Source organism: Moorella thermoacetica, assembly GCF_001267405.1.
Classification (GTDB): domain Bacteria; phylum Bacillota; class DSM-521; order Neomoorellales; family Neomoorellaceae; genus Neomoorella; species Neomoorella thermoacetica.
Genome location: NZ_CP012369.1, coordinates 2,213,080 through 2,270,750, shown reverse-complemented (window position 1 = coordinate 2,270,750; position 57,671 = coordinate 2,213,080). Strand labels below are relative to the sequence as shown.

Below are 57,671 nucleotides of genomic sequence, written 5' to 3'. Positions count from 1 at the left end.
GGGGGAGTCCCTCATGAGGGTTAACGTCCCCGCTAGCGAACAATGAACACTGAAAATGTGGCTGAGAGGCAAGGGGCTGGAGGGTACAGGCGGAGGGCGACTTGGTTCGAGGCGTTAGCAAACTCAGCGAAGCCGTAGCGAGGCAGCGGTGAACGGGATGGGGATCGTAACGTGGCTTCAGGAACGAGATGCACCATGCTCCGTTATGATTGATCAAAGAGATAAAGCCAAGCCACCCCCGCCGCCGAGCAAGGCTGAGCGTAAAGTTTGCTAGCCGAGAACCTTGGAGACCGGAGCCTGTACCCTTTGCCCTAAAGAAGCTGGAGCACAGCTCAATCAGTAATCACCATTTTTGGTAAAACTTTATTTCCGGAGGAGCCACCTGAGGGTGGCTCTTATATTTTTTAGGTAACTCATTCCGGCCGGGTTCATAAAAATGTATTGAAAAACCTTCTTGCATCCACTTGCAGTTTGTGGTGTAATAAAATCTGTTGCAAAACCCTACAGGGGGCGATGGTTATGCTGGACCAGACCAGGACACCGGTCTTTACGGCGATAAAACAATATATAGATGATGAGGTTATTCCCTTCCACGTGCCCGGACACAAGCAGGGCCGGGCCCTGCCGGAGTTTAAGGAGTATGTGGGCGAACGGGTCCTGGCCATGGATTTGACCTGTGTTCCGGGCCTGGATAATATCTGCAACCCCCGGGATGTCATCCGGGAGGCGGAGGAACTGACGGCGGCGGCCTACGGAGCGGAACACGCTTTTTTTCTCGTCAACGGCACCACCTCCGGCATCCAGGCCATGATCCTGGCCGTCTGCCAGCCAGGGGACAAGATTATCATTCCCCGCAACGCCCATCGCTCGGCCCTGGGGGGCCTTATCCTGAGCGGGGCCCGGCCGGTATATATTGAACCGGAGATCAACGCTGACTTTGGTATCTCCATGGGTATAACCCCGGAACAAGTGGAAGCGGCCTTAAGGGAACACCCGGACGCGAAAGCAGTCTTCGTTATCAGCCCCAATTACTACGGCACCGTCCCTCCGTTAAAGGAAATCGTTGCTATAGCCCATAGCTATGACGTGCCGGTATTGGTCGATGAGGCCCACGGTGCCCACCTGAAGTTCCATCCGGCGCTACCTCCTTCAGCCATGGAGGCGGGGGCGGACCTGGCGGCAACCAGTGCCCATAAGTTAGCCGGTTCCCTGACCCAGAGTTCCTATCTCCTGCTCCAGGGGGGAAGGCTGGATCCTAAGCATATCAAAGCGGTCCTTAACCTTTCCCAGACCACCAGTCCTTCTTATATCCTCCTGGCTTCCCTGGACGTAGCCAGAAAGCAGATGATCCTCAAGGGCCGGAAACTCTTGGAACGGACCCTGGAGATAGCCCATTGGATCCGCGGAGAGCTATCCCGCATCGAAGGCCTGGCCATTATGGGTGAAGAGGTTACCTCCCTGCCTGGTTGCAGTTACCTGGACCCCACCAAGATTACTGTCAACGTCCAGGGGCTGGGGTTGTCCGGTTATGAAATGGAAACCCTTTTACGCCGGGAGTATAAAATCCAGGTCGAGCTCTCCGACCTCTATAACGTCCTGCTCCTGGTTTCCATAGGTGATAATGAGGAGACCGCCGGTAAGCTGGTAGCTGCCTTTAAAGATATAGCCAGGAAGCGCTCCTTAAAGAACGTAGTCCGCTTTTGCCCGCCCTTGCCGGCCATTCCCCGCATGGCGGTCTTGCCCCGGGAAGCCTTTTACAGCCAGACTTATTGCCTGGAATTGGATTATGCGGAAGGAGAAATCAGCGCCGAAGCCATTACCGCCTACCCGCCGGGTATCCCCCTGGTCTGCCCGGGAGAGGTTATTACCAGGGAGATTATAGATTACGTTAACCTGCTGAAAAGAGAGCATGCCGACTTGCAGGGGCCGGAAGACCCGGAACTCAAGGTTATCCGCGTCTTGAAGGATACGGTGAGTATGCTCGAACACGGGGCGGCCAGCCGGGCCGGGCTGGCCTGAATCATGGCCCTGTAGCCGGTAGCAGGCCGAATAGGTTTACGCCTTGACATCCCCCGGCGCCGTTTCCTATACTAAAGGAAAAGTAACAGCTTTTCTCCTGGGGGTGCAGGAAATGATTTATGGTATCGTTATCCTGGGCGGGGCAGTCCTGGCCCTGGGGTATTACCTTTACCGCCAGCAAAAGGATCCCGGTTATAGTATTTTCCCCCACAACCAGCAGTTAAAATAAAAATAACCACCCTGAAGCGGGGTGGTTTTTTTTCGGCTCGTACAGGTATAGGAGTTAATCTGGTGGTGAAAGTCGCCTGCAACCCGCAACTTAGACCTACACTACCTCCATTAACTGGACGTGGCGGAAGAAGCTGCAGGCCTCGTGTTTGCCGGCGCAGGGGTTCAAGGGGCAGCCGTGGTCGGTTTCCCAGCAGTTTTTTCCCTGTTTCAGCAGGCAGCCATCCTGGCCGCTGTAGGGGCAGCCGCGGACGGTGGCGCAGGTCAGGGTGTCTTCGGAGCTCAGGACATTCTTAATGGTATAGCTATCCCGGGATAAATCCTGGACAACGATATAAACTTCTTCCGGGTCCAGGCCGCCATAATTGATCATGGCCTGGCGAACAGCTTCGATGAGTTTCTGTTTTCTGGCCCGGTCGGGACCCTCCCAAATCTGGATGGTGGCCAGGGGCATGGACATCATCTCCTGCAAACCTGTTTATATAGGAGTTCGCTGCCGGGATTGTTTTTCCTGCCTGAAGAGGTCCAGTGCCGGTATCTCCGGCCAGGTATGAGAGGATTTCGTTCCCTTGTGTCGAAATAAAGGCGTGGCGGGAAAAAGGAGTGGCCGGTAGTGCGTAAGATGCCAGTTGAGGCCCTGAAACCGGGTATGGTGGTAGCCCGGGCTATTTACAGCGCCGAGGGGCGGGTCTTACTCAATAAAGGGGTAACCCTGAAACCCAGTTACCTGGTTCGCTTGCGGGAACTGGGCATACCGGCAGTTTATATCGTCGACGAAGTCCTGGGAGATCTGGAAGTAGAAGACGTTATTAGCGAACAAACCCGGTTGCAGGCCATAAAGGCTATGAAGGATCTCTTTGGTACCTGCCCTCAGGGGAAACCTACCCATACTGCTTTGCTGGTCGATTCTGCACGCATCCAGCGGGTGGTCAATAGCCTTTTAGAAGATCTTTTAAGCCGTAAAGATCTCATGCTTAATTTAACAGATATCAGAGCCCTGGATGATTACACCTTTGCCCACTCGGTGAATGTATGCGTGCTGGCCCTGATTACCGGTTTAACCTTACACTACAGTCGCTCCGCTTTAATGCAGCTGGGGGTGGGGGCGCTGCTTCATGACATCGGCAAGACCTGTCTGCCCCTGAGTATCCTCAACAAACCCGGCAAACTGACGGTGGAGGAGTATGAACTGGTCTGCCGCCATCCCCAGTGCGGTTTTGATATTCTCCGGCTGCAGGAAAAAGTGAGCTTGCTTTCGGCCCGGGTGGCCCTGGAACACCACGAACGTTACAATGGTAGCGGTTACCCCCGGGGATTGAAGGGTGAAGAGATTCACGAGTTTGCCCGCATCACTGGAGTCGTCGACGTTTACGATGCCCTTACCGCTGACCGGGTTTACCGGCGGGCTTACCCGCCCCATGAAGCCTATGAGATGCTGGCCGGGGCGGGAAACTTCATCTACGACTACCGGATAGTCAAGGCCTTCCTGTTTAATGTTGCTGCCTATCCTGTGGGGACGCTGGTAGAGTTGAATAATGGCGAGATGGGGGTGGTTACCGGGACAGCCCGCGGCCATTCCCACCAGCCCCGGGTACGTCTCCTCTACCACTCTGATGGAACACCCTATAAAGAGCCAGTTACGATAGACTTGACTGTCGATTTACATCGTTTCGTCAGCCGCGTTTTGCCGGCTGCGGCTTTACCGGTAGGAGGCGCCGGGAACCCTGGTACCGGAGATGACAGGTGGGGCGGCGGGTGTTATAATCTCTATGGAAGGAGATGAGGTTATGCCGACTTATGATTTTAAATGTAATGAATGCGGGCACCTCTTCAGCCAGTTTGCCGCCATCAAAGAGAGGGACAAGGTCCGCTGCCCGGAGTGCGGCGGTAAAGTAAGCCAGCGGTTTACAGGTTTCCTTTACACGCGTAAAGGAAAACCTGGCGCCGCTTATAGCAGCAGCAGTTGCAGCGGTGGCAGTTGCAGCACCTGCAGTGGCTGCCATTAGAAAGAGACCCCCGCATCGGGGGGTGATAAGTCCGGGAAAGCTTTTCCCGGCTTTATTTTTTCCTAAGAAGACGATGGCGATTGCTGCCGGTCGTCTTCAAAGATTTCGCGAATGGCCTTGAACGGCATGGTGGCAAGACCGGCACTCAGCCCTGCGGCCCGGTTGATAACCTGATCGGTGGTGGAGGTACTATCCTCCGGCCATATTTTCTGGGCCACCAGGAAGGGCATGGCTACCAGCTCTTCTACCATTTCCAGGCTTTGGCGAATGAGGCCGTTAAGGGACATTTATCAATCACCTTCTTTAGCGTATCCTGCTGCCGGTTCCAGGGCCGGGCTATGACTTTTTCTTTAAAGCCAGCAGGTAAATATCCTGGTTACCAGCGGCGTTGATGAGTTTTTCGGTTTCCTGCAGGCGTTTGGTTTGTTCGTCGCTTAAGCGGGCAACTTCTAATTCATTTAATTTCGCCATAAAAATCTACTCCTTTACTCCGGGTTTATCATTATCATGCACCAGAAATAGTCCTTTATACCTTTAAAAATCTACGTTCAAATTGTCATGAGTTTAAAGGATGCCCGAAAGGAGTTATCCCTTTCGTGGTAACCTTTATTTTTTTGCTTAGATAATACTTAAACTTTACCATCAGCCAAAAATCCTTGACACTTTATTTACGGTTATTTATACTGAAACATAAACATATTTTGCGGCTTTTATCGCGCCGGCCCTGGCGCCCACCAACCGGTAAAGAGTGAGGAGGAGAAATCGTGGGGCTGATTATCTATCTTGACGGAGAGTATGTAGATGAAGAAGAGGCAAAGTTATCAGTATTTGATCATGGCGTACTATATGGCGACGGCGTCTTTGAAGGGATCCGCGCCTACGATGGCCGGGTTTTTCGTTTAAAGGAACATATTGACCGCCTGTATGATTCCGCCCGGCATATCAATCTGGATCCCGGACTGAGCAAAGAGGAAATGACCCGGGTGGTACTGGAGACCTGCCGGCGTAATAATTTACGGGATGCCTATATACGCCTGGTAGTTACCCGGGGTAAGGGCGACCTGGGCCTGGATCCCCGCAAATGCCCCCGGCCGTCCATCTTTTGTATCGCGGCGGCCATTGAACTCTACCCGGCGGAATTATATGAAAAAGGTCTGGAACTGGTCACCCTGGGTACGCGCCGTAATTCCCCTGATGCCCTGGACCCGCGGATTAAGTCTCTGAACTACTTGAATAACATCATCGCCAAAATGGAGGCTACCCGGGCCGGAGCTCCGGAAGGGCTTTTCCTGAATAAAGAAGGTTATGTGGCCGAAGCCACCGGCGATAACATCTTCATCGTAAAGAACGGGCAGTTAATCACCCCACCGCCCTTTGTGGGCCTTCTGGAAGGCATTACCCGTAACGCTGTTATGGAGCTGGCGGCCAAAGCCGGCATACCGGTTTACGAGAAGGTCTTTACCCGCCATGATGTCTATGTGGCTGACGAGTGTTTCCTCACGGGCACGGCCGCGGAAGCTATTCCGGTAGTCAAGGTGGACGGTCGGCCCATCGGTAACGGCCAGCCGGGCCCCATAACCAGGGATCTCATTGCCCGGTACCGTGAGTTAACTAAAACCGACGGTCCGAAAATCTTTGCCTGATCAAGGGAGAGGAAAACCGTGCGCAGCGATGCTATGAAAACGGGCCTGGCCCGGGCTCCCCACAGATCGTTACTTAAAGCCATGGGCCTGACCGAGACGGAAATCGAGCGGCCGATTATAGGTGTTGTCAATGCCCATAATGAACTCATTCCCGGCCATATACATTTAAATAACCTGGTGGAAGCCGTAAAAGCAGGGGTGCGCCTGGCCGGCGGTACGCCCCTGGAGTTTCCCACTATCGGTGTCTGTGATGGCCTGGCCATGAACCATGTGGGGATGAAGTATTCCCTGGCCAGCCGGGAGCTCATCGCCGATATGATTGAAGTAATGGCTATGGCCCATCCCTTTGACGCCCTGGTATTTATCCCTAACTGCGATAAGATCGTCCCCGGGATGCTTATGGCAGCAGCCCGCCTGAACCTCCCTGCCATTTTTATCAGCGGCGGTCCCATGCTGGCCGGCCGTTACCAGGGCCGGGATGTTTCCCTGAGTACTATGTTCGAGGCTGTAGGGGCTGTCCAGGCCGGGAAGATGACAGAACAGGAACTGGCCGCCCTGGAGGACTGCGCCTGCCCGGGCTGTGGTTCCTGTGCGGGTATGTTTACCGCCAACACCATGAACTGCATGGTTGAGGCCTTAGGGATGGGCCTGCCGGGTAACGGTACTACCCCTGCAGTGAGCGGCTCCCGGGTACGTTTGGCTAAAGAAGCCGGTATGCAGGTGATGAAATTACTCCAGGAAAATATCCGGCCCCTGGATATTATGACGGCTACAGCCTTCCGCAATGCCGTGGCCGTGGATATGGCCCTGGGTGGTTCGACCAATACCTGCCTGCACCTGCCGGCCATAGCCCATGAAGCCGGCGTAAAACTTGACCTGAATACTTTCAACGAAATCAATCGGCGGACGCCCCAGATCTGTAAGCTCAGCCCGGCCGGCAGCCAGCACATCCAGGACCTGGATGAGGCCGGCGGTATCCCGGCGGTGATGAATGAGCTCTACCGTCATGGCCTGATTGACGGCAGCGCCCTTACTGTGACCGGACGGACAGTGGCTGATAACGTCAGCGGTCGGGTGGTAAGCCGGCGCGAGGTTATCCGGCCTGTGGAAGACCCCTACAGCAGGGAAGGTGGCCTGGCCGTATTGTATGGCAACCTGGCTCCTGAGGGTGCCGTTGTAAAGAAGGGCGCCGTGCTGCCGGAGATGATGCGGCATGAAGGGCCGGCGCGGGTATTTAACAGCGAGGAAGAGGCTTTTGCCGCCATTATGGGGAAGCAGATTAAACCCGGGGATGTGGTGGTAATCCGCTACGAAGGCCCTCGTGGCGGTCCGGGTATGCAGGAAATGCTCAGTCCCACGGCAGCCCTGGCCGGTATGGGCTTGGACAGCTCCGTGGCTCTGATCACTGACGGCCGTTTCTCCGGTGCCAGCCGTGGCGCCTCTATCGGTCACGTCTCGCCGGAAGCAGCGGCCGGGGGGCTCATCGCCCTGGTGGAAGAAGGAGATATCATCGCCATCGATATTGAAGCCGGCAAGCTGGAACTTAAGGTGCCGGAAGAAGAAATTGCCCGCCGCCGCCAGAATTGGCAGGCGCCGCCGCCGAAGATCACCGGCGGTTACCTGGGCCGCTACGCGCGCATGGTTACTTCCGGAGCCAGGGGCGCGGTGTTGGAGTAAAATATTTTAAGCGCAAAGGGGTGCTTTTTACCATTGGGGATCGAGCTGAAGGCAAAAAACTAACCGGAGCGGAGATTATTGTTCAGGCCCTCCAGGCAGAGGGAGTGGATACCGTATTTGGTATCCCGGGGGGCTCCGTCCTGCCCCTTTATCATGAGCTGGCGGTAGCCAGCATACGCCATATTTTAACGCGGCATGAGCAGGCAGCCGCCCATGCCGCCGACGGTTATGCCCGCGCCAGCGGCAAACCCGGTGTGTGTATTGCTACTTCCGGCCCTGGAGCAACCAACCTGGTGACGGGGATCGCCAATGCCTATATGGATTCCATCCCCCTGGTTGCCATTACCGGCCAGGTCAGTGTTCCTATGATTGGCCATGATTCCTTCCAGGAAGCCGACATTACCGGCATTACCCTCCCCATTACCAAGGCCAATTACCTGGTCAAGAACGTCCACGACCTGGCAGCTACCATCCACGAGGCTTTTTACATCGCTACCACCGGCCGTCCGGGTCCGGTGCTGATCGATATTCCCAAGGATATTACCACCCAGCGGGCACTGTTTCGCTACCCTCCCAGACTCCACCTTCCAGGTTACCGGTGCAAGGTGCAACCCCACGCCCTCCAGGTAGCCCAGGCGGCTGCCGCTATCGGGGCTGCGGAAAAACCTTTACTCTTTATTGGTGGCGGCGTAATCACCTCAGAAGCCCATGAAGAAGTACGGCAACTGGCTGAGGGCCAGGATATTCCCGTAGTCATGAGCATGATGGGCAAGGGCGGTTTCCCGGAAACCCATCCTTTATTTGTAGGCATGGTGGGCATGCATGGTACAGCGGCAGCCAACTACGCCATGTGTGAGACGGATCTCATTATCGGTGTGGGTGTCCGTTTTGACGACCGGGTCACGGGTAAAGTCGAAGCCTTTGCTCCGAAAGCTAAAATTATCCACATCGATATTGATGCCGCTGAGATCGGCAAGGTGGTTCAGGCCCATATTCCCATTGTCAGCGATGCTCGTCAGGGGTTGGCCGCCATCCTGGAGAAATTGTCGGGAAAAGGCGATCACCAGGCCTGGCGGCAGCAAATCCGGCGCTGGCAGGAAGAAAATCCGTTACGCTATGAAAAGAGTGGCCTGAAACCCCAGTATGTCCTGGAGGAATTATATAATCTTACTAAGGGGCAGGCCATTATCTGCACTGATGTCGGCCAGCACCAGATGTGGGCGGTGCAGTATTATCCCCTGAGCCGGCCCCGCGCCTTCCTTTCGTCCTGCGGATTAGGAACCATGGGCTTTGGCGTCCCGGCAGCCATGGGAGCCGCTGTTGCCCGGCCGGGGGAGCCGATTGTGGTTATTACTGGCGACGGTAGTTTCCAGATGAATATCCAGGAGCTCGCTACCATTAGCCATTACCAGTTGCCACTCAAGATTATTATCATGAACAACGGTTACCTGGGTATGGTGCGTCAGTGGCAGGAATTCTTTTTTAACCGCCGCTATGCCTACTCGGAGATGCTCGGTAATCCGGACTTTGTCAAGGTGGCTGAGGCCTACCGCATTCCGGGGCGGCTGGTTAACGAAAGCCGGGAGGTTGTTCCCGCTCTGGAAGAAGCCCTGGCTGCAGAAGGCCCCTTCCTGGTTGATGTCAGGATCGACAGGGAGGAGAACGTCTTTCCCATGGTGCCGCCGGGGGGCACCCTCAATAAGATGGTGACGGGAGGTAAGGGAGCATGAAGCGCACCCTTTCAGTCCTGGTGGAAAACCGTCCCGGCGTCCTGACCCGGGTGGCCGGTCTTTTCAGTCGCCGGGGTTATAACATTGACAGCCTGGCTGTAGGTCGTACCGAAAACCCTGCTATTTCCCGCATGACCATTGTCGTTGATGGTGACGAGCAGATTATCGAACAGGTCAGTAAACAGCTCAACAAGCTCATAGATGTCATCAAGATCAGTGACATCACCAACGACCCCTACGTCGGGCGGGAACTGATCCTTATTAAAGTAAACGCCGACCCTTCCGTACGGGGAGAGATTATGCAGATTGTCGATATCTTCCGGGCCCGGATCGTCGATATTGCCCGTAACAGCCTAATTATCGAAGCCACCGGCGATGCCGACAAAATCGACGCCATCGAAAACTCCCTGCGACCCTTCGGCATCCGGGAGGTAGTCCGGACGGGCAAGATCGCCATGCTCCGGGGGGCGAAGACCAGGGGAATGGAGGCCAGCGGCAATGGCACAGGAGACTAGCGGCCGCACTGGCGCCCGGGCCGTGGTTGAGGCCCTCCTGGACGAGGGTGTGGAACTGGTCTTCGGTTATCCCGGCGGGGCGGTATTGCCCCTCTATCATGAGCTGGCCCGGACGCCCATCCGCCATATCCTGGTTCGCCAGGAGCAGAACGCCGTTCATGCCGCCAGCGGTTACGCCCGCGCCAGCGGCAGAACAGGTGTCTGCTTTGCCACCTCGGGTCCGGGGGCGACCAACCTGGTCACCGGTATTGCCACCGCTTTTATGGATTCTGTGCCGGTGGTTATCTTTACCGGCCAGGTCCCGACGCGGATGGTGGGTAGCGATGCCTTCCAGGAAACCGACATTACGGGCATTACCATGCCTATTACCAAGCATAATTACCTGGTCAAGGATGTAGAGGAATTACCCCGAATCGTCAAGGAGGCCTTCTATATTGCCGGCACCGGTCGCCCGGGACCGGTGCTGGTAGATATACCCAAGGATGTGGCCCTGGCCCCCTGCCGGGCACCCTTACCGGAAAGGGTGGAGCTGCGGGGTTACAAACCCACCTATCATGGCCATCCGGGCCAGCTTCGCTCCCTGGCGCGAATCTTAGGCGAGGCCGAGCGGCCGTTAATCTTCGCGGGGGGCGGGGTACAGGTTTCCCGAGCCGAGGATTATTTACGCCAACTGGTAGAAAAGCTCCAGATACCGGTAGTAACCTCCCTCACGGGGCTGGGTTCCTTTCCCGAGGATAATCCTTTATCTTTAGGTATGGTCGGCCTCCATGGCAAGCCCTGCGCCAACCATGCCCTCATGGAGTGCGACCTCCTGGTGGGCCTGGGGGTACGCTTTGACGACCGGGTAACGGGAGCCCTGGATAAGTTCGCCCCCCGGGCCAGGATTGCCCACCTGGATATTGACCCGGCGGAAATCGGCAAAAACGTCCGGGTGGATTTACCTCTGGTAGGCGATATCAGCTGTATCCTGAAGGAACTCCTGCCCCTGGTGGAACCCGCCGGACACGGCCCCTGGCTGCAGCGCATTAAAGAATTGCGTAATCTCTACCCCCTGACCTATGGCCGCGGCGGCGAGGTGCGGCCCCAGTGGGTAATCGAGCGCCTGGGGGAGATGACCCGCGGCCAGGCGATTATTACTACCGATGTCGGCCAGCATCAGATGTGGGCAGCCCTCTTTTACGGTTTTACCGAACCCCGCACCTTCATTTCTTCCTGTGGCCTGGGAACCATGGGTTACGGCCTGCCGGCAGCCGTGGGCGCCGCCCTGGCCCGGCCCGATAAACAGGTGTGGTTGATAACCGGCGACGGCAGCTTCCAGATGAGCATGGCGGAACTGGGTACAGCCAGGGAGCAGGGCGTACCTTTAAAGATTTTACTTTTCAATAACCAAAGCCTGGCCATGGTGCGCCAGCTGCAGCACTTTTACTATGAACGCCAGTATACCGCCATCGAGTTTACCGGCAACCCCGACTTTGTCCGCCTGGCGGAGTGCTACGGGGCCGAGGGGTTGCGTATAAGTAAGCAGGAAGAAGTGGTGCCAGTCCTGGCTCGGGCTATGGGCAACGACCGCCTGACATTGATTGAATGCCTGATCAGTCCTGAAGAGATGGTATACCCCATGGTCCCGGAAGGGGCGGCCCTGGACGAGATGATTCTTCCGGAATAATTTTTTTCAGAGGAAGGGCGATGCTTCTTGGCAGATACCGGCAAGCGGATTTATATTTTCGACACGACACTGCGTGACGGCGAACAGTCGCCGGGGGTAAGCCTCAATATCCAGGAAAAGCTGGAGATTGCCCGCCAGCTGGCCCGCCTGGGGGTCGATGTTATTGAAGCCGGCTTTCCCATCGCCTCCCCCGGGGACTTTGAGGCCGTCCGGGCCGTGGCTCGAGAGGTGGAGGGACCGGTCATCGCCGGCCTGGCCCGGATTAACGAACGGGATATCGACCGCGCCTGGGAGGCCCTCCAGGAGGCCCAAAAGCCGCGGATCCACGTCTTTATTGCCACCTCCGATATCCACCTGAAATACAAACTGCGGATGAGCCGGCAGGAGGTCCTGGAGGCTGTCCGGCGGGGAGTGGCCCGGGCCAAGGGTTACTGCCAGGATATTGAGTTTTCTCCGGAGGATGCTGTCCGGAGCGACCTGGACTTCCTCTGCCAGGTCCTGGCCACGGCCATTGAGGCCGGGGCTACCGTTCTTAATATCCCGGATACCGTGGGCTACGCTACCCCGGAGGAGTTCGGCCGTCTGATCAGCCAGATCCGGCAGCGGGTGCCGGGTATTGATAAAGTCCGGATCAGCGTTCACTGCCATAACGATCTGGGCCTGGCCGTGGCCAACTCCCTGGCGGCCATTGAGAACGGCGCCCTGCAGGTCGAGGGGGCCATCAATGGCATTGGCGAAAGGGCTGGAAATGCCGCCCTGGAGGAAGTGATTATGGCCCTTTATACCCGGCGGGATTACTACGGCTGCCGGACGGGCATCGTCACCGAGGAGATCTACCGCACCAGCAAACTGGTCAGTAGCTTGACGGGTATGCCCGTCCAGTACAATAAAGCCATTGTCGGCAAGAACGCCTTCACCCATGAGGCCGGCATTCACCAGGACGGGGTCTTAAAAGAGCGGACTACCTACGAAATCATGAATCCGGCCATGATCGGCCTGGTCCAGAATAATATTTTCCTGGGCAAGCACTCCGGCCGCCACGCCCTGCGTAGCCGCCTGGAGGAACTGGGCTTTAAGCTCACGGAGGCCGAGCTGGATAAGGCCTTCGCCCGCTTCAAAGAACTGGCCGACCGCAAGAAAGAAATCAGCGACCGCGACCTGGAGGCCATTGTCGAGCACGAAGTCAAGCGCATCCCGGAGAAGTTTGTTCTAGAGCATATTCATATCTCCACCGGCAACCGGGTTGTACCCACAGCCACCATCGGTATCCGGGTGGGTGAAGAATTAAAGGAAGAGGCCGCCTGCGGTGAAGGCCCGGTAGACGCCGCCTTCAAGGCCATAGATAAGCTGACCCGCATCCCGGTTTGCCTCAAATCTTACAATCTCAATGCCGTCACCGGCGGCAAGGACGCCGTCGGTGAGGTAACGGTAAAGATTGAGTACGATGGGCGGGTCTTCATAGGTCGCGGTATCAGCACCGATGTCCTGGAAGCCAGTGCCCGCGCTTACTTGAACGCCATCAATAAGGTGGTTTACGAGGTAGGGGAAGAAAACCTGCAGCAGGCCAGTACGGCCCAGTAGAACCGAACTGGATAGAGTGCCATCAAAGGACTATGTCCTGCAGCCGGTAGGCGATAAATATTTGGCAAGACAGGTTACCGATAACTTCAGGCAAGATTAGTAAAAGGTGTGGTGAGTACAGGCGAAGGGTGACTCGGTTCGAGGCGTAAGCAAATTAAGACGCAAACTGGCTCCTGAAGGAAACATGCCTCACCCGAACCTGTGAGCAGGTTAAACAGATGCGGGACATATCCCGGATAGAAGTATTTGTGAGAGCGAGGAATAGCCATGGGCATGACCATCACCGAAAAGATCCTGGCCGCCCACGCCGGATTAAAGGCGGTAGAGCCTGGCCAGCTCATCAACGCTAAAGTAGACCTGGCCCTGGGGAACGATATCACCGCCCCCCTGGCCATCCAGGAGTTCAAAAAGCTCGGAGTGAAAAAAGTCTTCGACCCGGAGCGGGTCGTCCTGGTACCGGACCACTTCACCCCGGCCAAGGACATTAAGTCCGCCGAGCAGGCGAAAATCTTGCGCGATTTCGCCCGGGAGCAGGGCTTGACCCACTACTTTGAAATCGGCCGTATGGGCATCGAGCACTGCCTGCTGCCGGAGGCGGGCCTGGTCGGTCCCGGAGACCTGGTCATCGGTGCCGACTCCCATACCTGCACCTACGGGGCCCTCGGGGCCTTCGCCACCGGCGTCGGCTCCACGGACCTCGCCGCCGCCATGGCCACCGGCGAGCTATAGTTTAAAGTACCCGAGACCATTCTCTTCCGTTACCACGGGAAGCTTAAGCCCTGGGTAGGCGGCAAAGACCTCATCCTCTACACCATCGGCCGGATCGGCGTCGACGGCGCCCGCTATATGGCCATGGAATTCACCGGCGAAGCCATTACCAACCTCTCCATGGAAGGCCGCTTCACCATGGCCAACATGGCCATCGAAGCCGGCGGCAAGAACGGCATCTTCCCGGTGGACGAAAAGACCGTAGAATACATCCGGGGCCGGCTGCAAAGGGACTACCGCATCTACCAGAGCGACCCCGACGCCCGTTACAATCAGGAGATAGACATCGACGCCAGTAAGATCGAACCCCAGGTAGCCCTGCCCCACCTGCCCGAAAACGCCCGGAGTGTAAAAGAAATAGGAGAGATCAAAATCGACCAGGTAGTCATCGGCAGCTGCACCAACGGCCGCCTGGAGGACCTGCGGGTGGCGGCGCAAATCCTAAAGGGGCAAAAGGTCCATCCCGAAGTAAGACTCATTGTCATCCCCGGCACCCAGCAGATCTACGCCGCAGCCCTGGCCGAAGGGTTGATAGCAACCTTTATCGAAGCCGGGGCGGCCGTATCCACCCCCACCTGCGGCCCCTGCCTGGGCGGGCATATGGGGATCCTGGCTAAAGGGGAGCGGGCCCTGGCCACCACCAACCGCAACTTCGTCGGCCGCATGGGCCATCCCGAGAGCGAAGTCTATCTCGCCGGCCCGGCGGTAGCCGCCGCCAGCGCCGTTAAAGGGCGCATCGCCGCCCCAGAGGAGGTAGTAAAATGATCATTCAGGGCAAGTGCCACACCTTCGGCAACGACATCGACACCGACGCCATCATCCCGGCGCGGTATTTAAATACCACCGACCCCGGGGAACTGGCCCGGCACTGTATGGAAGACGCCGACCCCACCTTTGCCGGCCGGGTGCAAAAAGGGGAGATAATCGTGGCCGGGAAGAACTTCGGCTGCGGCAGTTCCCGGGAACACGCGCCGGTGGCCATCAAGGCCGCCGGGGTGGCGGCGGTCGTCGCCGCCTCCTTCGCCCGCATCTTCTATCGCAACGCCATCAACATCGGCCTGCCCATCTTCGAGTCCCCGGAGGCAGCGGCGGGGATCAAGGCCGGTGACGAGGTAAAGATTGATGCCGGAAAGGGAGAAATAGTCAACCTCACCAGGGGCGAGACCTACCCGGTGGCCCCCTTCCCACCCTTTATGCAGGAACTCATTGCCGCCGGGGGATTGATGCCCTACGTGGCCAGGAAGGTGAAGACCAGTGTATAAAATCGCCGTTCTGCCCGGGGATGGTATCGGCCCGGAGATCGTCCCCGAGGCCGTCAAGGTCCTGGAGGCAGTCAGCCGCCGGGTGGGTATTGAATTCCAGTTTACCGAAGCGCTGGTAGGCGGCGCTGCCATCGATGCCCGGGGGATAGCCCTGCCGCCGGAGACCCTGGAGCTCTGCCGCCAGAGCGATGCCGTGCTCCTGGGGGCGGTAGGCGGTCCGAAATGGGATACCCTGCCCCCGGCAGAGCGCCCGGAGACGGCAGCCCTGCTGCCCCTGCGTAAAGAACTGGGCCTCTATGCCAACCTGCGCCCGGCTTTTCTCTATGATTCCCTGGTGGAGGCCTCGCCCCTGAAGAAGGAAATAGTCACCGGCACCGACCTGATTATCGTCCGGGAACTGACGGGGGGGCTTTACTTCGGCGCCAAGAAACGAGAGCAGACCGCCGAGGGGGAAATGGCCTATGATACCATGTATTACACAAGGGCGGAGATTGAACGCATCGTCCGGCTGGCCTTTACCATAGCCCGCCAGCGGCGCTGCCACCTGACCAGCGTCGACAAGGCCAACGTCCTCACCACCTCGCGCCTGTGGCGGGATACGGTGGAGGATATCAAAGGCGAGTTCCCCGAGGTAACGGTGGAGCACATGTATGTCGACAACTGCGCCATGCAGCTGGTGCGCCGCCCGGCCCAGTTTGACGTAATTGTGACCGAGAATACCTTTGGCGATATCCTGAGTGATCAGGCTTCCGTCCTGACGGGTTCCATTGGCATGTTGCCCTCGGCCAGCATCGGCGGTGCCGTGGCCCTCTATGAACCCTGCCACGGCTCGGCACCGGACATTGCCGGCCAGCAGAAAGCCAATCCCCTGGCGACCATCCTTTCGGCAGCCATGATGCTGAAGTACTCCTTTAAAATGGACCAGGCGGCGGCAGCCATTGAGGCGGCAGTAGGCAGGGTCCTGGCCAAGGGCTACCGGACCCCGGACCTCTATGTCCCGGGGACCCAACTGGTTGGTACCGCCGAAATGGGGCAACTCGTCCGGCGGGAGCTGGAAGAGGGATAAGAGAATGGCCGAGAAGATCCTTATCTACGATACCACCCTCCGGGACGGCAGCCAGGGCGAGGGTATCAGCCTGTCGGTAGAGGATAAACTAAAGATTGCCTCCCGCCTGGACCGGCTGGGCGTAGATTATATCGAGGGTGGCTGGCCCTGGGCCAATCCCAAGGATATGGAGTTTTTCCTCCGGGCACGGGAGGTCATCTGGCGCCAGGCCAGGCTGGTGGCCTTCGGCCGTACCCGCAAGCCCGGCCAGGCCGCCGCCGAGGACGCCAACCTGCTGGCCATCAAGCGGGCCGGAGTAAAGGTGGCCACTATTTTTGGCAAATCATGGGATCTTCATGTCACGGCGGCCCTGGGGACCACCCTGGCCGAAAACCTGGCCATGATCGGCGACAGCGTGGCCTTCCTGGTGGACCAGGGCCTGGAAGTAATCTATGACGCCGAACACTTTTTTGACGGCTTCAAGGCCAACCCGGATTATGCCCTGGAAACCCTGAAGGCGGCGGCAAAGGCCGGGGCCAGCTGGATTGTCTTGTGTGACACCAATGGCGGTTGCCTGCCATGGGAGATTGAGGAGGCGGTAGCCAGGGTACGCCAGGAGATCCAGGTGCCGGTGGGTATTCACGCCCATAACGACGGCGACCTGGCCGTGGCCAACACCCTGGCGGCGGTGACCGCCGGGTGCCGCCAGGTCCAGGGGACCATCAACGGCTTTGGCGAGCGCTGCGGCAACGCCGACCTGTGCTCGGTAATGCCCAACCTGGAACTCAAGATGGGCTACCAGTGCCTGCCGCCGGGACAACTGGCCTTTCTCACGGAAGTCTCCCGTTATGTCAGCGAGATTGCCAACGTCGTCCCTGCCGGCAACCAGCCCTTTGTCGGCTATAGCGCCTTTGCCCATAAAGGCGGCATCCACGTCAGCGCCGTTTTGAAGGCACCGGATACCTACGAGCATATCCGGCCCCAGCAGGTAGGCAACGAGCGGCGGGTGTTAATGTCGGACCAGGCCGGGGCCAGCAACCTGCGGTGCAAAGCGGAGGAGATGGGGCTGGAGTTGAACCCGGAGCGGGAACGAGGCATCATAGAGGGAATCAAGGAACTGGAACGCCAGGGCTACCAGTTCGAGGGAGCCGATGCCTCCCTGGAGCTTTTCCTGCGGAAGACGACGGGCGAATACCGGCAGCAGTTTGAAGTCGAGTATGTCAAAGCCCTGGTAGAAAAGAGGGCCGGGCAGGAGGCCATATCGGAAGCCATAGTCAAGCTGCGGGTGGGCGACCAGGTGGTCCATACGGCCGCCGAAGGCAACGGCCCTGTAAACGCCATGGATAACGCCCTGCGGAAAGCCCTGGAAGAAGTCTTCCCGGCTATTCGGCACATGCGCCTGACTGACTACAAAGTACGCGTCCTTGATGAAAAGGATGCCACCAGCGCCCGCGTCAGGGTACTCATTGAATCCCGGGACGGCAGCAATTCCTGGAATACTGTCGGCGTCTCCACCAATATTATCGAAGCCAGCTGGGAGGCCCTTCTGGACAGTATGGAGTACGCCCTCCTTAAACAACAGCAGGAGTTAAATAAGCGGGCGGCAGCCCCCTGTGAACCTTATTAGCTAAAGCGGCCTTCAAAAATAAAGTCGAAGCCAGGCACCAGTGCGGCCTGGCTTCGTTACTGGCAAGGGGGGTTACTTTCCGTTTTGATCTCCGGCGGGAGCAGAAGGCGGGGCGGGTTTGGCGTAATGCCAGGAGGGCAGGGAGGTTGCCGGCAACTGCAAATCCTGCTCCTTTTTTATGATGGGGTAGATTTTATAGAGGTTATTGAGGTTATCAATGAGGCCGCCGGTAAAGGTCAGGCCCTTATCCAGGGTCTGGGGATCGCCGATGGCTTTGATGACAATGGGATAGAGAAGCCTCTGGCCGTCAATGGTAATATAATTGCGGGGGCCATCCTGCTGGTCGCTGATGGTAGTATAGGCGCTGATACGGTGGTCGTTGACGGCGATGGCCTCGGCCCCGGAAGCCCAGAGCTCATTGACCAGGTCCACCAGGTCGTAGTAAAGCAGGGGCGCGTCCCCGGTAATTGTTACCGTTATCCCGGGGCCTTTGACGGCCGCCAGGCCGGTATTCATTTGCAGGCGGGCCAGCTCCTTCTCCATGGAGGTTTCGGTTTCGCTGCTCTGGCTGGAATTTGTCTCTAAGGTAAAGAGTTGTTGTTGCAGCTGGGCGATCTCCCCCTGGAGCTGGTTTCGTTTGGTGCTTAAGTTTTTCCACATGGTTATCAGGTCGGTGGTTTTCTGGGCTTCCAGGGAACTTGCCAGGAGCCTCTGGGTTCGAAATTGTAACGACAGGAGGAGACCCAAAACCAGGAAAACGACCGCCAGGGAGAGGGGCCAGTTTTTAAATTTAAGCATCATTGCTGACCTCCTGTTGGCAGGGGCCGGACGTGATCGAGGGGAAAACCGCCATTATAGGCCGGCAGGGTCAGGCTGTCATTCTTACCGACTTTGACGGGAAAATCGCGGCTCTTCAGAAAGACAAACTCCTCCGACCGCAGGGCGGCAGCCTCCAGTTTATCGGGGTTCCCTATGGCCTGGATGATGTAGGGCGGTGCCAGACGGGTGGAATTGACCATGATAACCGTACCTACGCAACGGATATCCGAATTAGCTACGATGCGCTGGCCGTTGACGGCAATGGCTTCTGCACCGGCGGCTTTTAGCTCGTTGACCATGTAGAGGACATTCTTATCATGAATGATGTAATCGTCTGGCTTATAGGTGGCCGGCGAGGACTTCTGGGCGGCCTCTGCTCCGGCACTGTTGTCGTCCAGGGTGACGGTAATCCCCGGTCCCGTGACAGCGACTAGGCCCGCTGTTAATCGCAGGCTGTCGATCTCCTTCTGGGTTTCAGTCAGGCGGCCGGCCCCCTGGGAATGTTTCTTCTGCAAGGCGTCGATTTGCTGGCGCAGGTCAGCGATACTGTTTTCCAGGGAAGCGTCTTCCTTTTCCAGGGCATGAATAATATCAATAAGACCGGGGTCCTGGTTGGTCTGGGCGGCGGTAGCCAGGTGGGAACGCCATTGCCAGGCTACCAGGAGCCCGGAAAAGATACTTATTATCAAGAGGGAAAGGTAAATCCGGCGCACAGATGGCACCTCCTTCTTTAACTGCTATTTTATCTGAATACTCGTCCCCTGACAACTAGTAAAAACGGGTAGCCGGGGAAAGAAGGGATTCCCGGCCTGCCTGTCGAATGAAGTGACCGGACCTTCATATAATAAAAACGCCGGGGTATAAAGTGGGGTGACTGGTTTGGCGGCACTCTGGCGCTACTTGCTATCTCTAAACTTTAGCGACCTCCTGCTGGTGGCCCTGGATATCAGCGTCGTAGCCTTCGTTATCTATAAATTTATGATGCTGATCAAGGGAACCAGGGCTGTCCAGTTAATCAAGGGTCTGGTAGTGCTGGTGGTCGCCTCGGTCATTGCCGAACGCCTGCACCTGACGACTATTAACTGGCTTTTGAGCCAGTTGCGCCTGGTGATTGTCGTGGCTCTGCCGGTGGTTTTCCAGCCGGAGTTGCGGCGGGCCCTGGAACAGCTTGGCCGGGGCAAGTTTTTTGCCCGCCCGTTGACGACCCTGGGAGCCGAGGATATGGAGAAACTGATTAATGAACTGGTCCGGGCCATGCAGGTCCTGGCCAAGAATCGAACGGGAGCCCTGGTGGTAGTGGAACGGGAAACGGGCCTCAATGATTATATCGAAACTGGTATCCGGGTCGACGGGGTTGTTTCGGCCGAACTCCTCATCAACATCTTTGTTCCCCTGACTCCTTTCCACGACGGCGCGGCCATTATCCGGGGCGACCGGGTAGTGGCAGCCGGTTGTTTTTTGCCCCTCTCTGAGAGCCCCTATTTAAGTAAACAACTTGGTACCAGGCACCGGGCCGCCCTGGGCATCAGCGAGATTTCTGATGCCGTGGTCCTAATCGTTTCGGAGGAAACGGGGGTTATTTCCGTGGCCGAAGGGGGCAAGCTTACCCGCTTCCTGGATGAAAAGAACCTGCGGGAACTCCTGCAGAACTTGATGTTGCCGCAGGACAACCATACTACCTTCCTCTGGCCCTGGAGGTCTTAAGATGCTGGAGCATTTCCGCCAGAACTGGGGTTACCGCTTGATGGCCGTCATTCTGGCTATTATACTCTGGATGTATGTAACCGGCGAACAAAACCCTACCGGGGAAACGGTGGTTAGGGTCCCCCTGGAAACGGAAAATCTGAGCAGCGGCCTGGTTGTAGCCGACCGCCCGGCGGAAGTGCAGGTCCGGGTAGAGGGTCGCAAGGCTGCCGTGGCCAATCTTCTCCCCCGGGATGTCCATGCCTATGCCGACCTGCGGGATGCTAAAGTAGGTGACAACGTCCTGCCGGTGCGGGTTGACGTACCTGAAGGGATAAACGTTATCCACGTTAATCCAGCCCAGGTAACCATCAGGGTGGAAAAGATCGAGGATATCCAGCTGCCGGTTCAGGTGAGCCTCCTGGGTTCCCCGGCCAGCGGCTACCGTGCCCTGGAGCCGGTCCTGAAGCCCTCCCAGGTCATCATCTCCGGCCCGGCCGCCGCCCTCAAGGAGATCGGCCGGGTCTATGTAGAGGCCAAAATTGACCAGGCCAGCGGCAACTTCCTGGCCCAGCTCCCGGTAAAGATTGCCGACCGCGAGGGACGCCCTATGCAGACCTGGCTGACGGTAAACCCGGATACAGTGGAGACCTTTATACCTGTCGTCCAGGACATGCCCAGCAAAATGCTGCCGGTACGACCGCGCCTGACGGGGGAACCGGCGAAGGGCTACGCTATCCAGCGGGTGATTTTACAGCCCGAGGTGGTTGAGGCCTTCGCCCCTTACAGCCAGCTGGCAGCTCTGGACTACCTCAATACGGCCCCCATAAATATCGCCGGGGCCAAGAAAAATGTAACGGTTGAAACCAACCTGGAGATACCGTCGGGGGTCCAGCTCAGCAGTTTCCCCCGGGTGCGGGTGGTCGTGGAGATCGGTCCGGCCGTTGCCGGCGCTGCCGGGAGTGGGCCTTGAGTACAAAAAAGTAGTTTAAGCCACAACAACCCTTTGAATAAACATAAGGGGTTAGCTCCCATGGGGGCTCCCCCAAGTAGCAACCTTCCGGTTGCAACCATATAATTATAGTACGAAATTAAAGGGTGGAATATTATGGGTAAATTATTCGGCACCGACGGGGTACGGGGCGTGGCCAATCAGGGCCTCCCGCCGGAACTGGCCTTTCGCCTGGGCCGGGCTGGCGCCGCCGTCCTGGCCGGGAAGGGCGATCGGGTCCGGGTGGTGGTGGGCCGCGATACCCGCATCTCCGGCGACATGCTGGAGGCGGCCCTGGTAGCCGGTATTTGCTCCGTTGGTGGCCAGGTGTTGAAAGTGGGCATTATCCCTACCCCGGCGGTGGCCTGGCTGACCCGGGACCTGGGGGCCGATGCCGGGGTGGTTATCTCGGCGTCCCATAACCCGGTGGCCGATAACGGGATTAAATTCTTCAGCGCCAGCGGTTATAAACTACCGGACCCGGTGGAGGAAGAGATCGAGAGGCTGGTATTGGCTCCGGAGGATAACCTGCCGCGGCCGGTGGGGGTTGATCTGGGAAGGGTTAAGGAAGTAACCGAGGCGCCGGAACGCTACATCGCCCATGTCTGCAGTACGGCCGGCCGCGGCCTGGCGGGGATGCAGGTCGTCCTCGATTGCGCCAACGGTGCCGCCTGCAGGGTGGCACCGGCAATCTTCCAGCGTTTGGGAGCAGAGGTTTCCCTCTTGCATAATGTACCGGATGGTACTAATATAAACGTCAGGTGTGGCTCCACCCACCCGGAGAGCCTCCAGGCGGAAGTCGTCGCCCGGGGAGCCGCCGTGGGGCTGGCCTTCGACGGCGATGCCGACCGGGTAATTGCCGTTGACGAGAAAGGCCAGGTTGTAGATGGGGATGTAATCATGACTATCCTGGCCCTTTACCGCCAGGAGCAGGGTGGCCTGCCCGGCGGCCAGGTAGTGGTTACTGTCATGAGCAACTACGGCCTGCACCAGGCCCTGACAGCGGCAGGCCTGAGGGTCCAGCAGACCAGGGTAGGCGACCGGTATGTCCTGGAGGAGATGCTGAAGAGCGGCGCCGTCCTGGGAGGCGAGCAGTCGGGCCATATCATCCTTCTGGAGCATAATACCACCGGTGACGGCCTGATTACCGGCGTCCAACTGCTCCAGGTCATGGCCGCCACCGGGCGGCCCCTGTCGGAACTGGCGGCCGCCATGCCCCGTCTGCCCCAGATTCTGGTTAACGTAAGGGTGGGGGATAAAGATGCCGCTATGGCCAGCCCTGCCCTGCAGGCAGCGGTGGCGGCGGCCCGGGAGCAACTGGCAGGCCGGGGCCGGGTGCTGGTCAGGCCTTCGGGAACAGAACCCATTATCCGTCTCATGGTAGAAGGCCCGGACCGGGAAGAGCTGGAGAACATTATGGCCGGCCTGCAACGGGTTGCCAGCGGGTTGTGATCCTGCCGGTAGCATTAAGTATTATTTTTGCCACATTTGTTCAGAAATCGGAGTGGAAACGAAGGGAAAGGGGAGGGTGTGGGGTTGGCCGGTTTAAGTTACACTTAACACGGGTAAAATCTTACAAATTTTACCCGGCACTGCCTGAAATGGCATAAAAACTATAGCAAAAGGAGGTGTTCCACGCGGGTTGGTAGGACCCCGGTTGCGTCCCGAGGCAAAGCGGGAGAGGTAAAGAGGTAAAAACTAACGCAAGCGCCGGGACCAGCCAGCACTGACCGCTGTCCAGATGGGTTCCCACTGGTTAGTGCTGGTTGGTTGACGAGGCGGGGGTTAATCGAGGCATCGGCGGGTGCCCCCCGGTTTGGTTACGACCGACAAAGGCGTTACAAAACCCGGGAGCAATCCCGGGGACAAAGGGCGCCGGGTAACCCTTTACCTCTCCCTGATTAAAAAATAAAGGGAGAGTGAGCTTTATGTGCGGTATCGTAGGTTATCTGGGCCCGCGCCCGGCGGTCCCCATATTGGTTCAGGGACTGGAAAGGCTGGAATACCGGGGCTATGATTCTGCCGGGATAGCGGTATTGAATGGTGGAGGATTGGTAGTCGAAAAGAGCGCGGGCAAGCTACATGTCCTGAAGAGCCGTCTCAATGGCAATCTCGCCGGTGCCCGGGTGGGGATTGGTCACACCCGCTGGGCCACCCATGGCCGGCCGTCCGATGTCAACGCCCATCCCCATCTAGATTGCACGGGCAGGATTGCCGTCGTCCATAACGGGATCATCGAAAACTACCAGGAACTGCGCCAGGAACTGGCGGCTAAAGGCCATCGCTTTATATCCGAAACCGATACAGAAGTCCTGGCCCACCTGGTGGAAGAGTTCTATACCGGCGATCTCCTCCAGGCGGTATTCAAGATGCTGCCCGTTCTTCGAGGCTCCTACGCCCTGGCTGTCATGAGCGCCGATCATCCCCGGGAACTGGTAGGCGCGCGCCAGGACAGCCCCTTAATCGTCGGCCTGGCTGCAGGGGAAACCTACCTGGCCTCCGATATCCCGGCCCTGCTGCCTTATACCCGGGATAATTACATCCTGGAGAACGGTGAAGTGGCCTGGATCACCCCCGGGGAAGTGACCGTTTACGACGCCGACGGCAGCCGCAAGTCCAAGGAGGTCTTCCACGTGGCCTGGGACCTCCAGGCGGCGGAAAAGGGCGGTTATGCCCACTTTATGCTGAAAGAGATCCACGAGCAGCCGCGGGCCTTAAGGGATACCCTGGCTGGCCGCCTGCAAGATGACGGGCGGGTACGCCTGGAAGGAGTTAACTTCACACCGGAGGAAGCGGCGGCCCTGGAAAAAGTGGCCATCATTGCCTGCGGTACGGCCCACTACGCCGGCATGGTGGGTAAATATCTCCTGGAGAAGCTCCTGCGCCTGCCGGTGGAAGACGACGTGGCCTCGGAATTTCGCTACCGGGAACCGATCCTCAACGAGCATACCCTGGGCCTGGTCATCAGCCAATCGGGCGAAACGGCCGACACCCTGGCCAGCCTGCGGGAGGCTAAAAAAGCCGGGGCACCGGTGCTGGCCATTACCAACGTCGTCGGCAGTTCGGTAGCCCGGGAAGCCGATCACGTCATCTATACCTGGGCCGGCCCGGAGATTGCCGTGGCGTCCACTAAAGCGTATCTCACCCAGGTAGCATCGCTGTACCTCCTGGCCCTGCACCTGGGCGAGAAAAGGAGCCATGCTCCCTGGGCGCAGGAAATCGCCGGGGGCCTTAAGGACCTGCCCGGCCAGGTGGAAGAAGTTTTAAAGCTGGAACCACGGATAAAGGAACTGGCCGGCCGGATAGCACCCCACGAGCACGCCTTCTTTATCGGCCGCGGCCTGGATTACCCCGTCTCCCTGGAGGGATCCCTGAAGCTAAAGGAGATCTCCTACCTGCACGCCGAGGCTTATGCGGCCGGGGAACTGAAGCACGGCACCCTGGCATTGATCGAAGAGGGTACGCCCGTTATCGCCCTGGCCACCCAGGCCGAGCTCCTAGAGAAGATGCTCAGCAACATCAAGGAAGTCAAGGCCCGGGGCGCCTGGGTCCTGGCCCTCACCCAGGAGGGTAACACAGCCGTGGCCGAAGAGGCCGACGCCGTCCTCTACCTGCCGCCGGTACCATCTATCCTGGCGCCGGCGGTGACGGTGGTGCCCCTGCAACTCCTGGCCTACTACACCGCCGTCGCCCGCGGCTGCGACGTCGACAAACCCCGAAACCTGGCCAAGAGCGTGACGGTGGAGTAGGGGCATTGGAGGATGGCGCTTTTGTCGGTGTTAATAAAGTTTGAGAATCTGACAATAGAGTTTGCGAATGACTTTATTAAAGTTTGAGAATCAAATGTCTGCCCTGCAGTCAATTGGCTGCAGGGTTTTATTTGTTAAACAGCTGAAACAGCCATGGACATTGAATGAAAGTTTTAATTATTGCTTGCCAGTAATACCAGAATAAGGTATAATATATTAGCCGGCAAATTTGCCGGCAAAAAGGATGGTGCTAAAATATATGCAACATGACCCGATTTTAGCAGACATAAAACAGGACGCAGATTCACGATCTTACGCCCTTTGGGAACAGATGGGCTTTCGATTTGGTGATAAAGGAACCCATACGAGCAGGACCATTATGCTGGATGAGCTATCGCTATTACTGCGTGAATGTGTCGAAAATGCAACGCGTGATGACTATATAACGGCAATTATTGACAATAATTGTTTGGGCAAACGCACGGCTGCGACCCGAAGGCTTACCAGCCAGCGTATGCGGGAGTTATATGCTCTCGATCCATCGCTGCTTATTTTCAGGGTTTTACGTTATTGTTGGTATGCCGATGAGAATGGTCGCCCCCTCCTCGCCTTGCTCACGGCATTGGCCCGCGATCCTCTGCTACGAATTACTTCCCTTCCCATTCTCCGGATGCAGCCGGGGGAAGAACTGGCCCGGCAACAAATGATAGATGTACTCCGCGAAAGTACCGGGAGCCGCCTGAACGACAGCACCCTTGACAAGGTTGTGCGCAACGCTTCTTCCACCTGGACCCAGTCAGGACACTTAAAGGGCCGTGTACGTAAGATTCGCCAAAAAGTGGATCCTACACCTGTCGTCACCGCATATGCTCTTCTCATAGGATACTTACTCGGTGCCCGGGGTCATGGTTTATTTAAAACTTTATGGGCCAAGGTACTTGATACACCCTCGGAGGAACTTGTTTCCCTGGCAGTAGATGCCAAGCGCCTTGGTTTCCTGGATATAAGCTATGCCGGTGGTATGATCGAGATTTCAGTTGATCGTATGTTGACCGGGGCTGAAAGGAGGTTGATCCGTGAGCAGAATTGAAGAACTGGCAAACCGCTATCGTAATCATATTGCTGCGCCATGGCAGCATAACTTGGCCGGTGAGCAAAAGACGATTTTTGTTGTCTATCCTCCAGTCGATGAGCGCAAACTCCGGGCTAGGTTAGAATTGTTCGAAATGGCAACAATTGCCTCCGGGCATAAATGGAAATCATTCGATTTTACCCCGACCTTTGCCCAATGGATGAGCAAGTTAGAATACAGGGAGGTTTATTTCGAAGAGCCCGAAAGCCTGGCGTTACCCCTTGAGACTGAATTTCTATATTTTGCCGCTGATGAACTCCGTAAAGTACTTGCCGGTGAAGATGTTGATTCTGACACTGTAGTTGCCGTTTATGGCGTCGCCAGTCTGTACGGATTCGCCAGTGTATCGGCGATTCTAAAAGAAGTAGTAAGGGATATTCGGGGGCGATTGGTAGTCTTTTTTCCGGGCGAATATGAAAACAACAATTATCGTTTGCTCAATGCGCGCGACGGATGGAATTACCTGGCCATTCCCATCACTTTACATAATGGGGTGAACGATTGATGAAGAACCGGGATATTTTCCAGCGTGACCCTGTGGTTTCAAAACTGCTTAATGACGGCGTGGCTACAGTTACTGAAGCGGCCACATCCAAAGAGATTGAAACCCTTCGCTATGAACTGGAGCATTTTGTTTGCGAGGGGCAGTATAAAGACGGACTTATACGCATTCTTGAGTCTTACTTGAGCAATGCGGATGCTACAAGCCAGCCGGCGGTCTGGGTAAGCGGTTTTTTTGGCAGCGGTAAATCACATCTTCTGAAGATGCTCCGTCACTTATGGGTTAACACCAAATTTGAATCGGATGGAGCGACTGCCCGTGAACTGGCAAGGCTACCTGTGGAAGTAAAAGACCTGTTAAAAGAATTGGATATATTAGGGAAAAGATGTGGCGGGCTGCATGCTGCGGGGGGAACGCTGCCATCCGGGGGAAGGAAAAGTCTTCGTCTGGCAGTGCTCAGCATTATTTTTCGCTCGAAAGGTCTGCCCGAATCTCTTCCCCAAGCACAATTTTGCCTTTGGCTTCAAAAAAATGGCATCTATACTCGGGTTAAAAAGGTTGTGGAAGATTCAGGCAAGGTTTTTCAACAGGAACTCCGTCATTTGTATGCCAGTCCGGTATTAGCCAGGGCCCTGTTGGAGGCTGACCCTGATTTTGCCTCCGATCTCAAACAGGTGCGGGCCACCATCCAGGCCCAGTTTCCTGACGTAGACGACGTCTCGACATCCGAATTTATCCAGATCATTTGTGATGTCCTTTCTGTAAACAGGCAACTTCCCTGCACGGCGATTGTACTCGACGAAGTCCAGCTCTTTATAGGTGACAGTACGGCTCGTTCCTATGAAGTACAAGAAGTAGCGGAAGCCCTTTGCAAGCAGCTTGATAGCCGGATACTGCTTATAGGGGCTGGCCAGACTGCTCTGAGCGGCAATCTTCCGCTGCTCCAGCGCTTGAAAGATCGTTTTACCATACCTGTGGAACTCTCTGATACGGATGTTGAAACTGTAACCCGCCGGGTGGTGCTGGCTAAAAGGGCAGATAAGCGCAAGGCCATCGAAGAAATATTAACTGCTTACGCTGGTGAAATTGATCGACAGCTTGCCGGTACCCGCATTGCACCCAGAAGTGAAGACCGGGCGATTATCGTCGAAGACTATCCCCTTTTACCTGTCCGCCGCCGGTTCTGGGAGCATGTCCTGCGAGCTGTTGATATTCCTGGAACCAGTAGCCAGCTGCGCACGCAGCTCCGTATTGTTCATGATGCTGTCCGGGAGATTGCTGAAAAACCCCTGGGTACAGTCGTGCCCGCTGATTTCATATTTGACCAGCTACAGCCGGACTTGCTTCGCACCGGGGTTCTTTTACGGGAAATCGATGAAACCATTCGCAATCTGGACGATGGGACTCCGGAAGGTTTATTGGCCAGGCGTATTTGTGCCCTGGTATTCCTCATCCGCAAACTCCCCCGTGAAGCCGTCGTTGATATTGGTATCCGTGCTACCGCGGAGACGCTGGCCGATCTTCTGGTAAGCGACCTGGCCGGCGATGGTCCCGCCCTGCGCAGGGAGATTCCCCGGGTTTTAGAGAAACTGGTTAAGGAAGGAAAGCTTATCAAGGTGGACGAGGAATACAGCCTTCAGACCCGGGAGAGCAGCGAATGGGACCGGGAATTTCGTAACCGGCAAACCCGGTTGAACAATGATCTTGCGGCTTTGGCCAGTAAACGTTCGGCCCTGTTGAATTCGGCCTGTATGACCGCCCTTGGCAACATTAAACTCATCCAGGGAAAGGACAAAGTGCCGCGTAAGTTGGCAATTCACTTTGGCAGCGAGCCGCCCGAAACTAAAGGCCACGAAATTCCAGTTTGGGTCCGCGACGGCTGGGGAGAAAACGAGAATACCGTGGTGGCCGATGCCCGGGCCGCCGGCAACGATAGCCCGATTATTTTCGTCTATATCCCCAAAGCAAATGCCGAGGACCTGCAAAGAACAATTATTGAATATGAGGCGGCTAAAGCGACCCTCGAATTCAAGGGAACCCCTACAAATCCAGAGGGGCAGGAAGCCCGCGACGCGATGTCCACACGTATGAAGACGGCCGAGGCTACCCGGGATGAGATTATTAAAGAGGTTATTAATGCCGCCAGGGTGTTCCAGGGTGGGGGCCAGGAGCGTTTTGAGCATTCCATGAAAGAAAAAGTGGAGGCAGCCGCCGAAGCGTCCCTGGACCGTCTCTTTCCCCACTTCCGGGATGGTGATGATGATCAATGGCCGGCTGTTATCAACCGGGCCAAGAGCGGCGACGAAGCCGCCCTTCAGGCCATAGGCTGGAATGATGCTCCCGAAAAACACCCTGTCTGTGCGGCCATTCTTGCTGAAATCGGATCCGGTAAGACAGGCAAGGAAATCAGGGATATCTTTATGAAAACACCTTATGGTTGGGGGCAGGATGCTGTCGACGCCGCTTTGATTACGCTTTTTGCCACCGGGCATCTTCGCGCTGTATATAAAGGGGTCCAGCTTGACCGTGGCCAATTAGATCAAGCTAAAATCCCGGCTACCGACTTCCGGGTGGAAACGGTAACCATAGATGTCCATAGCCGCATGAAGCTGCGCAAGCTTTTTCAAACAGCTGGCTTTAACTGCAAGGCGGGGGAGGAATCTTCCGTAGCCGGGCAATTTCTTGCCAAGCTTATGGACCTGGCCGATCGTGCCGGCGGCGATCCACCAATGCCTGAGCGCCCATCTAAGACCCATTTGGAAACAATGCGGGGACTAGCTGGTAACGAACAACTTGCAGCGATACTGGAACAGTTTGACACCCTGGCCCAACAACTGCAGAATTGGTCAGCATTGGCGGACTTGGCGGCAAAGCGCAGACCTGCGTGGGATAGACTTCAGATCCTGTTGAGACACGCCCATGGCCTTCCTGAAGCGGAAGATCTACAGAGTCAGGCCCATGCTGTGCGCGACGAACGGCGCCTGTTAGCAGAGCCCGATCCGGTTCCGGACATTTACCAGGCAGTCGCCAGGGTGCTTCGTACCGCTGTCAGGCAGGCTTACGCCAACTTTGAAATGGTATATAACCGGGAGAAAGCGGCACTGGAGGCAAATGCGAACTGGCAGAAACTATCTCCGGAACAGCAGCAAAAAATTCTTACGGCTGAAGGGATTGCCAGCGTTCCCCGGCTTTCCATAGAAGATGACGACGCCTTGCTTCAAAGCCTCCAGGAAACCCCTCTGTCAGGCTGGAAAACCAGGACAGATGCCCTGCCCCAGCAGTTCAGTAATGCGGCCATGGCAGCTGCGAAGCTACTGGAGCCAAAAACGCAGAAGGTAAAACTGACCAGCAGCACCTTGAGAACGAAAGACGAAGTCAGGGCCTGGGTAGCCGGAGTTGAGAGAGAGCTTTTAGAAAGGATTAAAAACGGCCCCGTCGTGATCTCGTAGGAGGGGGAAGTGGATGCCGATGCCGGTACTATCAGTAGAACAGCGCAATAAACTTGAACGTACGGTTGTCGAGGCCCGGGATGTTGCCGAAGCCGGGGCCAAGGCGGCCCTGGAGGCCCTGGCCGTGCACCATCACGAGCCTTACAGCCATATGACCCCAGAACAGCGCCGGCTTCGCAATCACCTCCGGGCCCGGGCGCGCCAGCTGGGGGACAGGCAGGACCAAAGGGGAAAAATGGAAATCACCCACCTGATCCAGGAGTGGGCTTACGAGCACTGGCACCGCATGCTCTTTGCCCGTTTCCTGGCGGAAAACGACCTCCTGATCGAGCCGGAGATGGGGGTGGCTGTCAGCCTTGAGGAGTGTGGGGAACTGGCCCAGGAGGAAGGTACCGATCTCTGGACCCTGGCCAGCCGTTTTGCCCAGCAGATGTTGCCGCAGATCTTTCGCCCCGATGACCCGGTGTTGCAGGTCACCTTTGCGCGCGAATATCAACTGAAGCTGGAGCAGTTGCTCAACGACCTGGAGCCGGGTATCTTTAAAGCCAGCGATGCCCTGGGATGGGCCTACCAGTTCTGGCAGAGCAAGCGCAAGAAACAGGTGAACGAATCGGGCAATAAAATCGGCGCCGATGAATTGCCGGCTGTTACCCAGCTCTTTACAGAGCCTTATATGGTGAATTTCCTCATTCACAACACCATTGGCGCCTGGTACGCGGGCAAGGTGCTGGCGGAGAACCCGCAGCTTGCCGGGCAGGCAGAAAGTGAAGAAGAGCTTCGCAGGGCGGTTGCGTTGCCCGGTGTGACTTGGGATTACCTACGCTTCGCCCGTAGCGGCGATGGGGAGGGGCCGTGGCGTCCCGCTGCCGGGACCTTCGAGGGCTGGCCGCAGCGGGCAGCGGAGCTTAAAATCCTGGACCCCTGCTGTGGTTCGGGCCATTTCCTGGTAGCGACATTTTATCATTTAGTTCCGATTCGAATGGTCGAGGAAGGCCTTACGGCCCGGGAGGCATGTGACGCCGTCCTGAGTGATAACCTCCACGGCCTGGAGATCGATGAGCGCTGCACGCAGATCGCCGCCTTTGCCCTGGCGCTGGCGGCGTGGACCTACCCCGGCGCCGGTGGCTACCGCCCCTTGCCCGGGTTGCGAATAGCCTGTTCCGGCATCGCTCCCAATACGAAAAAGGAAAACTGGCTGGCCCTGGCGGGGGATGACGAGCGCCTCCGTAACGGCATGGCCCGGCTTTATGACCTTTTCCGGGAAGCGCCTATTCTAGGAAGCCTTATCGATCCTGGTTCCGCTCTAGAAAACAATCTGATAGAAGCCGGGTTTGATGAACTCCGTCCCTTGCTGGAAAAAGTAATGTCCGCGGAGAAAGACGATTACGAGCAGCACGAGTTAGGGGTTGCCGCCTGTGGTATCGCTGATGCAGTTCAAATTCTTAGTGGTCGTTATCATCTAGTGATTACCAACGTGCCGTATCTTGCCCGCGGAAAACAGGGAGCCGGACTCAAGAATTACCTTGATACCCATCATGCCCGTTCGAAACAAGACCTGGCCACTGCCTTTATCGAGCGCAATCTAATGTTGTGCCTAGAAGGTGGTTCTACTGCTTTAGTTACTCCTCAGCAGTGGCTGTTTCAAACTGGGTATTCGAAGATTCGTAAGAAGCTGCTTAGAGATTTACGATGGGAACTCTTAGCTATACTTGGTGAACACGCATTCCGAAGCTCTGAAGCTGCAGGGGCATTTCCTGCAATATATGTTTGTTCTAAATTGCTTCCGAAAGACAATCATCTTTTCTTTAGTATTAACGTTTCAGAGAGGTCTTCTGCCTGTGACAAAGACTTATATCTCCAACACGCTTCCTTAAACAAAATGCAACAGATAAGTCAACTTAAAAACCCGGAACACATTATCATTACAAACACGTTTTCTGGGTTTAGAGTCTTTGGTGATTATGCCGATTGTTACCAAGGCATATCAACAGGCGATAATCCTAGATTTTGTATAAAGTTTTGGGAACTCCCATCTATTTTACCAGGTTGGGAAAGGTTTCAAACACCACCAGAAGAAACCCAGTACTATGGTGGGCGAGAGCATCTAATACGTTGGGAAGAACGTGCTAGTATTCAAGAGCTAGGTGCTATTCGAGGGAAAAATGCTTGGGGAAAATGGGGCATTGTCATAGGTGTTGATTGTCAATAGAATTGACCCACTATGTGCAAATAAAATTGACCCACTGGGGAACAAAAATAATAAGCTGCAAGTCATGCGCTAAAGGGAATGAAGGTGTAGCCTCCGATTTAACGGTCGTTGGCTGCTTTCAGTTTACCCTTGAGCCGGTAGCTAGTGCCGTTAATATAGAAAATGCGGGCATGATGCACAAGCCGGTCAATTATGGCCGCGGCTACCACCTGGTCGGAAAATATCTCCCCCCATTCGTTGAAGTTGTAGTTGCTGGTCAGGATAATACTCCCCTTCTCGTAACGCATGGAGACCAAGCGGAAGAGAAGATTGGCCTGTTCTTTAGTTACAGGCATGTAGCCGAGTTCGTCGATGATTAGAAGGTTTAGCCGGGAGTAACCCAATAGCTTGTCAAGGAGACTGCCGTCTTTGGCGCTCAAAAGTAGTTCTTCCAGTAGTTTCTGAGCCGTAATAAACACTACCCGGTATTTGGCCATGCAGGCCTTGATACCTAAGGCTACTGATAGATGGGTCTTGCCGACCCCGGGCGGCCCCAGGAAGATGATATTCTCCTTTTTCTCCACGAAATCCAGGGAGCTTAAAGAGATAATTTCTTTTTCCCGGATTGAGGGTTGAAAGCTAAAGTCAAATTCCTCCAGGGTTTTGATAAAGGGGAAACGCGCTTTATTGATTTTCGTCTTGACCGTGCCTTCGTTTTTCCTTTTTAACTCCTCTTCGAAGAGAAGGGAGAGGTATTCGGTATAAGAAAGGTTGTTTTGCGAGGCTTTTTCTGTTATCTCCTGGTAATGGGCAAGCATCCCCTTTAGTTTTAAGGCCTGCATCTGGCTTTCCAGGTAAGCGGTTAATTTGTTGCTCATGATACTGCCGCCACCTCGCTCTCCTTTAGGGCATAACAGGAGAGGTCCCGTTTGATTTTACCTGGCGGCATATTGACACTTGCCGGGTCACAGGCACAAGAAAGCGGAGCGATTTCCTTGCGCTCTAAAAGCCTTTTTACGCTGTTTTTGTGATAAGAACCGATTTTCAGGCATTCTTTGATGGCTGCTATGATATCTTCTGGGGTATATATCTCCTGATAGCTTAAGATTTCCGCCAGGTGCCAGTACAGGTTGGCGCCATTTTTATCACGCAGGCCTTCCAGATACCTTTGGCCATCCTCGCCAAAGGCGCTGGTGAACTTCTCCACCAGGGCCGAGCGTAGCTTCAGTTTCTTTTCCTGGTATTGACGGTTGATGGTTTCGTGTTCGGGGTGAAGGGGACGGGCGGTTTGTTTTTTAAGGTCAAGGTCAAACTCCGCTAAAAGCGCACCTTCCTCGTCATATACCTTTAAGCGCCGGCCGTAGATGTTTTCGACCCACACCCTCCTTAAGCAGTAGCGCATGGGTACGGGGTAGAGATTGCCGTCATGGGATATATAGCCGTCATTGCTCACCTTCCGGGGTTCTTTATGGTGTAATAAGGCCGGTTCGACAGCCGGTATTTTAACAAGGCACCCTTTTTCCTCGGCAAACATTTCTTCCGGCGGCCGGCCTAAGGTGCTGTGGGGCCTTTTGTTGTAGGCTTCCTGGAACTCGGAAAGCTTTACAGCGAATTCGTTTAAGTTCCCCACCTCCAGGCCCCGCAGCAGGTGTTCCTGGACATAGTAAAAGGGGCGTTCTACCTTTCCCTTGGTCCGGGCACGGTAGTTGGCGCAAGGACAGGGCTCAATGCCATACAGCCCGCAGAATTTTAAAAACTCGTCATTATACCGGACAATACCGTCCTTCTGGTGGGTGATAACCATTTGCTTGCCGTTGTCTATCACCAACTCCGGGGCATAACCGCCGAAGAAGTCAATGGCTTCAATCAGAACCCGGATCACATCGGCGGTGGTGATGCTTAAAGAGAAGGTGTAGAATTTCATCCGGCTGTAGGATAAGACCACTTCGTGGAGATATATTTTCACGAGCTTCCCGTCAACTGGTAGCGTCCACACCTTCCAATCGTACTGCATCTGTTTACCTGGGCCTGTTTCCACCCGGGTGGTGGCTAATTTAGCGGTCCTGTCATCTTCCTTGATGGCCCTAAGATAACGGTGGACGCTGGCCAGGGAGCCTTGATAGCCCTTATCTTTCAGTTCTTTGTAAATCCTTGTGCCGATATATCCTTTGGCAAGCATAACCTTTATTTCTTCCAGAAACTTGTCCAGTTCTTTGGTATACTCCCTGGCTTTAAACTGGGGAGGGCCGGCTTCTTTAAGGTACTTCCTGACGGTATTCCTGGACACCCCAACATCCCTTGCTATTTGCCTGATGCCGACCCCTTGAGCGTGCAGTGCCTTGATGCGCTGCCATTTGTACATGCTGACCACCTCTTTTTCCTCCCCCTCTCAGGGGAGATTTTATCACAAGGTGGGTCAGTTTTATTTGACGATCCTGGGTCAATTCTATTTTACGATCTACACATAGGGAAGATGCGTGATCTGCCAGCCACCTTATATACAGGGGAACTGTTCTCTAATACTGCTCCAGTAATCATTCCGAGAAAGTATGAATATCTCCCTGGAATTTGTGCTTTCTGTATGTCCGGCGAATTCACCAAAGCTTTGCGAGCGATTAATCCTAATGTTGCAGTTGAAAATGGTTATGTTAGTAAAATCCATTGGGATCCAGGCAAGTGGCTATATTCCGATACAACAATACCTTTGCCTAAAGCTTATGCAGATGCACCAACCCAATGGATCTTTAAGGGGACAATAACATCGTCCATTGCTCTACTCCATGTCGCTATAGCCCGACTTTTAGGTTATCAATGGCCCGAACATGAACTGGATGAATTAGATGAATTGAGCAATTCAGACGGCATAGTGTGCATCCCTGCCGTTCGCGGAGAAGACCCGGCTGCCGAACGGCTGCGGGCGTTGCTCGCCGCCGCATATGGGAATGACTGGTCGCCAACAAAAGAGCAGGAACTTATCGCAGCAACGGGTTCAGAAGCAAAGGATCTTGACGAGTGGCTTCGCAACGATTTCTTTGAACAGCACTGTAAGCTATTCCACCACCGGCCCTTCATCTGGCATATCTGGGACGGGCGCCGGCGCGACGGTTTCCATGCCTTGGTCAACTACCATAAGCTTGCCGAGGGCAATGGCAAAGGCAGGCAGGTTTTAGAAAGCCTTACTTATAGTTATCTCGGTGAGTGGATTACCCGGCAGAAAGATGGGGTGAAGCGGGGCGAAGGTGGTGCTGAGGATCGACTGGCAGCGGCATTGGAATTGCAAAAACGCCTTATTGCCATCCTCGAAGGTGAACCTCCATTCGACATTTTCGTTCGCTGGAAGCCTATCGAAAAGCAGCCCATCGGCTGGGAACCGGATATCAACGACGGCGTGCGCATCAACATCCGGCCGTTTATGGCTTCTGACATTCCCGGCGGCCGGAAAGGTGCCGGCATCCTCCGGTGGAAGCCCAATATTAGCTGGGGCAAAGACCGTGGCAAAGAGCCTGTGCGCCCACAAGAACAGTTTCCCTGGTTATGGAAGAATGGTAAGTTCACCGGCGATCGGGTCAATGATGTGCATTTAACCAGTGAAGAAAAAAGAAAAGCACGTGAGACAATGAACAGGAAGACGAGGAGTAAATAGCCATGTCTAGCAGGACGAGTGAAATGTTGGCCAATACTCTGCTGGAGGCTGTGCGCGATTCATTGCTTCGAGCCGGCCGGTATGACTCTGCGACCATTGTCCCGCCGGCAGCGATTCTCTGGACCGATGCCGACGGCCAGTGGCAGCCCCTGGTATCCCAGTTGCGCCCGCTTATGCCGGAGCTTTTAACCCTGGGAGATTACAACCCGGAAGAAAAAACCGGGCCGGCAATCTGGCTGCGGTGTGTTATTGAACGAATGCTACCTGATGTTGAACTACCGGATAAAGCCATTCCTATCATTTACCTGCCCAACGTTAGCCGGCAGGTGCTCCGGGCCGGTGAGGAGTGCCCGGAAAGCCTCAAACCGCTGGTGGAACTGCAGTACCGCGGGACGGTTTGGACCCAGCGCAACGGTAAAGACTGGACAGTTGAGGCGTTTCTTGTCTCTGAAGATGGCCTGGGCCTGGATGTGGCTAAAGATAAACAGACCCGCCAGGCGATGCTTCGGGCACTACCCCAACTGGCCACCGCTCCTGTCGCACGCCTGCGGGGCAAACGCCTGGAGGCCGAGGATTTTGACAGGTTGATGGTGGCAGATACCCAGCGGGACTTGCTGTCATGGCTCAGCGACCCGGCTCGTACCCGCGAAAAATGGGGTGAAGAGAAGTGGATGGCCTTTTGCTCCTGCTGTAAGGTTGAATATGAAATCGACCCGGATAGGGATGGCGAAATTGCTGTCGCCGAGAAAATGGGATTGCAGGATAATGAAGCCTGGCAGGGATTGTGGCGCAGGTATGCAGAAGCCCCGGCCCTTTACCCCGGCATCCCCGCAATTTTGCGGCGCGCCAAACCATCAAGATTGTTCGTTAACCGGGAGCCCTGGCCGGATGAAAACGAAGCTGAAGAGGAGGCCTTAAGGCAAAGCCTTTTGGAGCTGGAAAAATTATCTTCCCCTGATGCTAGGCAAAAAATCGAAGAACTCGAGAAGGAACACGGCGAGCGGAGGGAGTGGATCTGGGCCCAGCTGGGACAGAGCCCCCTGGCCGGGGCTTTAAAGCACCTGGTGACCCTGGCGCGAAAGACTGCCCGAGGCCTGGGAGGTGACATGCCCCAGGCAATGGCCGAACTATACATCGAGGGCGGGTATCTGGCCGATGATGCCGTCTTACAGGCAACTGGCAGCGTAAAATCATTAGAGGATGCGCAGGCAATACAGGCCGCTGTCCGCAGTATCTACCTTCCCTGGCTGGAGGATGTAGCCCGGCATTTCCAGGATTTGATTAAAACCTTCCCTTTGCCGAACGCTGATGATAAAGACCGTACTTTAATTGCCGCCAATCCCGGGCAGTGTTTGCTCTTTATAGACGGGCTCCGCTTTGACATTGCCCGGCGACTGGTTGCCATGGCTGAAGCAAGACAGCTCCGGGTAAATATAAATTGGCGCTGGGCCGGACTGCCCACGGTAACGGCAACGGCAAAACCGGCAGCCTCCCCCATAGCAGGAAAGCTTTCCGGCCATTTACCCGGCGAATACTTTATTCCAGAGATTGCCGGGGCTAATCTCCCCCTGACTCCCGACCGGTTTCGCAAGCTCTTAGCGGAAGCAGGCTATCAGGTGTTCAATTCTCCGGAGACGGGGCACCCGGGTGAACCTGGAGCCCGGGGGTGGACGGAATTTGGTGAATTTGACCGATTGGGACATACGCTGCAAAGCAGGCTTGCTGCCCGCATCGATGAACAGCTTGAGCTTGTCCTGGATCGAATCCAGGGTTTGCTGGAGGCCGGCTGGCAGCAGGTGCGCGTAGTAACAGACCATGGGTGGCTTTTAGTCCCGGGCGGGCTGCCGGCCATGAAGCTGCCCAAATACCTCACCGAAAGCCGCTGGACACGGTGTGCCGCCATCCGGCCGGGTGCCCATGTTGATGTGCCGACTGCCGGATGGTACTGGAATGCATACCAGCACATCGCTTTTGCTCCGGGGGTATATTGTTTCATAAACGGCAACGAATATGCCCATGGCGGCGTCAGCCTTCAGGAATGCCTGCTTCCTGACTTGACTTTTAATTCCAGCGGGCTAACCCCAGTTACGGTTAGCATAAGGGAAATTCAATGGTATGGGATGCGCTGTCGCGTTGCAGTTGATACGAGCAGCAGCGAAGTCATGGCCGACCTGCGGACCAAACCCAATGATCCCCATTCCAGTATTACCACGCCCAAACCGATTGATTCCGGTGGACGTGTTGGCCTTCTTGTCGCGGACGATGCCCTTGAAGGCACTACGGTCAGCCTCGTCCTGCTCGACCCGTCGGGACGGGTACTGGCAAAGCAGGCGACTACCGTTGGAGGTGATGAGTAGGTATGGAGCTTGATGCCCTCGATAAATTGGCAGCTTCTGTATTTGACGGGTATATAGTTCGGAAGGACCTGGTGCGCAAATACAGCCGGCAGTATCCTGTACCCACCTACGTGGTAGAATTCCTGCTCGGCCGGTATTGTGCAACTGTCGATGAAAAGGAGATCGAGGAAGGCCTGGAGATTGTTGAGAGGCAATTGCGGGATCGCACTGTCAGGACCGGTGAAGAAGAACTTTTTAAGGCCCGGGCAAGGGAGATCGGGTCGATCAAAATAATCGATCTCATCAAGGCTCGACTTGACACCAAAAACGATTGTTTTGTTGCCCAACTGCCGAGCCTGGGGCTGAAAGACGTCCGGATTGACGACGCCCTGGTGCATGAAAATGAGCGCATGCTTACTGATGGTTTTTATGCCGAAGTCACCCTCGTCTATGATGCCACCATTGCCCAGGAGAAGAACGGTCGTCCTTTCGCCATTGAAAACTTGCGGGCCATTCAACTTTCTAAAGTGGATGCCCTGGCAGCGCTGCAGCGAGGGAGGAGCCAGTTTACCACTGACGAATGGAAACGCCTCCTGATACGCTCTGTAGGTTTGGAACCGGATACCCTTTCAGAACGGGCTCAGGATATCGCCCTGCTGCGGATGGTGCCTTTTGTAGAGCGAAACTACAACCTGGTGGAAATAGGCCCCCGGGGCACGGGCAAAAGCCATTTGTTTCAACAAATCTCCCCATACTCCCATCTGATTTCAGGCGGTAAAGCCACAGTGGCCAAAATGTTTGTGAATAATGCCACCGGACAGCGGGGGCTTGTCTGCCACTATGATGTCGTGTGCTTTGATGAAGTGTCCGGCATATCCTTCGATCAGAAGGACGGCGTCAACATTATGAAGGGGTACATGGCATCGGGCGAATTCTCCCGCGGCAAGGAGAGTATCCGTGCTTCCGGCGGCATTGTAATGCTCGGGAACTTTGATGTGGATGTCCAGCAACAGCAACGCATCGGCCACTTATTCAGTCCACTCCCGCCGGAGATGCGGGATGATACGGCTTTCATGGACCGCATTCACGCCTATGTTCCAGGGTGGGAGTTTCCCAAACTCAACCCCAATATCCATCTTACGGATCATTTTGGCTTGGTCAGCGACTTTCTCTCCGAATGCTGGCATAGACTGCGTGATGGTAGCCGGGTTTCCGTGCTCCAGGGCCGGGTTAACTGGGGTGGAGCCCTCAGCGGTCGCGATATTGAAGCCGTTCATAAAACCGTTAGCGGCCTGATCAAGCTACTTTTCCCCGATCCGGAGATGCCGATACCTGATGAAGAGCTAGAAAAGATCGTCCGTTTGGCCCTGGAATCGCGTCGAAGGGTAAAGGAACAGCAAAAGCGCTGCCTTAAGACGGAATTTCGCAATACTCACTTCAGCTTCTCTATGGGCGTGGAGGGGGTGGAACAGTTTGTTGCCACGCCGGAACTCCACAGTGATGAAACCATCGACAGCGATCCCCTGCCTCCCGGGCAGGTGTGGGCCATCAGTCCCGGCGGCCAGGACGCTTCACCAGCTCTCTATCGAATAGAGGTTGCGGCGGGTCCTGGCAGTGGAGTAAAAATTCTTAACGCACCTGTCCCGCCGGCATTTCGGGAAAGCGTTCGTTACGGAGAACAAAACCTGTACGTCAGGGCTAAAGAGCTGGTTGGTGACCGCGATCCGCGCGCCCGTGAGTTTTCAATCCAATTACGCGCTATGGACGTGGAACGTTCAGGCCAGGGACTTGGTTTACCAGTGCTGATTGCACTTTGCGGCGCTCTAATTGAGCGAAGCGTTAAGGGTGGATTGATCATAGTCGGAGCCTTAAACCTTGGTGGCTCAATTGAGATGATACCAAATCCGGTTGCTGTGGCCGAACTGGCCCTCGAGAAAGGAGCAACGACGCTGTTAATGCCTATATCTTCTCGAAGGCAATTGTTTGATCTTCCTGACGAAATGGCTACGAAGATCAACATCGAATTTTATGCTGATGCAACGGATGCTTTTGTTAAGGCGATTGTTGACTAAAAGCTGTTATGGTCTAAGTCGTACCTTTATACTGATATTTGCAATATGGTTGCCCGATCATTAAATCTCTCTTTGGAGAGGATTGTAGTTTACGGAGAAGGTGTGATTCTATGAATCCAGTGCTGGTTCTTCTGAGTGGAGGTATCGACTCGGCTGCTCTGGTTCATTATTACAGAAGTAAAAATACATCCGTTTACGGCCTACATGTCCAGTACGGTCAGCCAGTCGCGGAACGGGAAGCGCAGGCTGCAAAAGCTATTGCAGCGCATTATGGTATAGATCTCAGGATAGCCCACATCCAGCCTCCCCTTGCGCGAAAAGGTGAAGAATATCTCTGTCGAAATGCAATTTTTGTTTTGATAGCCTGTGCGAACTTGTCGCCGGGTATTAACAGGGTGGCTCTCGGGATACACTCCGGCACGATTTACTACGACTGTTCTCAAGGATTTATGGCAGATATGCAGCGGCTTTTGGATGGTTACTTTAGCGGCGCTGTTACGGTAGAAGCCCCCTTTCTCAGGTGGAGTAAGCTGGAAGTTTACCAATATTGCACGAGCCATGGAGTCCCTGTTGACCTTACATACAGTTGTGAGAGGAATAACGACGAACCATGCGGTCAGTGTCCATCTTGCTATGATCGGAGGCGATTGTATGAGGCTGGAGGATTTATGTCAGGAAAGACGAATTGATACTATTAAATGGAAGACGCCATTGCTTGTACCCTCTTTCTCTAGCCGAGGATTCCCTGATTTAAGGGAGATGCATCAAAAATTGGGAGAACATACAACTGATGCATCCCTGGTTAGTGCATACGACATCTATTATAGCCATTTAGATGAGAGTGCAATCTATTGTTCCGAGATATTATTTGTCGATAGTGGTGCATTTGAAGTTGGAAACAATGATGATCTTACGGATTTTTACAACTTCAATGGTCATCCAACAAAAGAATGGTCGAAAGAGCAATTCGAGGAGGTTGTGAAACGGCTCCAGCCCTTGTGTTCTCTAGTGGTTGTTAGTTATGACACTCGAGCCTCATTACCTGAACAAATTAGGAATGCTCAGACATTCTTCGCAAAAATACCGAGGGAATATGCAAAAGACTTTCTGATAAAGCCAATTGACGATAAAATGAAATTCGTTGACATTAAAGCTCTGATCAATTACTGTGAGGAACTTTCTGAGTTCGATATCATCGGGTTCACTGAAAAGGAGTTAGGTTCGTCTTTCTTAACACGATGTCAGAATTTGGTGAAGTTGAGACAAGCACTTTATGACAGAAAGATCAACGTTCCAATTCACATTTTTGGTTGTCTTGATCCTTTATCGGTAATCGTATATTTCCTTTGCGGGGCCGACATTTTTGACAGCTTATCCTGGCTCCGACTGGCCTACCACAATGGGATAGCTTTATATTACAACAGCTACGCTCTTATAGAAGGGCAGTGGGCACAAAGCTATCACTCCGTTTATGTTCAGGGCAGTCTAAAAAACCTGGAAGATTTAGCAAGAACCCAGGCGATTATGGGCCGGTTTGCTCGTTCCCATGACTGGAGCGTTCTTGACCTGGATCCCTTATACCTAAAACAGTTGCAGGCTCTCATTGGCGCTGCTGGCGTAGAATTCTAGGAGGTGAATCCCTATGAGTGGTGGCGGTTGGTATTATTGGTCAAAGCATACTGATATCGAAAAGGTCCTACGTGAAACAGAGTCTAATGAGAAGAGAATCGAGTACGAGGGAGAAGTCAATAGGTATCTACAATCGTTACTAACTAACTACAATAATCGAAAGACAGATGAAATTCGGCAACACCTGGAAACGATTAGAGGGGCCTTGGATAAAAACATTGAAGGTGCCATAGAGCTTGTTTTCGGTGGTTCTTTAAGCAAGCATACCTATGTAAACGGCCTTAGCGACATTGATATGCTTGTTAGAATAAATGATACTTCGTTAGCTAATGCTTCACCTGCTGACATCAAGGCCTACTTTGCTGAGCGACTTCTAAAGCGGCTTCCCAATACCGAAGTAGAGGTAGGAAAGCTAGCCGTAACTGTAAGGTTTTCTAGCACAGGCCATGAAATTCAACTTCTACCAGCCTTGCAGACCAAGACCGGGGTAAGAATCGCGGATCCCAATGGTGATGGATGGAGCAAAGTTATTAGACCTATAAAATTCGCCGAAAAGCTCACTAACGTCAACCAGTCATGCAACCATAAGGTTATTCCAGTCATTAAGCTTTTCAAAGGGCTTAACGAGTCACTGCCAGAGAATGTACGGTTATCAGGTTATCATATCGAATCACTAGCTATTAAAGCCTTTGAAGGCTATACTGGTCGAAAAACATATAAGGATATGCTTCAGCATTTTTGCCGACAAGCTATAAAACTGGTACTATCTCCAATCGTTGATTCTACGGGTCAATCTGTTCATGTAGATGAGTACTTAGGCGCATCAAACAGCTTAAGGCGTAGGCAGTGTAGCGCAGCTTTAGAGAGACTTTCAAATCGGCTCAGCCGGGCCGATGCACACATGAACATCGAGCGCTGGAAGGAAATGTTCGAAAATGAATAACGATTATACTATGCTTACTTCATCACGGCCAAATAAACTTTTGAAAAAGATTAAAAAGAAAGCCCAGATGCAGGCAGATATGCATGGGCAACTAGCGGATTATAACCTAAAGTGGCAAAACTTTCTCCTTTACGGTACGTTATTTACATCAGTTTTAATGCTTTCCCTGACATTTGTGTCAGATGAGTTTATCGTTAGAACCACCCCTTTGACAGCAGACTACTTCATGTGGCTTCGAGCCCTAATTGCGGTTGGAAACTTTTTTGCGGGGCTGGTATTGACCATCTGGAGACCGTCTGACCACGAGGCTAAACATAGAGAGGCTATACGTCACTACACTCGAGTGCTCTACGAGATTCGTCGCCTTGAGGAACGGGATGATATTTCAGAAGAGGATGTCAAGGTGATTCAGAGCCTGTACTTAAACGATAGCAGTGTACCTCCGATTCCAGATAAGTACTTCTTGAAGCTTAAAAAGCGATACTTAGTAAAAGTTGCTATAAGCAAATATCTCGAAGAACACCCACATGCATGGATTTGGTGGGTGAAAGTCAGGTTGTGGTTCCAGGAACTTTGGTCTGGATCTCTTCATGCCGATGTGGAACATTCGAAAAAAATGTCGGGTTAAGAAGGGGAGATTCTGGCCCCAACATGGATCCTGCTACGCTTTCCATCAATATGACCAGGCGAGGCCATGCACGCTGTGATGCGGTACGCCCTCTAGGTGCGCCGGCACCTGGAGGCAGATATTGGAGAGGTAAGCTGGCTCTAGATGAAAAAGGTGGCCTACTGGATCATTTCTCTTCAAAGGCAAACGATGCCATTCGTTATAATGGTCGAGTAGAGGTATGCCTCGCGGCATACCCCCCTCACAGAACCGTGCTGGCGCAATTAACGCACACGGCTCCTCAAGGAATCCTTTACGCAATGTATGCCGACGGCCACCGGATGTCCATGATATTTACATATATCCTTGGACTTGGTAATGGGAACTTCTCCAGGAACCTCCTGAACTTCTCCCCGTCAAAGCTCTTCCTCTGGCTGTACGTGTCAAGATGTAGTAGGCAAAAAGAGACCCCACATAAAAACCCATATATATCCAACACCTTTTCCGGCTCCGGAGTATTGTGCAGTAATTCGCTGTGCCTGTCAACGTTAAAGCCTGCGGCCGCCTACGGCGACCTTGACAGGCTTCGCGAATTACTGCCTGCTCTAATTAAGCCGGAAAAGGGGTTAGAATATAGCTCCACTAATTCTTGTTAGTTGCCTCATGGTATATTTAACCCAATCTGTTCCCGCCTCAGGGCCAACAAGGGCTGGTACTCTCTTCCTTAACCATTCTTCTACGTCTTCTTTACTTATCTTCTTTTCTTTTACTACCTTGGCGGGATTCTTTTCTACTTGTGGCATCTTTTTTTCTAACCATGCGGCTAATTCTCCATTGGCTTTGAGCATTAGTAATGCTACCATGGCCGTTGCTCCTGCTTCGCTCCAGCTCATCCCCCTCTTTTTCATGCGGATGGCTATTTTTTTGTCTACTGTTGTTTCGGCTACGCCCATCCCGTATAACTTTTGCCCTTCCAGCTGTCGTGGTAACCGCAAGCGGTAATCTAACAAGTTATCGCGATATCTTTGACAGTAGTCATATACTTTTTGGCATTGTTGCTTGTTTTTGCGGTTCGGTGCTTCTTCTATGAGTGCTTCCAGGGTGTCTAAAAAGACCTGCTCTTGACCTTTGGCTAAAGTCTTCATTAATCCCTGCGCTGTTTCGTTCCCATATGCCTGCCTTATATCCCGGTGGAGGTGGTAGCGGTCTAATTGTACGATGGCTCCTGGTAACTGTTCTTTGGCTGTCTTCTGGACCCAGCTGGCTCCGTCGCCATTGACGACATATATTGTTTTTTCGTCTATCTCGTAGTACCTGGCTATTTCCGTGGTGAGGGCTTCCCAAAATTGTTCTCCATCTTCATAGATGCCCATCACTACCCGCGGGTTCTTGAGATGCCGGGCATTCCCTTTTTCTATCCACCCTTCGTAAACTATTCCTACTTTGACTTCTATCCGGTCTTGCTTGCTCCTTTGCAGCGGGATCATTATACCATCGGCTTCGATAAATAGTACCGGTACTTTTTTCTTTTTGCCTTGGGGCTCTTCCCCGCTCATGAATAGATTATTGCGCAGGGCTTCTTGCAGTTCTTTTTGTTCCAGTCCATTTCGTTTTACTTCGCTATGGATGGTCATATGACTTAATTGGCCCATCCCTGCTTCGGCCATTATTTCCGCTGCCTGCCTGAAGGGTAACCGGGTTGCCAGCGATACGGCTAATTTGAGCAGTCTTCCTGTCAGACGCTTTCCTTGGCGTAAGTTTAGGGCTTCGTCTAATAGAAACCTTCCTTCCCCTCTTTTCTTTTTGCGCGTTGCTTTAACATATAGCCGGCGCTTAAAGGTTATATCCCCGTACAGGCAGGTGATTGTGCGGTAGCGGAACCCAGCTATCTTATATCCCTTAGGTTTTGCCGGCATAAGGGTATCATCCAGGGCTTCCAGTACGGCTACCAATAACCTCCTGGCTATTTGCAGGATAACTTCTTCAAGAGTGTTGAAATTCTCGATACCATCTAATAAACTAATGATGGTAGCGGTACTGGTACTACCGTTTACCATTAAGAGACCTCACTCCTTTTACGGTGGTTTTCTTCCTGTGAGGTCTCTTTTCTCTTTTTTACCCCTTTTTCCTCCTACCTACTGTAATTTTACACTAACCCTCTGGCTCCTACGATTTAGCCACTTGAAGAGCATACACCTGGCAATGTAGTGGAATGCCAGGATGCGCTTGCTGTTATCGGTTATCCCATAATAGTGGTAATAACCTTCGAGTTTCCTTTTGAGAAGGGCCATGAGCACTTTCGCTGGCATCATGCGGTTCCCTTTTATCCATTCCTTCATTCTCTGCACGCTCTGCCGGAACTTCTTCCGGCTGGTGCGTCTCTTGACCCTGAACTTGCCCTGATGGCTGGTGCTGCAATAATGGGTAAAGCCCAGGAAATCAAAGGTATCTGGCTTATTTTGCCCCATCCGTTTGCACCATTGGGTAGCGAAGCGGCCAAAGGGAATTATCTTGGTCTTTTCTTCGGCTACGGATAGGGAAAATTTGGCCAGCCTTGCTTTCAGTGCCCGGTAAAATGCCTCGGCCTCATGTTTGTATTGAAAACAGCAGATGAAGTCATCGGCATAGCGCACCATATAGGCTTCTCCCCGGCAGTGTTTGCGCACCGCTTTTTCGAACCACAGGTCAAGGACATAGTGCAGATAGATGTTGGCCAGGATAGGCGATACTATGCCGCCCTGGGGTGTCCCTTCGGTTGCGTCCCTTAGTTCCCCGTTCTCCATAATGCCCGCCTTGAGAAATCGACGGATAAACCGAAGAAAGTTGGGGTCGGCTATGCGATGCCCCAAGAATTTCATCAGCCAGTCGTGGTTTACATGGTCGAAGAAGCCTTTGATATCAGCATCGACTATATAGTTGACCTTCCTGGCGACGATGAGGTAGTTTAATAACTTTAGGGCATCGTGGCAGCCGCGTTGGGGGCGAAAGCCGAAGGACATATCCAGGAATTCCGCTTCGTAGATGGCATTGAGGATCTTACTGGCAGCCAGTTGGACTATTTTATCTTCGTAGGCTGGTATCCCCAGGGGGCGCTTCTTGTCAGAGCCCGGTTTGGGAATATAGACTCGCCTAACTGGTTGGGGCCGGTAAGCTTTGCGTTTGAGGCGTTCTAGGAGGCTTTGAATGTTAGCTTCCAGGTTGTCGCCATATTGCTCCTTGGTAATGCCATCTATGCCGGTAGCCCTATTGGCCTTGAGCTCAACATGGCATATCCTTAGCATATCCGCATCTATTAGGTGCATGAGGGAGGTAAAGCGTTCCTTCGGTCGCGTTCGGGCAACTTCCGCTATTCTTGCAAGTTTCGTTGTCAATCCGGTTCCACCTCTGGGTGTGGGAATTGTTCCCCTTACAAGAGCGATTCCTTGTTACGGCCTTTCCTCCGCCGGCGTTACCCGGTTTCCTTGGTACTACGCCGTAATCCGACTCCCTGCCTCCTGTTTGGCCTCCTCACTTTGTATCGCTTGTCGGCCATACTTCCTGAAACCGGAAGAGGAGGCAGGGTCTCCTGAGTTACCGTGGGATAACGATGTCCAGCGTGCCGAGGTCTGCGACCCCGAGGAGATGGCGGTAGTCTCGCCTTTAATGATTACCGCCATGTTGCCTTCTGCTTGGGTCAGAGCATCGGCCCTCCCAACTAAATTTTATTTCGAGGCTCAATCCCTTCAGCGCTATGGCTTTCGGCCCGCTGCCTTGCCTACCTACGCTTAAACCTGCCGGTTACCCTACAGGCTCCAAGGCTGGCTACTGGCGGTTGGCTAGACCTTACCAGGTGGGCTTTCCACCCACTATATCCCGCGGCATTGCTCCGCCGCACGACCCAGAAAACTAGACACAAAAACAGGGGGTCCTAAGCGTCAAATGAGTGTACGGAAAAAATATCCAACGGATTTTAAGGCCAAAGTTGTGCTGGAAATTCTTAAAGAAGAAAAGTCAATTTCTGAGTTATCCTCTGAATACGGTATTCATCCATCTATCCTTAACCGCTGGAGAAATATGGTGATAGAAAAGTTACCATCCTTCTTCACCGATGAGCAAAAAAACCTTGAAAATATAAAAGCTCAGTACGAAAAACAAATCCAGGACCTTTATGCCGAGGTTGGCCGGTTAACTACCGAACTAACCTGGCTTAAAAAAAAGAGTGGCCTCTGAGCTTAACCGAGACGAACGTATTTCCCTGGTGGAATGGGGCCATCCTGAGCTGTCCATTAAGAAACAGGCGGAACTACTAAGCTTAAATCGCTCCAGCCTCTACTACCAGCCGGTACCCCCTTCACCAGAAGAAATAGCGGTAAAACACCGTATCGACGAAATATACACCGCCTTCCCCTTTTACGGTTCCAGGCGCATCACCGCCCAGCTGCGGAAGGAGGGATTTTTGGTCAACCGTAAAGCCGTCCAGCGTCACATGCGGGAAATGGGCCTTATAGCCATCTACCCGGGACCCAACTTAAGCAGGCGCAACCAGGAACACCGCATTTACCCCTACCTGCTGCGCAACCTTGATATCACCCGGCCCAACCAGGTTTGGGGCATTGACATCACTTACATCCGACTGGTCCGGGGGTGGATGTACCTGGTAGCCATTATAGACTGGTACTCGCGCTTTGTGGTAGGATGGGCCCTGGACCAGAATCTAGCGACGACCTTCGTGCTTCAAGCCGTAGAAGAAGCCCTGGCCCGGGCCAGGCCGGAGATAATGAACAGCGACCAGGGGTCCCAATTCACCAGTCCGGAGTATATCGATTTACTCCAGAGCGCCGGTATCAAGATCAGCATGGACGGCAAGGGCAGAGCAACCGACAACATCTTTACTGAACGTCTCTGGCGTAGCCTAAAATATGAAGAAGTTTACTTGAACGAGTATAGCAGCCCCAGGGAAGCGAGAAGAGGAATTGCCCGTTACCTGGAGTTCTACAACTACCGCCGCATCCACCAATCACTGGAATATAAGACGCCGGCTGAAGTGTATTTTTATGCAAATAATGAAGTGAAATGTATACCCATATTATAGCAAATATGGTAATACCAAATGATGTCAAGCTTCAACTATTTCCTTATATCGCCATCTAAACTTAATTATTCCACGCTTAAAAATTTCTCATTTCGTGTCTTGACAATGGGGTCCACCTTACGTGGTCATACTATGGATTTTGTGGGACGCAGCCTAATGAATAAGGATATTGAGGTACCGGCACAGCTTATTGAACGCCTTTAAAGCCCTTTGGGAACACCGCATAGGAATAGCCAGGAGGTCTCCTTATCCGACTGAATTCACAGAGGAATTATCCGCTTTTGGCTGGTGGTTTGCTTCAGTGAAGTTTGATTTAAATTGGGCCTTATCACCCGAGTTCGACAGATGCTAGGTGAACAATAAGCGCAACAGCTTGTTGCGCAAGGATTCCAGGGATCGGCTTTTTGGGCGCGTGTTACTAGGGACCCTTTCTGGTCTTTTGTTTTCACCGCGATGATCTGGGGCGGTTCCTTTATCCCCAGGGTCTTGAAGATATGCTGCTGTGGTGTGGTTGTTTCCGTCCTCTGGAGTACCCTGCGCCATCAGGACCAACAAATTCGCCCAGGTGCATGCGTTCCAGGGTCTGGCAAATATTCCGCCAGCTATCCTGCACTTTCGTTTCAGCGTAAGCGTAAAATAGCCCCACCTTAGGTGATAGGTGGGGGCTATTTTTACGCTTACCTTTTTACCTGCGTTTCTCGATTCTCAAACTATATTGATACCAATACTTTTGCTGTATCATAAATAAATATTAAGCCACCTTTTTTGGTAATAAATTTCTTTACCAGAAAAGGTGGCTTTTTCATGCCTAAGAGGACCAGGGTAGAGCCGGAGAGCAGTACAGGGCGGTGCAGGTTAGGGAACCTCTAACCTGCACCTGGCGTCTATATAAAAAGGGGAGCAACCAACGGCACTGCGTGGTAAGGCCCGCGACATTGCTCCGGCTGTTACCGGACCAAGCCGGATTTTATTTCCAGCAGGAATGGATAGCCGAAGGTAGAAATATTGGTTGGAAGGTGCGTCTTTATGCGCTCAACAACCCTGGTGATCATACCGGCGTATAACGAAGCGGCAACTATCGGGCAGGTTATCAAAAATATCAAACGCTGGTGTGACGCCGATATCCTGGTAGTCAACGACGGCTCGACAGATGGCACTTCTGCCGCTGCCAGGGAGGAAAAGGTCGCTGTTATCGACCTGCCCTGCAATCTGGGTATCGGCGGGGCCATGCAGACGGGGTACCGTTACGCCTGCCAGCACGGTTACGAGTTTGCCGTCCAGGTCGATGCTGACGGCCAGCATGACCCCCGCTTTATCGAGGACCTGATACACCCTCTTAGGGCCGGGAAAGTAGATATGGTCATCGGTTCCCGGTATATTGAAAATAGGAATTACCGGGGTACCTTGGCCAGGAGAGCAGGTTCATGGTTCTTTACTTTTTTATTAAAGCTCTTCACTGGACAGGCTATCTACGACACCACCTCCGGTTTCCGGGCGATTAACAGGCAGGTGCTGGCGGAGTTTGCCCGCCATTATCCCCCGGATTACCCGGAGGTGGAAGTTATCATGCAATTGCTGCGCCGGGGCTACCACATCAAGGAAATCCCGGTGGTAATGTACCCGCGTAAGGGCGGCCACTCTTCGATAACCATGTTGAAGTCTGTTTATTATATGTTTAAGGTGAGCCTGGCGATGGTCATTGACTGTCTCAGGTAACATAAGATATATTTCGTCCATAACGGCAAGTCACCGGCGGCCGGATGCACGCGTTGCTCACCGGGGTGCGGGTTCCTGGAAACAGGCCTTAGCGACCGGGTTCATGACCATAACTTCTGTGAAAAGTGAGGCCGGAGGCCATGGTCTTAAATGTCTACACTTTCTCGGTGATTTTTAGTCTGATTTTTTTGTTGGTAGTGACGGAATTTGTCAGGAAAGGCACCCTGTCGGAGCAACACAGCCTCTTTTGGTTTGTTTTCGCCCTGACAATGCTACTCATGGCGGCTAACACCCGCCTCCTTGAATTTTTAAGTCGCCTGTTGCATATCTACTATGCTCCTTCGGTTTTATTTCTCTTTGGTTTTTTATTAATCACCATTTACAGTTTTCACCTGACGATTATCGTTTCCCGACAGTCAGAAAAGTTGCTTAAACTCACCCAGGAAATAGCACTCCTGAAAAATAAAATCGAGGAACAGGCCGATAAGACGGTCAAATCCAAGTAAAAGGGGATTGATATGGTTTACCTGCTGGTTGGGTTAAATATCCTCCTCCTGGTCAGCGGCCAGATCCTTTGGAAGCTGGGTGTTGCCAGGGACGCCGGATTCAAAGCGGTCCTGGCGAGCTTTTTTTCGCCCCTGGTGCTGGCGGGGCTGGCTCTGTACGTCCTGGCGACAGTAATCTGGCTTTACGTCCTGGCCCGGGAACAATTCAGCCTCCTTTACCCCCTGCAAAGCCTGGCCTACGCCCTGGGTGTCGTGGTAGCCTGGCTGGTTTTTAAAGAGGCTGTTCCCCTGACCAGATGGATCGGGGTGCTGGTGATTATGGCCGGCGTGGCCCTGGTAGCGATGAAATAGGAGGTTTCCTGGTGTTGTTTAAAGTAAGACGGGAAGCGATCAACACCCTGGCGGTAACCGTGGCCCTGGTCCTGATTGTCACCCTGGCCCTTTATCTCAGGTTAAAGTTCGTTTTTACCATCGACCATCCACCCTTGAAGGGCTTTTCCTCCGACGCTGTCAACTATGACCTCATGGCGCGCCAGTTCCTGGATAAGGGGTTTCTGGGCTATATGTCCAGCCGGCCCAATGCCTATATCACCCCGGGCTATCCCCTGTTCCTGGCTTTGATTTACAAACTCTACGGTTATGCCCAGGGGAGTCCCCTGCAGGCGGTGCGGGTGGTCCAGGCCTGCCTGGGCATCCTGACGGTGGTGCTGTTGTACCTGGCGGGCCGGGAGGTAAAAAACACCAGGGTGGGGCTGGTGGCCGCCCTGCTGGCGGCTATTTACCCCACCTTTGTCTGGGCCCCGACTATCCCTTTAACCGAAGTAGTTTATACCTTCTTTTTTATGCTCTATTTTTACCTCCAGCTCCGGTATTTACGCCATCCTTCCCCCCTGGGAGGCGTTTTAACGGGGCTGATTTTTGGCCTGGCCATCCTGGTTCGCCCGGCGGCGGCCCCCCTGATCGTGGTACCCTTCCTTTATGATTTTTACCGGCGTAAGGAGTGGCGTTCCTCCCTCAAGGGTTTCCTGTACACCCTGGGAGGGTTTGTGGCCGTCATGCTGCCCTGGTGGATACGCAACCTGGTAACCCTGCACCAGTTCATCCTCCTGGCCACCCAGACCTGGAACCCCCTCCTTTACGGCGCCTTTCCTTACTTCACAGATATGGACAAGGTGCCTCCCATCCAGTCCACCCAGGAGGCCTTGCATTTTATCCTCCGGGGCTTTTTAAGGAACCCGGTGTTGTACCTCAAGTGGTATACAATCGGCAAGTGGCAGGTTATCTTTGGCAATATGTGGTACGGTCTTGACCTTTCCCGCTATCAGTACTTGCGTTCGGTTTACTGGGTGCACAATTTTATCACCATGGTGGGCTGGTTGGGGTCTTTTAAGGCCCTCAAGGAGGGAAGAGTAGGCCTGGTGGCCATCTTTATTTTTCTCCTGACGGCCATCCAATTGATGTTTATCCCCACCGTCAGGTATGCCTTTACCATCATGCCGTTCTTGATGCTCACCACCGCTTGGCTTATGGATCTCCTGTTCGGAGCGGAAGAGGCTGCTTGAAAGGCAATTTATCTTTATGGTTTTATCCTGTTTGTAGACCTTTAGCGGCAACACGGCCCGGGGCCCTTTCAGCATTTTAAAAATAAAGCCGGAGGTTAGACGGCAAAAAGGGGTATGATAAAAAAGCGGTGACAGTGAGTTTTTGAATCTTTATCAATAAAGGAGCATAGATGTTTAAGGGTGGGCGTTATATAAGCATCTATTATTTTATTATAGCTCTGGCCATGGTTATAGCAGGGGGATTCCTGTTGAGCAGGCAGGCGAAAAGGTTGCCGCCACCGGTACAACTTCCCCCCGGGGCGACAACTCCCCGGGCGGAAAGCTGGTATGTGGGGGTAGCGGTGGCTGACGTGCGGGCTAACCCGGATCAGGGCGCCGAACGGGTTACCCAGGCACTCCTGGGGGATGAGGTAAAACTCCTGCGGGACGAAGGCGAATGGCTCCAGGGTCAGGTGCCTGATGGTTACATCGGCTGGTTGCAAAAGGGGAACCTGGTCAGGGTGACGCCCCCGCTGGCCCGGGACCTGGTGGCCGTCAGGGTGCCCAGGGCCATATTATACAAGGAGCCGGGGAGCGATGCTCAAGCCGGGGAGGCCTTGCTGGGCACTGACCTGCCCCTGCTGGCGCAAAAGGAGGATTGGCTGGAGGTCTGGCTGCCGGGCCGCCCGCCAGCCTGGCTTAGCCGGCAGGAAGTCGACCTCTGGCCCGGGGGTCAATTAACGGATAAGCGTTCCGGTTCGGACGTGATTAAGGTGGCCGAACGGTTGGAGGGGGTGGCCTACCTGTGGGGTGGGGTCAGCCTCTACGGTATCGACTGCTCCGGCCTGACCTATATAGCCTATTTCTTAAACGGCGTTAAGCTGCCCCGGGATGCCGACCTGCAGTTTAAAGTCGGCCGGCCTGTAGCCCGGAAAGACCTGCAGCCCGGCGATCTGGTCTTTTTTAATACCAGTGGCGGAACGCAGCCTACCCACGTTGGTATCTATACAGGCAACGGGCAGTTTTTAAACTCACGTTCCCGCCAGGGGGTGGTTGTCAGCCGCCTGGATGAGCCCTCTTTTAGCGCCGGGTATCTGGGCGCCCGCCGGTACCTGCCGTGATATGGGGCCTGGTAGCTGGAACTCAAACCGGCATGTTGCTGTATCATAAATAATATCAAGCTGCATGGCAGGACCACGGGCTGAATGTTGCCCGTGGCCCTGCCATGCAGCCACTTAGATGCGTTACTTGCAGCATTTAGATAAGGGAGAAATGCCGCAGCAACTGTCTTGGGGTTCCGGCGCGGGCTTGCGGCCGGCTCCACCTTCTTCTTTCTTACGCCTGGCCGCAAAGAAGCGCTTTAAATTATCGGGCAGCTCCTGCAGTGTTTCCCTTTCTGCCGGGCTTTCATTTCCACCCCCGTAAACGTGCTTCAGGATGGCCTCAATAATCATACCCTTGGGAGCTTCGGTATATTCCTTCCCCTGGTACACCCAGACGCGGCAGTCCACATCCTCGCCGCAAATCTCGCCGCAGGATTCGCAGAGGCTTTCCCTGACGTCGAGCTGGATGTCCCGCCCGTTGATGCGGATGGTAGGCGAACTGACAAATCCCAGGGCCAGGGCCTGTTCTTCCGACTGGACGTGGATCTTGTGCAGGTTGACCTGGATCCCGGTAGCCTGTAAGACCCCTGCCACTTCGTTGAGGGCCTCTTCCAGGTTGCGGGCCGTTCCACCGCACCTGGTGCAGGAATCAAGGTCCAGGTAGAGAAACTCGATGTCGAGGGAACGCTGGGACGCCTGGGTATCGGGCGATATCCCTATTTCTCCCCCCTCTTCTTTGTCGAAACTGCCCGGTAAAGAACTCCCGCAGCTACAACTGCTAGCGGCGGTACGGCATTGTCCTATGGGGATTTCCTCGTTGCGAACGGAATAGCAGTTGCCTTCCCGCAGGCCAGAAAAGTTGGAAAGTATACCTTTCGCTCCTGCCATAATACAGCGCCTCCTTGTGCTTGCATAATCCTCTAACTTTACCGCCTCTAAAATGTAGCCGGTAACCTCCTTCCAGGCCTCTACAGCCACGCGGAAGGCCTCCTGCCCTTTTGGCGTAAGGGTATAGACTTTGCGCTCCCGGCCCCCGGCTATCTCAAGGGAAGAAGTGACATAGCCGCCCTCCTCGAACTCCCTGAGTACCGGGTAAATCGTCCCTTCAGTGGGCGTGCAGCACCCCCTGGTGACCTGGGCTACGGTGCGGGCTATCTCGTAGCCGTGCATGGGCTGGGTGTAGAGAACCCGCAGGATGAAAAACTTCGAGAGGCACATCTTGATGATACCGTTCCAGTACTCGCGATCAGTATAATTCATTTTTGCCACTACCTTTAGCCTCTATACATAGAGGGGCAATGCCTCTGCTTGTATTATATGGTACCCGGCTGATGGGATCAAGTTATTTATCCAGGTGAGTAAGCGAGCTATAATGTTGTTGTTAAACCGTATTTATAGGAAAATAAAAATAAGCCAATTTTTAAGCAAAGGAGTGGGTATTATGGGTAAAGTTCTTATTGCCCTCAATGAGGAAGAGCAGCTAATGCTGCAACGCATCTGCCTGGATAAAGATGCCGGAGAGGCGCTGGAATTTGTATTACAGAAAATCGCTCCCAAGATACCCAAAAAGATTCCTTGCCTGGCGGGGGTACTGATGCAACCAGAAAGGTAGGAAAGTGAGTCAGCAGGTTATTTCAATCAGCCACCTCGTGAAAATATTGCGGTCCTTCCGCCGTTTTGCCAGGGCGGCATCCTATTGGCCGTAAGGCGATGGAAATGCGAGCAGGTTCAATAAATTTTAGGTAGAACTGCCCAACACCGTATTCTGGCCCACATTTGAGGCCCCGGCACAGTAAAAAACAGCCACCGGTGCCGGGCGTTCCACCACTTCAATGCCCTTTACTTTTTTATCCATGTAGGGCAGGTACCAATTTTCCTGTTGCGTCATGATTGTCCTACCTTTGAAGTAATTTATTTACTACGCCGGGAGGAAATAACGGCCCCGGCAAAACTTAAAACGGCTGCCAGGTAATAGACAAAACCCATACTTTTGACAAACGCCTGGTTGTATTCAACGGGCATGCCGGCCATTCGCGAACTGAAGATGGCTACGGAAAAAGTTATACCGATGACCATACCTAAATTCTTGATTAACTGGCTGATACCCGTGGCGGCACCAAGTTTGTTCTTAGGCACGCTGCCCGTAACGCAGCTATTGTTCGGGGATTGGAACATCCCCAGGGAGGTGCCCATAACGGCGATATAAATGATTATCAAGGTTAAGGGCGTTTGCAGGTTGATGTTGGCCAGGGCCACCAGGGCCAGGCCGTTCAATACCAGCCCGCTGGTGGTTAAGAGTACATAACCGATTTTATCGGAAAGCCAGCCGCTGAAAGAGGCGGTAATGGCCATGGCCGCCAGGAAAGCCATCATTAAGAAACCGGCCTTCTGGGGAGTAAAGCCCAGCACTTTCTGGTAGAAAAAGGGTATCAAAACAGTCGGCGAGTACATGGTAATAAAAGATACCAGGGCAGCTATGATCGACGAGGTAAAGGTTCAGTTGTTAAAGAGCTGGAAATCAAGTATGGCATTGGCGCGGCGGCGTTCGTAAAAAATCAAAAACAGGCTGTTATCGCGACCCGCCTACAGCCTGTAACACCCGGAAAAAGATGAGCATCCCGATGCTGGTGGCAAAGGCGCAAAAGAGGGTGAAAATGGTGATGACAAAGTAACCGGCGTTATAAATACGGCGGCGGCCGTAAGCGTCTGCCATGATACCGAAGATCAAGAGCAGGGCGGACATGGTCAACAGGTAGACGGAGGTAACCCACTGGACGGAATTGATATTAGTTTTAAAATAGTTGGCAATGGTCGGCAGGCCGGGTGCGGGTTATAGATCTTTTGCGCCATGGCGAGCGTTGCGTTTGCGAGCTAATTGCTGAACTGGAGCTGGATCAGCCCAACATTTCCCAGCATCTCGCTGTCCTGCGCTAGCAGGACATCGTCGAGGCCACCAAAGAGGGTTTACGGGTGATTTACCGTATCAAGGACCCCCGGATAATTACTTTATTAGACTTGGCGGGAGATATTGGGAGATTGCTGAAACTATGGCGCTCATGGAGGGATTAAATAAAGCAAAGGGAGGAAAATGAAATGGAGAAGAATGCACTTATTATATTAGTAAAATCGTATATAATAACCTTGACAAATAAGTATAAAGTTATATAATAAACCCATCAAGAGATAAACGGAACAAACTGCCGGAGAAGCTAAAGGAAAGGAGAAACAAATATGTCTGAAAAAAAGCCGGGTTTAATCATGTGCGTCTGCACCGGCAAGTGCCCGGGGTTTGCCAAGATGGACATCTGGGACTTTATTAACCGGGTGCGGGTCGAGCTGCCAGTGGAGTACGGTTTTATCCACCCCCAGTTATGCGAGGAGGACGGTGACCGCTTCCTGGCCGACTTCCTCAAGGCCCATCGCAAGGTCATGATTGCCGCCTGTGCCCCCAACATGCAGAATAAAATGTTCCGGGACGCCCTGGCGGCAGCCGGTATGGATTTAAAGACCGATTTTTACCCCCTGGACATCCGCGACCTGACCACCGAGGAAGCATTTCAGAAAGTGGCCGACGCCCTGGCGGATTGGGAGGCGCAGGCCAATGGCTGAAAACACCTTTATGGGCGTGCCGCGGGAAAAGATTACCTGGGCGCCGGTGATTGATTATACCAGGTGCAACTACTGCCTGGAGTGCGCTAAATTCTGTCCCCACCAGGTATATGAAATCCGGGAGGAAGAGCCGCGGCTTATCGTGGCCAATCCCACAAACTGCGTCGTTTTTTGCCGTGCCTGCGCCAAGACCTGCGGGCCGGATGCCATTTCCTTTCCCGAAAAATCCCGGGTCCTGGAAGCAATCAAGGCCCTGCGCCAGGAAGAAGGGGGTAAATAGCCGTGACTGCAAAGTATGTTATCTTGCCCTGTAACGGCCTGGATAAAGAAGCCGGCTGCCTGGCCCGGGAACTGGCCCTGAAAATGGCGGCGGCCACCGGGAGCGAGATTATCTGCCCGGTGCTTTACCAGACGGCGCCGTCCCGTTATGCTTCTCTTCTCCGGGAAGGTAGCCTGGTGGTTATCGACGGCTGCGCCACCCGTTGCGCCAGCCGGATTGCCGCCAACAATAACCTGAAGATTTACCGCAAGATAACTATGACCGAAGAAGCTAAAAAGAGGGATTATAACCCCGGCCCGGACTGGCGGGTGGGGGCAGGGGCGGCGGCCTTCGTG

At 54.1% G+C, this 57,671-nt stretch carries 52 protein-coding genes and 1 pseudogene (1 of these 53 running past the window's edge); 40 read left to right on the top strand and 13 right to left on the bottom strand.

The genetic code is table 11. The features are described from left to right. Positions 1 to 519: 519 nt before the first annotated feature. Positions 520 to 2,019, top strand: coding sequence for an aminotransferase class I/II-fold pyridoxal phosphate-dependent enzyme (locus MOTHE_RS11250; RefSeq protein WP_011393748.1), 1,500 nt, complete (start codon positions 520 to 522; stop codon positions 2,017 to 2,019). Positions 2,020 to 2,062: 43 nt separating this feature from the next. Continuing rightward, complete coding sequence (locus tag MOTHE_RS13370; RefSeq protein ID WP_025773445.1) at positions 2,063 to 2,248, top strand: hypothetical protein; 186 nt, start codon at positions 2,063 to 2,065, stop codon at positions 2,246 to 2,248. A gap of 96 nt (positions 2,249 to 2,344) precedes the next feature. Here MOTHE_RS13370 and MOTHE_RS11240 read toward each other — a convergent pair whose 3' ends face one another. After that, positions 2,345 to 2,701, bottom strand: coding sequence for a tautomerase family protein (locus MOTHE_RS11240; protein WP_011393747.1), 357 nt, complete (start codon positions 2,699 to 2,701; stop codon positions 2,345 to 2,347). 168 nt (positions 2,702 to 2,869) lie between these two features. Between MOTHE_RS11240 and MOTHE_RS11235 the strand changes: the two genes are divergently transcribed. Both MOTHE_RS11235 and MOTHE_RS11230 read left to right on the top strand, forming a co-directional pair. Then, the gene (locus tag MOTHE_RS11235; protein ID WP_231115269.1) at positions 2,870 to 4,030 is read left to right on the top strand and encodes an HD-GYP domain-containing protein; all 1,161 of its coding nucleotides are present in this window, start codon (positions 2,870 to 2,872) and stop codon (positions 4,028 to 4,030) included. A 4-nt stretch (positions 4,031 to 4,034) separates the two neighbouring features. Further along, on the top strand, positions 4,035 to 4,253 hold the full coding sequence (locus tag MOTHE_RS11230; RefSeq protein ID WP_053095126.1) for an FmdB family zinc ribbon protein: 219 nt from the start codon (positions 4,035 to 4,037) through the stop codon (positions 4,251 to 4,253). A gap of 62 nt (positions 4,254 to 4,315) precedes the next feature. Here the strand turns inward: MOTHE_RS11230 and MOTHE_RS11225 are convergent, their stop codons facing one another. Then, complete coding sequence (locus MOTHE_RS11225) at positions 4,316 to 4,540, bottom strand: hypothetical protein (protein WP_011393744.1); 225 nt, start codon at positions 4,538 to 4,540, stop codon at positions 4,316 to 4,318. A 49-nt stretch (positions 4,541 to 4,589) separates the two neighbouring features. After that, complete coding sequence (locus tag MOTHE_RS14040) at positions 4,590 to 4,724, bottom strand: hypothetical protein (RefSeq protein ID WP_255302958.1); 135 nt, start codon at positions 4,722 to 4,724, stop codon at positions 4,590 to 4,592. 293 nt (positions 4,725 to 5,017) lie between these two features. Between MOTHE_RS14040 and ilvE the strand changes: the two genes are divergently transcribed. From ilvE to cimA, 10 genes and pseudogenes are all read left to right on the top strand, one after another. Further along, positions 5,018 to 5,896 carry a branched-chain-amino-acid transaminase gene (gene ilvE, locus MOTHE_RS11220; protein ID WP_011393743.1) on the top strand — a complete coding sequence of 293 codons (879 nt, stop codon included), beginning with the start codon at positions 5,018 to 5,020 and terminating at the stop codon, positions 5,894 to 5,896. 18 nt (positions 5,897 to 5,914) lie between these two features. Next, positions 5,915 to 7,573 carry a dihydroxy-acid dehydratase gene (gene ilvD, locus MOTHE_RS11215; protein WP_011393742.1) on the top strand — a complete coding sequence of 553 codons (1,659 nt, stop codon included), beginning with the start codon at positions 5,915 to 5,917 and terminating at the stop codon, positions 7,571 to 7,573. Positions 7,574 to 7,593: 20 nt separating this feature from the next. After that, entirely contained in the window at positions 7,594 to 9,303 is a 1,710-nt protein-coding gene (ilvB, locus tag MOTHE_RS11210; protein ID WP_011393741.1) for a biosynthetic-type acetolactate synthase large subunit, read from the top strand. Beyond that, entirely contained in the window at positions 9,300 to 9,818 is a 519-nt protein-coding gene (gene ilvN / locus MOTHE_RS11205; RefSeq protein WP_011393740.1) for an acetolactate synthase small subunit, read from the top strand. Before ilvB (MOTHE_RS11210) ends, ilvN begins: the two co-directional genes overlap by 4 nt. Then, positions 9,802 to 11,484, top strand: coding sequence for a biosynthetic-type acetolactate synthase large subunit (gene ilvB, locus MOTHE_RS11200; RefSeq protein ID WP_011393739.1), 1,683 nt, complete (start codon positions 9,802 to 9,804; stop codon positions 11,482 to 11,484). The genes ilvN and ilvB (MOTHE_RS11200) overlap by 17 nt, the downstream gene beginning before the upstream one ends. A 27-nt stretch (positions 11,485 to 11,511) precedes the next feature. Further along, complete coding sequence (locus MOTHE_RS11195) at positions 11,512 to 13,065, top strand: 2-isopropylmalate synthase (RefSeq protein ID WP_011393738.1); 1,554 nt, start codon at positions 11,512 to 11,514, stop codon at positions 13,063 to 13,065. Between the two features lie 267 nt (positions 13,066 to 13,332). Then, positions 13,333 to 14,598: pseudogene (gene leuC, locus MOTHE_RS11190) on the top strand (3-isopropylmalate dehydratase large subunit). Further along, positions 14,595 to 15,095, top strand: a complete 501-nt coding sequence (locus tag MOTHE_RS11185) for a 3-isopropylmalate dehydratase small subunit (protein WP_011393736.1) — start codon at positions 14,595 to 14,597, stop codon at positions 15,093 to 15,095. Before leuC ends, MOTHE_RS11185 begins: the two are co-directional and overlap by 4 nt. Next, on the top strand, positions 15,088 to 16,161 hold the full coding sequence (gene leuB, locus MOTHE_RS11180) for a 3-isopropylmalate dehydrogenase (RefSeq protein ID WP_011393735.1): 1,074 nt from the start codon (positions 15,088 to 15,090) through the stop codon (positions 16,159 to 16,161). Before MOTHE_RS11185 ends, leuB begins: the two co-directional genes overlap by 8 nt. A 4-nt stretch (positions 16,162 to 16,165) precedes the next feature. Beyond that, positions 16,166 to 17,767, top strand: a complete 1,602-nt coding sequence (gene cimA / locus MOTHE_RS11175) for a citramalate synthase (protein WP_011393734.1) — start codon at positions 16,166 to 16,168, stop codon at positions 17,765 to 17,767. 72 nt (positions 17,768 to 17,839) lie between these two features. Here cimA and MOTHE_RS11170 read toward each other — a convergent pair whose 3' ends face one another. Both MOTHE_RS11170 and MOTHE_RS11165 read right to left on the bottom strand, forming a co-directional pair. Then, positions 17,840 to 18,568 (bottom strand): DUF881 domain-containing protein, encoded by a 729-nt coding sequence (locus MOTHE_RS11170; protein WP_011393733.1) that lies wholly within the window; start codon positions 18,566 to 18,568, stop codon positions 17,840 to 17,842. Continuing rightward, positions 18,565 to 19,299 carry a DUF881 domain-containing protein gene (locus tag MOTHE_RS11165; protein WP_011393732.1) on the bottom strand — a complete coding sequence of 245 codons (735 nt, stop codon included), beginning with the start codon at positions 19,297 to 19,299 and terminating at the stop codon, positions 18,565 to 18,567. Before MOTHE_RS11165 ends, MOTHE_RS11170 begins: the two co-directional genes overlap by 4 nt. A gap of 166 nt (positions 19,300 to 19,465) precedes the next feature. Here MOTHE_RS11165 and cdaA point away from each other — a divergent pair, with 166 nt between their 5' ends. The 8 genes from cdaA to MOTHE_RS11125 all read left to right on the top strand — a co-directional run bounded on the left by cdaA (position 19,466) and on the right by MOTHE_RS11125 (position 32,301). Then, positions 19,466 to 20,290 (top strand): diadenylate cyclase CdaA, encoded by an 825-nt coding sequence (cdaA, locus tag MOTHE_RS11160; RefSeq protein ID WP_231114120.1) that lies wholly within the window; start codon positions 19,466 to 19,468, stop codon positions 20,288 to 20,290. Position 20,291: 1 nt separating this feature from the next. Beyond that, a complete protein-coding gene (locus MOTHE_RS11155) occupies positions 20,292 to 21,242 on the top strand; it encodes a CdaR family protein (protein WP_011393730.1) in 951 nt (316 codons plus the stop codon). Positions 21,243 to 21,377: 135 nt separating this feature from the next. Then, positions 21,378 to 22,712 (top strand): phosphoglucosamine mutase, encoded by a 1,335-nt coding sequence (gene glmM / locus MOTHE_RS11150; RefSeq protein WP_011393729.1) that lies wholly within the window; start codon positions 21,378 to 21,380, stop codon positions 22,710 to 22,712. A gap of 476 nt (positions 22,713 to 23,188) precedes the next feature. Further along, a complete protein-coding gene (glmS, locus tag MOTHE_RS11145; RefSeq protein WP_011393728.1) occupies positions 23,189 to 25,009 on the top strand; it encodes a glutamine--fructose-6-phosphate transaminase (isomerizing) in 1,821 nt (606 codons plus the stop codon). Between the two features lie 259 nt (positions 25,010 to 25,268). After that, positions 25,269 to 26,099, top strand: coding sequence for a hypothetical protein (locus tag MOTHE_RS11140; RefSeq protein ID WP_011393727.1), 831 nt, complete (start codon positions 25,269 to 25,271; stop codon positions 26,097 to 26,099). Further along, a complete protein-coding gene (locus MOTHE_RS11135) occupies positions 26,086 to 26,646 on the top strand; it encodes a DUF1788 domain-containing protein (RefSeq protein WP_011393726.1) in 561 nt (186 codons plus the stop codon). Before MOTHE_RS11140 ends, MOTHE_RS11135 begins: the two co-directional genes overlap by 14 nt. Further along, on the top strand, positions 26,646 to 30,092 hold the full coding sequence (gene brxC, locus MOTHE_RS11130) for a BREX system P-loop protein BrxC (protein ID WP_011393725.1): 3,447 nt from the start codon (positions 26,646 to 26,648) through the stop codon (positions 30,090 to 30,092). The genes MOTHE_RS11135 and brxC overlap by 1 nt, the downstream gene beginning before the upstream one ends. Positions 30,093 to 30,105: 13 nt before the next feature. After that, entirely contained in the window at positions 30,106 to 32,301 is a 2,196-nt protein-coding gene (locus tag MOTHE_RS11125; protein WP_080997202.1) for an Eco57I restriction-modification methylase domain-containing protein, read from the top strand. A 98-nt stretch (positions 32,302 to 32,399) separates the two neighbouring features. Here MOTHE_RS11125 and istB read toward each other — a convergent pair whose 3' ends face one another. Both istB and istA read right to left on the bottom strand, forming a co-directional pair. Next, entirely contained in the window at positions 32,400 to 33,158 is a 759-nt protein-coding gene (istB, locus tag MOTHE_RS11120) for an IS21-like element helper ATPase IstB (protein WP_011391832.1), read from the bottom strand. Then, the gene (gene istA, locus MOTHE_RS11115; RefSeq protein WP_011392192.1) at positions 33,155 to 34,642 is read right to left on the bottom strand and encodes an IS21 family transposase; all 1,488 of its coding nucleotides are present in this window, start codon (positions 34,640 to 34,642) and stop codon (positions 33,155 to 33,157) included. Before istA ends, istB begins: the two co-directional genes overlap by 4 nt. Before the next feature lie 111 nt (positions 34,643 to 34,753). Between istA and MOTHE_RS11110 the strand changes: the two genes are divergently transcribed. From MOTHE_RS11110 to MOTHE_RS11085, 7 genes are all read left to right on the top strand, one after another. Beyond that, complete coding sequence (locus MOTHE_RS11110; RefSeq protein ID WP_053095124.1) at positions 34,754 to 35,923, top strand: hypothetical protein; 1,170 nt, start codon at positions 34,754 to 34,756, stop codon at positions 35,921 to 35,923. Between the two features lie 2 nt (positions 35,924 to 35,925). After that, positions 35,926 to 38,280 (top strand): BREX-1 system phosphatase PglZ type B, encoded by a 2,355-nt coding sequence (gene pglZ, locus MOTHE_RS11105; protein ID WP_053095123.1) that lies wholly within the window; start codon positions 35,926 to 35,928, stop codon positions 38,278 to 38,280. 2 nt (positions 38,281 to 38,282) lie between these two features. Beyond that, positions 38,283 to 40,331 carry a BREX system Lon protease-like protein BrxL gene (gene brxL, locus MOTHE_RS11100; RefSeq protein ID WP_011393721.1) on the top strand — a complete coding sequence of 683 codons (2,049 nt, stop codon included), beginning with the start codon at positions 38,283 to 38,285 and terminating at the stop codon, positions 40,329 to 40,331. Positions 40,332 to 40,441: 110 nt separating this feature from the next. Then, entirely contained in the window at positions 40,442 to 41,020 is a 579-nt protein-coding gene (locus MOTHE_RS14315) for a 7-cyano-7-deazaguanine synthase (RefSeq protein ID WP_011393720.1), read from the top strand. Continuing rightward, on the top strand, positions 40,983 to 41,960 hold the full coding sequence (locus tag MOTHE_RS11095) for a hypothetical protein (RefSeq protein ID WP_011393719.1): 978 nt from the start codon (positions 40,983 to 40,985) through the stop codon (positions 41,958 to 41,960). Before MOTHE_RS14315 ends, MOTHE_RS11095 begins: the two co-directional genes overlap by 38 nt. 13 nt (positions 41,961 to 41,973) lie before the next feature. Next, the gene (locus tag MOTHE_RS11090; RefSeq protein WP_011393718.1) at positions 41,974 to 42,903 is read left to right on the top strand and encodes a CBASS oligonucleotide cyclase; all 930 of its coding nucleotides are present in this window, start codon (positions 41,974 to 41,976) and stop codon (positions 42,901 to 42,903) included. Continuing rightward, entirely contained in the window at positions 42,896 to 43,531 is a 636-nt protein-coding gene (locus MOTHE_RS11085) for a hypothetical protein (RefSeq protein WP_053095122.1), read from the top strand. Before MOTHE_RS11090 ends, MOTHE_RS11085 begins: the two co-directional genes overlap by 8 nt. Positions 43,532 to 44,136: 605 nt before the next feature. Here the strand turns inward: MOTHE_RS11085 and MOTHE_RS11080 are convergent. Then, on the bottom strand, positions 44,137 to 45,567 hold the full coding sequence (locus MOTHE_RS11080) for an ISLre2-like element ISMoth2 family transposase (protein ID WP_011393717.1): 1,431 nt from the start codon (positions 45,565 to 45,567) through the stop codon (positions 44,137 to 44,139). 78 nt (positions 45,568 to 45,645) lie between these two features. Next, complete coding sequence (gene ltrA / locus MOTHE_RS11075) at positions 45,646 to 46,881, bottom strand: group II intron reverse transcriptase/maturase (RefSeq protein WP_011393716.1); 1,236 nt, start codon at positions 46,879 to 46,881, stop codon at positions 45,646 to 45,648. Between the two features lie 547 nt (positions 46,882 to 47,428). Between ltrA and MOTHE_RS11065 the strand changes: the two genes are divergently transcribed. The 6 genes from MOTHE_RS11065 to MOTHE_RS11040 all read left to right on the top strand — a co-directional run bounded on the left by MOTHE_RS11065 (position 47,429) and on the right by MOTHE_RS11040 (position 53,465). After that, a protein-coding gene (locus MOTHE_RS11065; RefSeq protein WP_139560402.1) for an IS3 family transposase occupies positions 47,429 to 48,581 on the top strand; the annotation gives its coding sequence in 2 pieces (ribosomal slippage) (positions 47,429 to 47,695 and positions 47,697 to 48,581; 1,152 coding nt in all). Between the two features lie 1,026 nt (positions 48,582 to 49,607). Next, positions 49,608 to 50,297, top strand: coding sequence for a glycosyltransferase family 2 protein (locus tag MOTHE_RS11060; RefSeq protein ID WP_011393713.1), 690 nt, complete (start codon positions 49,608 to 49,610; stop codon positions 50,295 to 50,297). Between the two features lie 167 nt (positions 50,298 to 50,464). Next, complete coding sequence (locus MOTHE_RS11055; protein ID WP_236683246.1) at positions 50,465 to 50,803, top strand: DUF2304 domain-containing protein; 339 nt, start codon at positions 50,465 to 50,467, stop codon at positions 50,801 to 50,803. 12 nt (positions 50,804 to 50,815) lie between these two features. Beyond that, on the top strand, positions 50,816 to 51,154 hold the full coding sequence (locus MOTHE_RS11050; protein ID WP_011393711.1) for a DMT family transporter: 339 nt from the start codon (positions 50,816 to 50,818) through the stop codon (positions 51,152 to 51,154). Positions 51,155 to 51,165: 11 nt separating this feature from the next. Next, the gene (locus tag MOTHE_RS11045; RefSeq protein WP_080997201.1) at positions 51,166 to 52,365 is read left to right on the top strand and encodes an ArnT family glycosyltransferase; all 1,200 of its coding nucleotides are present in this window, start codon (positions 51,166 to 51,168) and stop codon (positions 52,363 to 52,365) included. Positions 52,366 to 52,613: 248 nt separating this feature from the next. Next, on the top strand, positions 52,614 to 53,465 hold the full coding sequence (locus MOTHE_RS11040) for a C40 family peptidase (RefSeq protein ID WP_162490096.1): 852 nt from the start codon (positions 52,614 to 52,616) through the stop codon (positions 53,463 to 53,465). Positions 53,466 to 53,588: 123 nt separating this feature from the next. Here MOTHE_RS11040 and MOTHE_RS12980 read toward each other — a convergent pair whose 3' ends face one another. Further along, positions 53,589 to 54,707 (bottom strand): DUF2703 domain-containing protein, encoded by a 1,119-nt coding sequence (locus tag MOTHE_RS12980; RefSeq protein WP_011393708.1) that lies wholly within the window; start codon positions 54,705 to 54,707, stop codon positions 53,589 to 53,591. Positions 54,708 to 54,888: 181 nt separating this feature from the next. Between MOTHE_RS12980 and MOTHE_RS13365 the strand changes: the two genes are divergently transcribed. Continuing rightward, the gene (locus MOTHE_RS13365) at positions 54,889 to 55,059 is read left to right on the top strand and encodes a hypothetical protein (RefSeq protein WP_158499120.1); all 171 of its coding nucleotides are present in this window, start codon (positions 54,889 to 54,891) and stop codon (positions 55,057 to 55,059) included. A 126-nt stretch (positions 55,060 to 55,185) separates the two neighbouring features. On the opposite strand, the gene MOTHE_RS13360 is transcribed toward MOTHE_RS13365, so the two are convergent. The 3 genes from MOTHE_RS13360 to MOTHE_RS12975 all read right to left on the bottom strand — a co-directional run bounded on the left by MOTHE_RS13360 (position 55,186) and on the right by MOTHE_RS12975 (position 56,232). Continuing rightward, positions 55,186 to 55,335, bottom strand: coding sequence for a hypothetical protein (locus tag MOTHE_RS13360; RefSeq protein ID WP_158499119.1), 150 nt, complete (start codon positions 55,333 to 55,335; stop codon positions 55,186 to 55,188). 23 nt (positions 55,336 to 55,358) lie between these two features. Then, the gene (locus tag MOTHE_RS11025; protein WP_071556378.1) at positions 55,359 to 55,898 is read right to left on the bottom strand and encodes an MFS transporter; all 540 of its coding nucleotides are present in this window, start codon (positions 55,896 to 55,898) and stop codon (positions 55,359 to 55,361) included. Between the two features lie 118 nt (positions 55,899 to 56,016). Beyond that, complete coding sequence (locus MOTHE_RS12975; RefSeq protein ID WP_235551417.1) at positions 56,017 to 56,232, bottom strand: MFS transporter; 216 nt, start codon at positions 56,230 to 56,232, stop codon at positions 56,017 to 56,019. Between the two features lie 38 nt (positions 56,233 to 56,270). Between MOTHE_RS12975 and MOTHE_RS13725 the strand changes: the two genes are divergently transcribed. The 4 genes from MOTHE_RS13725 to gcvH all read left to right on the top strand — a co-directional run. Continuing rightward, the gene (locus MOTHE_RS13725; protein WP_200901609.1) at positions 56,271 to 56,381 is read left to right on the top strand and encodes an ArsR family transcriptional regulator; all 111 of its coding nucleotides are present in this window, start codon (positions 56,271 to 56,273) and stop codon (positions 56,379 to 56,381) included. Between the two features lie 297 nt (positions 56,382 to 56,678). Continuing rightward, entirely contained in the window at positions 56,679 to 57,056 is a 378-nt protein-coding gene (locus MOTHE_RS11020) for a hypothetical protein (protein WP_011393707.1), read from the top strand. Next, positions 57,049 to 57,336, top strand: a complete 288-nt coding sequence (locus MOTHE_RS11015) for a 4Fe-4S dicluster domain-containing protein (protein ID WP_011393706.1) — start codon at positions 57,049 to 57,051, stop codon at positions 57,334 to 57,336. The genes MOTHE_RS11020 and MOTHE_RS11015 overlap by 8 nt, the downstream gene beginning before the upstream one ends. A 2-nt stretch (positions 57,337 to 57,338) precedes the next feature. Further along, on the top strand, positions 57,339 to 57,671 hold the 5' portion of the coding sequence (gene gcvH / locus MOTHE_RS11010; RefSeq protein ID WP_053095119.1) for a glycine cleavage system protein GcvH. The gene runs 540 nt beyond the window's last position; the window shows 333 of its 873 coding nt (coding positions 1-333); its start codon is at positions 57,339 to 57,341; its stop codon lies off the right edge, out of view.

Bases quoted from the DNA above. Each gene is read 5' to 3' on its own strand.
- MOTHE_RS11140 (WP_011393727.1), top strand. From the start codon at position 25,269: ATGCAACATGACCCGATTTTAGCAGACATAAAACAGGACGCAGATTCA.
- MOTHE_RS11095 (WP_011393719.1), top strand. From the start codon at position 40,983: ATGAGGCTGGAGGATTTATGTCAGGAAAGACGAATTGATACTATTAAA.
- brxL (WP_011393721.1), top strand. From the start codon at position 38,283: ATGGAGCTTGATGCCCTCGATAAATTGGCAGCTTCTGTATTTGACGGG.
- brxC (WP_011393725.1), top strand. From the start codon at position 26,646: ATGAAGAACCGGGATATTTTCCAGCGTGACCCTGTGGTTTCAAAACTG.
- MOTHE_RS11240 (WP_011393747.1), bottom strand. From the start codon at position 2,701: ATGCCCCTGGCCACCATCCAGATTTGGGAGGGTCCCGACCGGGCCAGA.
- MOTHE_RS11090 (WP_011393718.1), top strand. From the start codon at position 41,974: ATGAGTGGTGGCGGTTGGTATTATTGGTCAAAGCATACTGATATCGAA.
- MOTHE_RS11155 (WP_011393730.1), top strand. From the start codon at position 20,292: ATGCTGGAGCATTTCCGCCAGAACTGGGGTTACCGCTTGATGGCCGTC.
- MOTHE_RS11235 (WP_231115269.1), top strand. From the start codon at position 2,870: ATGCCAGTTGAGGCCCTGAAACCGGGTATGGTGGTAGCCCGGGCTATT.
- MOTHE_RS11020 (WP_011393707.1), top strand. From the start codon at position 56,679: ATGTCTGAAAAAAAGCCGGGTTTAATCATGTGCGTCTGCACCGGCAAG.
- MOTHE_RS11080 (WP_011393717.1), bottom strand. From the start codon at position 45,567: ATGGTAAACGGTAGTACCAGTACCGCTACCATCATTAGTTTATTAGAT.
- cimA (WP_011393734.1), top strand. From the start codon at position 16,166: ATGGCCGAGAAGATCCTTATCTACGATACCACCCTCCGGGACGGCAGC.
- MOTHE_RS11170 (WP_011393733.1), bottom strand. From the start codon at position 18,568: ATGATGCTTAAATTTAAAAACTGGCCCCTCTCCCTGGCGGTCGTTTTC.
- MOTHE_RS11060 (WP_011393713.1), top strand. From the start codon at position 49,608: ATGCGCTCAACAACCCTGGTGATCATACCGGCGTATAACGAAGCGGCA.
- MOTHE_RS11015 (WP_011393706.1), top strand. From the start codon at position 57,049: ATGGCTGAAAACACCTTTATGGGCGTGCCGCGGGAAAAGATTACCTGG.
- pglZ (WP_053095123.1), top strand. From the start codon at position 35,926: ATGTCTAGCAGGACGAGTGAAATGTTGGCCAATACTCTGCTGGAGGCT.
- MOTHE_RS11025 (WP_071556378.1), bottom strand. From the start codon at position 55,898: ATGTACTCGCCGACTGTTTTGATACCCTTTTTCTACCAGAAAGTGCTG.
- MOTHE_RS13360 (WP_158499119.1), bottom strand. From the start codon at position 55,335: ATGACGCAACAGGAAAATTGGTACCTGCCCTACATGGATAAAAAAGTA.
- ilvB (WP_011393739.1), top strand. From the start codon at position 9,802: ATGGCACAGGAGACTAGCGGCCGCACTGGCGCCCGGGCCGTGGTTGAG.
- MOTHE_RS11050 (WP_011393711.1), top strand. From the start codon at position 50,816: ATGGTTTACCTGCTGGTTGGGTTAAATATCCTCCTCCTGGTCAGCGGC.
- MOTHE_RS11225 (WP_011393744.1), bottom strand. From the start codon at position 4,540: ATGTCCCTTAACGGCCTCATTCGCCAAAGCCTGGAAATGGTAGAAGAG.
- MOTHE_RS14040 (WP_255302958.1), bottom strand. From the start codon at position 4,724: ATGGCGAAATTAAATGAATTAGAAGTTGCCCGCTTAAGCGACGAACAA.
- glmS (WP_011393728.1), top strand. From the start codon at position 23,189: ATGTGCGGTATCGTAGGTTATCTGGGCCCGCGCCCGGCGGTCCCCATA.
- ilvN (WP_011393740.1), top strand. From the start codon at position 9,300: ATGAAGCGCACCCTTTCAGTCCTGGTGGAAAACCGTCCCGGCGTCCTG.
- MOTHE_RS11230 (WP_053095126.1), top strand. From the start codon at position 4,035: ATGCCGACTTATGATTTTAAATGTAATGAATGCGGGCACCTCTTCAGC.
- MOTHE_RS11250 (WP_011393748.1), top strand. From the start codon at position 520: ATGCTGGACCAGACCAGGACACCGGTCTTTACGGCGATAAAACAATAT.
- MOTHE_RS11110 (WP_053095124.1), top strand. From the start codon at position 34,754: ATGCGTGATCTGCCAGCCACCTTATATACAGGGGAACTGTTCTCTAAT.
- istB (WP_011391832.1), bottom strand. From the start codon at position 33,158: ATGAGCAACAAATTAACCGCTTACCTGGAAAGCCAGATGCAGGCCTTA.
- MOTHE_RS13365 (WP_158499120.1), top strand. From the start codon at position 54,889: ATGGGTAAAGTTCTTATTGCCCTCAATGAGGAAGAGCAGCTAATGCTG.
- glmM (WP_011393729.1), top strand. From the start codon at position 21,378: ATGGGTAAATTATTCGGCACCGACGGGGTACGGGGCGTGGCCAATCAG.
- MOTHE_RS11185 (WP_011393736.1), top strand. From the start codon at position 14,595: ATGATCATTCAGGGCAAGTGCCACACCTTCGGCAACGACATCGACACC.
- MOTHE_RS14315 (WP_011393720.1), top strand. From the start codon at position 40,442: ATGAATCCAGTGCTGGTTCTTCTGAGTGGAGGTATCGACTCGGCTGCT.
- MOTHE_RS11085 (WP_053095122.1), top strand. From the start codon at position 42,896: ATGAATAACGATTATACTATGCTTACTTCATCACGGCCAAATAAACTT.
- MOTHE_RS11125 (WP_080997202.1), top strand. From the start codon at position 30,106: ATGCCGATGCCGGTACTATCAGTAGAACAGCGCAATAAACTTGAACGT.
- MOTHE_RS12980 (WP_011393708.1), bottom strand. From the start codon at position 54,707: ATGAATTATACTGATCGCGAGTACTGGAACGGTATCATCAAGATGTGC.
- istA (WP_011392192.1), bottom strand. From the start codon at position 34,642: ATGTACAAATGGCAGCGCATCAAGGCACTGCACGCTCAAGGGGTCGGC.